The organism is Mesorhizobium sp. M0621, assembly GCF_040320745.1.
In the GTDB taxonomy this organism is placed as follows: domain Bacteria; phylum Pseudomonadota; class Alphaproteobacteria; order Rhizobiales; family Rhizobiaceae; genus Mesorhizobium.
Genome location: NZ_JAMYQF010000037.1, coordinates 1 through 57671 on the forward strand (window position 1 = coordinate 1; position 57671 = coordinate 57671).

Annotated in this window: 49 protein-coding genes and 1 pseudogene (1 of these 50 running past the window's edge); 23 read left to right on the forward strand and 27 right to left on the reverse strand. The window is 60.3% G+C overall.

Annotation, left to right across the window (positions count from 1 at the left end; translation table 11 throughout):
* A partial coding sequence (gene mobQ, locus NKI38_RS22540; RefSeq protein WP_352660838.1) for a MobQ family relaxase occupies positions 1-1232 on the reverse strand: 1232 nt, incomplete at its 3' end.
* Between the two features lie 172 nt (positions 1233-1404).
* Here mobQ and NKI38_RS22545 point away from each other — a divergent pair.
* The 3 genes from NKI38_RS22545 (at position 1405) to NKI38_RS22555 (ending at position 2894) form a co-directional block, all read left to right on the forward strand.
* On the forward strand, positions 1405-1731 hold the full coding sequence (locus NKI38_RS22545; protein WP_352660840.1) for a conjugal transfer protein TraD: 327 nt from the start codon (positions 1405-1407) through the stop codon (positions 1729-1731).
* Between the two features lies 1 nt (position 1732).
* Positions 1733-1981, forward strand: coding sequence for a conjugal transfer protein TraD (locus NKI38_RS22550; RefSeq protein ID WP_352660842.1), 249 nt, complete (start codon positions 1733-1735; stop codon positions 1979-1981).
* Between the two features lie 382 nt (positions 1982-2363).
* On the forward strand, positions 2364-2894 hold the full coding sequence (locus NKI38_RS22555) for a Ros/MucR family transcriptional regulator (RefSeq protein WP_352660845.1): 531 nt from the start codon (positions 2364-2366) through the stop codon (positions 2892-2894).
* A gap of 88 nt (positions 2895-2982) precedes the next feature.
* Here NKI38_RS22555 and NKI38_RS22560 read toward each other — a convergent pair whose 3' ends face one another.
* Positions 2983-3294: a DUF736 domain-containing protein gene (locus NKI38_RS22560; RefSeq protein WP_027043682.1), complete on the reverse strand. Its 312-nt coding sequence runs from the start codon at positions 3292-3294 to the stop codon at positions 2983-2985.
* Between the two features lie 1023 nt (positions 3295-4317).
* On the opposite strand from NKI38_RS22560, the gene NKI38_RS22565 reads away from it, so the two are divergent.
* Positions 4318-9855: a trifunctional serine/threonine-protein kinase/ATP-binding protein/sensor histidine kinase gene (locus NKI38_RS22565; RefSeq protein ID WP_352660849.1), complete on the forward strand. Its 5538-nt coding sequence runs from the start codon at positions 4318-4320 to the stop codon at positions 9853-9855.
* Here the strand turns inward: NKI38_RS22565 and NKI38_RS22570 are convergent.
* From NKI38_RS22570 to NKI38_RS22605, 8 genes are all read right to left on the reverse strand, one after another.
* The gene (locus NKI38_RS22570) at positions 9824-10198 is read right to left on the reverse strand and encodes a response regulator transcription factor (protein ID WP_027043684.1); all 375 of its coding nucleotides are present in this window, start codon (positions 10196-10198) and stop codon (positions 9824-9826) included. The genes NKI38_RS22565 and NKI38_RS22570 overlap by 32 nt on opposite strands.
* A 14-nt stretch (positions 10199-10212) precedes the next feature.
* Entirely contained in the window at positions 10213-10749 is a 537-nt protein-coding gene (locus tag NKI38_RS33545) for a response regulator transcription factor (RefSeq protein WP_502899354.1), read from the reverse strand.
* A gap of 116 nt (positions 10750-10865) precedes the next feature.
* Positions 10866-11504: a response regulator transcription factor gene (locus NKI38_RS22585; RefSeq protein ID WP_352660852.1), complete on the reverse strand. Its 639-nt coding sequence runs from the start codon at positions 11502-11504 to the stop codon at positions 10866-10868.
* A gap of 242 nt (positions 11505-11746) precedes the next feature.
* Complete coding sequence (locus NKI38_RS33550; protein ID WP_502899355.1) at positions 11747-12307, reverse strand: hypothetical protein; 561 nt, start codon at positions 12305-12307, stop codon at positions 11747-11749.
* Between the two features lie 49 nt (positions 12308-12356).
* A complete protein-coding gene (locus NKI38_RS22590; protein WP_352660855.1) occupies positions 12357-12527 on the reverse strand; it encodes a hypothetical protein in 171 nt (56 codons plus the stop codon).
* 171 nt (positions 12528-12698) lie between these two features.
* Positions 12699-14255, reverse strand: coding sequence for a DHA2 family efflux MFS transporter permease subunit (locus NKI38_RS22595; protein ID WP_352660858.1), 1557 nt, complete (start codon positions 14253-14255; stop codon positions 12699-12701).
* The gene (locus NKI38_RS22600; protein ID WP_352660861.1) at positions 14252-14776 is read right to left on the reverse strand and encodes an isoprenylcysteine carboxyl methyltransferase family protein; all 525 of its coding nucleotides are present in this window, start codon (positions 14774-14776) and stop codon (positions 14252-14254) included. The genes NKI38_RS22595 and NKI38_RS22600 overlap by 4 nt, the downstream gene beginning before the upstream one ends.
* Positions 14773-15960, reverse strand: a complete 1188-nt coding sequence (locus NKI38_RS22605; protein WP_352660864.1) for a type III polyketide synthase — start codon at positions 15958-15960, stop codon at positions 14773-14775. The genes NKI38_RS22600 and NKI38_RS22605 overlap by 4 nt, the downstream gene beginning before the upstream one ends.
* A gap of 335 nt (positions 15961-16295) precedes the next feature.
* Between NKI38_RS22605 and NKI38_RS22610 the strand changes: the two genes are divergently transcribed.
* Positions 16296-17081, forward strand: coding sequence for an alpha/beta fold hydrolase (locus NKI38_RS22610; RefSeq protein ID WP_352660867.1), 786 nt, complete (start codon positions 16296-16298; stop codon positions 17079-17081).
* Between the two features lie 128 nt (positions 17082-17209).
* Positions 17210-18076 (forward strand): MBL fold metallo-hydrolase, encoded by an 867-nt coding sequence (locus tag NKI38_RS22615; protein ID WP_352660870.1) that lies wholly within the window; start codon positions 17210-17212, stop codon positions 18074-18076.
* Between the two features lie 185 nt (positions 18077-18261).
* Here the strand turns inward: NKI38_RS22615 and NKI38_RS22620 are convergent, their stop codons facing one another.
* Positions 18262-18612 (reverse strand): DUF1330 domain-containing protein, encoded by a 351-nt coding sequence (locus NKI38_RS22620; protein ID WP_027043691.1) that lies wholly within the window; start codon positions 18610-18612, stop codon positions 18262-18264.
* Between the two features lie 265 nt (positions 18613-18877).
* Here NKI38_RS22620 and NKI38_RS22625 point away from each other — a divergent pair, with 265 nt between their 5' ends.
* Positions 18878-19132 (forward strand): hypothetical protein, encoded by a 255-nt coding sequence (locus tag NKI38_RS22625; RefSeq protein ID WP_352660873.1) that lies wholly within the window; start codon positions 18878-18880, stop codon positions 19130-19132.
* 194 nt (positions 19133-19326) lie between these two features.
* On the opposite strand, the gene NKI38_RS22630 is transcribed toward NKI38_RS22625, so the two are convergent.
* Together NKI38_RS22630 and NKI38_RS22635 are read right to left on the reverse strand one after the other, a co-directional pair.
* Positions 19327-19722 (reverse strand): hypothetical protein, encoded by a 396-nt coding sequence (locus NKI38_RS22630; protein ID WP_352660876.1) that lies wholly within the window; start codon positions 19720-19722, stop codon positions 19327-19329.
* A 209-nt stretch (positions 19723-19931) separates the two neighbouring features.
* Positions 19932-20123, reverse strand: coding sequence for a hypothetical protein (locus NKI38_RS22635; protein WP_352660879.1), 192 nt, complete (start codon positions 20121-20123; stop codon positions 19932-19934).
* Between the two features lie 289 nt (positions 20124-20412).
* Between NKI38_RS22635 and NKI38_RS22640 the strand changes: the two genes are divergently transcribed.
* From NKI38_RS22640 to NKI38_RS22655, 4 genes and pseudogenes are all read left to right on the forward strand, one after another.
* Positions 20413-20685 (forward strand): hypothetical protein, encoded by a 273-nt coding sequence (locus NKI38_RS22640; protein WP_352660882.1) that lies wholly within the window; start codon positions 20413-20415, stop codon positions 20683-20685.
* A 303-nt stretch (positions 20686-20988) separates the two neighbouring features.
* A pseudogene (locus NKI38_RS22645) lies at positions 20989-21406 on the forward strand (malonate decarboxylase subunit alpha).
* A 509-nt stretch (positions 21407-21915) separates the two neighbouring features.
* Positions 21916-22758 (forward strand): formate/nitrite transporter family protein, encoded by an 843-nt coding sequence (locus NKI38_RS22650; protein WP_352660884.1) that lies wholly within the window; start codon positions 21916-21918, stop codon positions 22756-22758.
* Between the two features lie 217 nt (positions 22759-22975).
* A complete protein-coding gene (locus tag NKI38_RS22655; protein WP_352660887.1) occupies positions 22976-23650 on the forward strand; it encodes a sigma-70 family RNA polymerase sigma factor in 675 nt (224 codons plus the stop codon).
* Positions 23651-23843: 193 nt separating this feature from the next.
* Here NKI38_RS22655 and NKI38_RS22660 read toward each other — a convergent pair whose 3' ends face one another.
* Together NKI38_RS22660 and NKI38_RS22665 are read right to left on the reverse strand one after the other, a co-directional pair.
* Positions 23844-24503: a response regulator transcription factor gene (locus NKI38_RS22660; protein ID WP_352660889.1), complete on the reverse strand. Its 660-nt coding sequence runs from the start codon at positions 24501-24503 to the stop codon at positions 23844-23846.
* A gap of 289 nt (positions 24504-24792) precedes the next feature.
* A complete protein-coding gene (locus NKI38_RS22665; protein ID WP_352660892.1) occupies positions 24793-24930 on the reverse strand; it encodes a hypothetical protein in 138 nt (45 codons plus the stop codon).
* A 187-nt stretch (positions 24931-25117) separates the two neighbouring features.
* Here NKI38_RS22665 and NKI38_RS22670 point away from each other — a divergent pair, with 187 nt between their 5' ends.
* The 6 genes from NKI38_RS22670 to NKI38_RS22695 all read left to right on the forward strand — a co-directional run bounded on the left by NKI38_RS22670 (position 25118) and on the right by NKI38_RS22695 (position 35627).
* Positions 25118-26089 (forward strand): helix-turn-helix transcriptional regulator, encoded by a 972-nt coding sequence (locus NKI38_RS22670; RefSeq protein ID WP_352660983.1) that lies wholly within the window; start codon positions 25118-25120, stop codon positions 26087-26089.
* 97 nt (positions 26090-26186) lie between these two features.
* On the forward strand, positions 26187-28475 hold the full coding sequence (locus NKI38_RS22675; RefSeq protein ID WP_352660895.1) for an FdhF/YdeP family oxidoreductase: 2289 nt from the start codon (positions 26187-26189) through the stop codon (positions 28473-28475).
* A 1125-nt stretch (positions 28476-29600) separates the two neighbouring features.
* Complete coding sequence (locus tag NKI38_RS22680) at positions 29601-30329, forward strand: alpha/beta fold hydrolase (protein WP_051643508.1); 729 nt, start codon at positions 29601-29603, stop codon at positions 30327-30329.
* A gap of 370 nt (positions 30330-30699) precedes the next feature.
* On the forward strand, positions 30700-33873 hold the full coding sequence (locus tag NKI38_RS22685; protein ID WP_352660898.1) for an efflux RND transporter permease subunit: 3174 nt from the start codon (positions 30700-30702) through the stop codon (positions 33871-33873).
* On the forward strand, positions 33870-35120 hold the full coding sequence (locus NKI38_RS22690; protein ID WP_352660901.1) for an efflux RND transporter periplasmic adaptor subunit: 1251 nt from the start codon (positions 33870-33872) through the stop codon (positions 35118-35120). The genes NKI38_RS22685 and NKI38_RS22690 overlap by 4 nt, the downstream gene beginning before the upstream one ends.
* Positions 35121-35390: 270 nt before the next feature.
* A complete protein-coding gene (locus NKI38_RS22695) occupies positions 35391-35627 on the forward strand; it encodes a hypothetical protein (RefSeq protein WP_352660903.1) in 237 nt (78 codons plus the stop codon).
* A gap of 164 nt (positions 35628-35791) precedes the next feature.
* Here NKI38_RS22695 and NKI38_RS22700 read toward each other — a convergent pair whose 3' ends face one another.
* Together NKI38_RS22700 and NKI38_RS22705 are read right to left on the reverse strand one after the other, a co-directional pair.
* A complete protein-coding gene (locus NKI38_RS22700) occupies positions 35792-36481 on the reverse strand; it encodes a sensor histidine kinase (protein ID WP_352660905.1) in 690 nt (229 codons plus the stop codon).
* Positions 36482-36526: 45 nt separating this feature from the next.
* A complete protein-coding gene (locus tag NKI38_RS22705) occupies positions 36527-37057 on the reverse strand; it encodes a response regulator transcription factor (protein ID WP_352660908.1) in 531 nt (176 codons plus the stop codon).
* A gap of 279 nt (positions 37058-37336) precedes the next feature.
* Between NKI38_RS22705 and NKI38_RS22710 the strand changes: the two genes are divergently transcribed.
* Together NKI38_RS22710 and NKI38_RS22715 are read left to right on the forward strand one after the other, a co-directional pair.
* Complete coding sequence (locus tag NKI38_RS22710; protein WP_352660910.1) at positions 37337-37975, forward strand: hypothetical protein; 639 nt, start codon at positions 37337-37339, stop codon at positions 37973-37975.
* 267 nt (positions 37976-38242) lie between these two features.
* Entirely contained in the window at positions 38243-39769 is a 1527-nt protein-coding gene (locus NKI38_RS22715; RefSeq protein ID WP_352660913.1) for a Do family serine endopeptidase, read from the forward strand.
* Between the two features lie 250 nt (positions 39770-40019).
* On the opposite strand, the gene NKI38_RS22720 is transcribed toward NKI38_RS22715, so the two are convergent.
* From NKI38_RS22720 to NKI38_RS22740, 5 genes are all read right to left on the reverse strand, one after another.
* On the reverse strand, positions 40020-41078 hold the full coding sequence (locus NKI38_RS22720) for a helix-turn-helix transcriptional regulator (RefSeq protein ID WP_352660916.1): 1059 nt from the start codon (positions 41076-41078) through the stop codon (positions 40020-40022).
* A gap of 1252 nt (positions 41079-42330) precedes the next feature.
* Positions 42331-43239 (reverse strand): hypothetical protein, encoded by a 909-nt coding sequence (locus NKI38_RS22725; RefSeq protein WP_352660919.1) that lies wholly within the window; start codon positions 43237-43239, stop codon positions 42331-42333.
* Positions 43240-43265: 26 nt separating this feature from the next.
* A complete protein-coding gene (locus NKI38_RS22730; RefSeq protein ID WP_352660921.1) occupies positions 43266-43862 on the reverse strand; it encodes a hypothetical protein in 597 nt (198 codons plus the stop codon).
* A 739-nt stretch (positions 43863-44601) separates the two neighbouring features.
* On the reverse strand, positions 44602-47784 hold the full coding sequence (locus NKI38_RS22735) for an efflux RND transporter permease subunit (RefSeq protein WP_352660924.1): 3183 nt from the start codon (positions 47782-47784) through the stop codon (positions 44602-44604).
* Entirely contained in the window at positions 47781-48953 is a 1173-nt protein-coding gene (locus NKI38_RS22740) for an efflux RND transporter periplasmic adaptor subunit (RefSeq protein WP_352660927.1), read from the reverse strand. Before NKI38_RS22740 ends, NKI38_RS22735 begins: the two co-directional genes overlap by 4 nt.
* Before the next feature lie 219 nt (positions 48954-49172).
* Here NKI38_RS22740 and NKI38_RS22745 point away from each other — a divergent pair, with 219 nt between their 5' ends.
* The 4 genes from NKI38_RS22745 to NKI38_RS22760 all read left to right on the forward strand — a co-directional run bounded on the left by NKI38_RS22745 (position 49173) and on the right by NKI38_RS22760 (position 54584).
* Positions 49173-49700: a hypothetical protein gene (locus NKI38_RS22745; RefSeq protein WP_352660930.1), complete on the forward strand. Its 528-nt coding sequence runs from the start codon at positions 49173-49175 to the stop codon at positions 49698-49700.
* A 506-nt stretch (positions 49701-50206) separates the two neighbouring features.
* Entirely contained in the window at positions 50207-51454 is a 1248-nt protein-coding gene (locus NKI38_RS22750; protein ID WP_352660932.1) for an HlyD family secretion protein, read from the forward strand.
* On the forward strand, positions 51451-53037 hold the full coding sequence (locus NKI38_RS22755) for a DHA2 family efflux MFS transporter permease subunit (RefSeq protein WP_352660934.1): 1587 nt from the start codon (positions 51451-51453) through the stop codon (positions 53035-53037). Before NKI38_RS22750 ends, NKI38_RS22755 begins: the two co-directional genes overlap by 4 nt.
* A gap of 41 nt (positions 53038-53078) precedes the next feature.
* Entirely contained in the window at positions 53079-54584 is a 1506-nt protein-coding gene (locus NKI38_RS22760; protein WP_352660936.1) for an efflux transporter outer membrane subunit, read from the forward strand.
* Here NKI38_RS22760 and NKI38_RS22765 read toward each other — a convergent pair.
* From NKI38_RS22765 to NKI38_RS22785, 5 genes are all read right to left on the reverse strand, one after another.
* Entirely contained in the window at positions 54551-55006 is a 456-nt protein-coding gene (locus NKI38_RS22765; RefSeq protein WP_352660938.1) for a hypothetical protein, read from the reverse strand. The genes NKI38_RS22760 and NKI38_RS22765 overlap by 34 nt on opposite strands.
* A 238-nt stretch (positions 55007-55244) precedes the next feature.
* Entirely contained in the window at positions 55245-55658 is a 414-nt protein-coding gene (locus NKI38_RS22770; RefSeq protein WP_352660941.1) for a hypothetical protein, read from the reverse strand.
* A 252-nt stretch (positions 55659-55910) separates the two neighbouring features.
* Positions 55911-56861, reverse strand: a complete 951-nt coding sequence (gene rpoH / locus NKI38_RS22775; protein ID WP_352660944.1) for an RNA polymerase sigma factor RpoH — start codon at positions 56859-56861, stop codon at positions 55911-55913.
* Positions 56862-56998: 137 nt separating this feature from the next.
* Positions 56999-57373: a response regulator transcription factor gene (locus NKI38_RS22780; protein WP_352660947.1), complete on the reverse strand. Its 375-nt coding sequence runs from the start codon at positions 57371-57373 to the stop codon at positions 56999-57001.
* A gap of 116 nt (positions 57374-57489) precedes the next feature.
* Positions 57490-57671 carry the 3' end of a response regulator transcription factor gene (locus NKI38_RS22785; RefSeq protein ID WP_502899357.1) on the reverse strand. The gene runs 490 nt beyond the window's last position, so the window shows 182 of its 672 coding nt (coding positions 491-672); its start codon lies off the right edge, out of view; its stop codon occupies positions 57490-57492.

The window sequence follows — 57671 nt, forward strand, 5'->3', positions numbered from 1 at the left end:
AGATTCTCGGCGGCAATGCCGGAGAGTGCGACGCCTCGAACCTCGTAGCCCGCCGCTGCCCAGGCCTGGCGCGCGACACCCAGCATGGCGCTCTTTCCCGTCCCGGCAAAGCCGACAACGACACCAAGACCGCGACCACCGGTGATATGCGCCAGTGCATCGCTTTGCTCAACCGAAAGGACAAGCCCGCGTTGCGCAGCCCCCGCCAGCGCTGCCTCACGATGTGCGTTGCTCACCGCGTGTCGATCGTCCAGATCGATATGCTCCGCAGCGTGATGCAGGCGCTGTTCGGTCTCGATCATCTGCCGGGTGGTGAAACGGTCTTCGCCGCGTCCGTCCTTGCCGAGTTCGACCAGATCGGGTCCGTTGCTGATGGACGCCACCACCTGGTTGAACTGCTCCATCCCATCGCTGTGCCGATGCGAGAACTTCGCGATGTCTTTTCGGGTGAATGTCGATTGCTGATGGGTGATGGCATCGAGCGCCACGGATGGGTCGGCAATGATGCGCGCGCCATTGTTGCGCGCGATCTCGCGATGCAGTTCGGCGCGATCTGCTTCGCTGTCGCCAGCAGCAAGGCCACTGCCCTCGATGCGCTGGGCTGGCGCACCAATCTGCGTCTGCGGCTCCAGCGCAATGCCCTGCGCTTCCAGACTGCGATGATCGATGCGGGCATCGATGTCGAGTTCGGCCAGGCGTTCATTGGCCAGCTCCGCCCATCGCTCGCGCCAGCGCTCGACCAGCTGGGTAGCATTCCAGTCTCGAACCTTCGCGCCAAAGCCGTTCTCGTCCACGGACCGCATGGTGAGCATGACATGGGCATGCGGCTTGGGACTGCCATCCTCTGCCCTGTCCCAATGCACATTGAGATCGGCGACCATGCCCTTGATGACAAACTCGGCCTGGACGAAGTCGCGCGCCAGTTCGATGCCTTGCGGCTGGTTGAGCTCGCGCGGCAAGGCAAACTCGACCTCGCGGGCAAGCTGCGCATCCTTGCGCACCTCGAACGCCTCGACGTCGTTCCACAGCCGTTCGCGGTCACTCCAGGCCTCCGGCGCATCCTCCGGCAACATCACCTCGGAATGAACGACACCGCGCTTGGCGGAGAAATCATGCGTGCGTTCGATCCGCTCGTCGCGCAGCCGCGAAGCCGAGCGGTAGGCGGCTGACGCCACAGCGCTTGAGCCTGCCTTGCGGCCAATGACCTTGACGTGAAGATGATAGATCGCCATCGCGACAGGATCATTTGCACGTCAAAGCGCACGTCGGCACGACGTATAAGCGCGCCCTCCCTCGAAAAAATCTCGGGATGGACCAGCCCGTCCCGGGCTGTCTCGGCAAGCCTGAAGCCTTCCGGCAAGCTCTCGCCTATCATCGCCACATCGACGACCGATGGAGACAGCCATGCGCAAACCACGAGACTTCGACGCCGAACTGAAGGCGCTGGAAGACAAGGCGCGGGAGCTCAAAACGCGAAAGGTGCAGCAGCTTGGCGAGCTGGTGATCGCCACCGGCGCCGATCAACTCAGCACCGACGAACTGGCCGGCGCACTGGTCGCAATAACTGAGACGAAAGAGACCTCAAAGCGTGAGGCATGGGCCAAGCGTGGAGTGATGTTTTTCGAGAACAGGTCCCGGCGAGCTGCTCCGGCATCTCAGCGCAACCTACGCGGCGCTTCGGCGCAACCGGGCGGCCCACAATCGCCGGCAAGCGGCACAGGCTCGCAATGACATGCGCACGTGGCAGGTCGAGCGACGCCAGCGCACCCGACATCTGATCGAACTCGGCGGCCTCGTCGTCAAGGCAGGCATCGTTGAGCTGACCAATGACGACCGCGCAATCATATATGGCGCGCTGCTCTGGATCGCCGCCAAACTGCAGAGCGATGAAGGCGAGCATGCGCGCGACCTGTGGAATGCGAAAGGGAAGCTGGCGTTTGCATCGGAATGGCATGAAGACAAAGGGGGCAAGCGAACATAGCGGTGGTCAGCGAGCGGCGGACGATCCAGGCCGCCCATTAAGTCACACTCGGCCAACAACCACTTCAGTCTGAATGGGTATTATACACGGTCGAGCGGAGCTGATGGGATGTGATCGCCACTATTGCTGCAGTTGGCAGCTTTGCGAGCCGGCGGCCCTGCTCTGCACAGGCGGCAATGGCGGGGAAGCGAGGGGAAGTTCCTCGCTTCCCAACGGATCGAAAAGGGTATCCACAGTCGATCAGAATGATCAAAGCGAAGCTTACTCTTATAATGTTGCGCAAAAGACGTGGATTTTACAACGAGATGTACTATTTGCCTCGTTTGCGGGACGGGGGAATCAAACGTCGCTCAATTCGTCCGATACAATTAGAGGAAATTATATGACCACTGCTCTCGAACAAGACGGTCAACTGGATACCGTGTCGATAGCGGCCGACATCGTCGCCGCCTATGTGTCGAACAATCCACTGCCGGTCGGCGAGTTGCCGAAGTTGATCGGCGATATTCATGCTGCTTTGAGAGGCATCGGCACGCCGGCGGTAGAACCCGTGGTCAAGCAGGAACCGGCAGTATCGATCAGGAAGTCGGTGACGCCGGACTTCATCATCTGTCTGGAAGACGGAAAAAAATTCAAATCGCTCAAGCGGCATCTTCAGCAGTTTAATCTGACCCCCGACGAATATCGGCAGAAATGGAACCTGCCCTCCGACTATCCGATGGTGGCGCCGAATTACGCGGCCACCCGTTCGGCCCTGGCGAAATCAATAGGGCTCGGGCGCAAGGCGGCTCCGCCCATTCCTGCCGCTGCGGAAAAGCCAAAACGGGCTGCTCGTGCGGCAGCAGCGACGACGACTGCGGCAGCCATCAAGTCGCCGCTGAAGAAGACGCGCAAGGCACCAGCAAAAGCCTAGAGCTCTGCACCTGGCGGACGTGCCGGGCTGTGTAGGATCTGAACGTGGCAAAGCCCCGCTTTGCGGCGGGGCTTCTTGTTAAGTCGGATCACTCTGCGGTGCGGCGGGACCAGATGAGCGAGAAGTCGCCCTCGGTGTCGGTCTCGACCAGGCTCGCATAGATCGGAGCGGGGAAGCTGGGATCATCGAGCTTGACGGAGTGGTAGTCGCGTCCCTCGCGCGAGGTCTTCTTCCATGCCGCCCCGAACTCGGTGGCGCCAGCGAAGATGCGGAAGTCGGGACCCTTTTCATTGTCGCCGTCGGCCGGAGATAACGTTACCGTCTTGACGTTGAGGTTGAGGGTCTTGACCGAGCCGGAGAAGCCGTTCGCGGTGCGGGAGAAAGTGCCGATCGTAGCCATTGTGGTGGTTCCTTCTGTTTTTCTCGGGCCGCGCCCATCGCGGCCTCGATGGTGGTCGTGAGACCGGAGACGATCGGTCCGCACCCCTGAAGGGGCTGAAACGAAGTGAAAGACGGCGACGCGAGGCTTTCTTGGATCGCGAGGAATGGACGCGCAGCGGACAGGGGAAGGAAACGCAGCGACGTCGTTGCGGGAAGACGATCGAGACTGAGCGCAGCGAAGGCGATCTTCGGTCAGACCCAATCCCTTCGAGGACGCCGTGGGCGTGGCTTGGCGCAAACGGAAGGGAACGCCACGAGGCTACGATGGATCACGGCCAAGTATCGGCCGCGCAGTGACGCTACTCCGTACTGTCAAAGAACTGGCCTCAAACACCGGGAGAGTGTGGTCCCTCCTCCATCGAGTCAAAAAGGCGACAGCCCGACCTCCCTTCATATTTGGGCCAAATCGCCATCGAGTAGCGGACCGCTCCGAAGACGATCGACTGACCGCTAAATGCAGCGACTTCCAAGCCGCCAACCGTGACGATTTCGCATCTCAAGTTTACGGGATGTGCGCCCGGTTGAGAGCGAACGCGTTGACACTGAATCACACCTGTGCTTCGCCGTTGCCTCCCGAACTTGCTGCTGGATATCGACCATCTCCGTGTGCGTGGCCGACAGATCGATCGCGACCCCATCCTTTGCCGTGCTGACATAACGCGAGATGTTCAGGTTGAAGACGTTTACCTCAATCTCGTCCATACTCACGCGCCTAGCATACTGCTCGATGCCCTCTTCTGGGCGCTGTTTCCCGTTAACAAAACGACCATACCAAAGTATGGTGAGCTGCACCCCCCGTAGAATTGCTGCGGGCGTCGAAGTGTCTACTGTCGGCTGTACAATAGCGCTCGGCGTGTGGCGGATTCGGTCGGAGGGGGACTCGGGCCGCAGAGGCCTGAGACTGTCGGGCGATGGGCCCGTTTGCCACGGCGGAGGGATCCGATGACCGGGCGTGCGAAAAAAACGCGCAGAGAGAAAGAATATGACCCAGTCGTTTCGGATCGTCGGCGAGGAACACGTTCGATTTGTGTGTGGGGACGTCGAAGTCGCCCGCCACTGCGATGCGACGGGCACAGCTTCAGTGCTGATCGTCTCAGCTGCCGCCGAACGTATGGCTTCTGCCCTCTCCCGGCACTTCGCCCACGAATTTGCCTTGCGCGACGAGCTTGACCCCGCCTGGGCCGTGCGGCCGCTCGCGCTCGATCACGCCCACGGATCGACCGCGCTGGTGCTCGAAGACCTCGGCGGCGACTTCCTCGCCCGCTTGATCGACGGCCCGATGGAGACGGGGCGCTTTCTGACGCTCGCGGTCGGGGCGGCGCGGGCGCTCGGCGGAGTCCACCATCACGGGCTGATCCACAAGGACGTGAAGCCAGCGAAGATCGTCGTCACCGCGGAGGGAGAGGTCCGCCTCACCGGATTCGGGATCGCCTCGCGGCTCGGTCGCGAGCGGCAGGCGCCGTCGCCGCCCGAGACCATCGACGGCACGCTCGCCTACATGGCGCCAGAGCAGACCGGCCGGATGAACCGGTCGATCGACACGCGCAGCGACCTTTATTCGCTCGGGGTCACATTCTACCAGATGGTCACCGGTGAACTGCCCTTCGTGGCGCCGGACCCCATGGAGCTGGTGCACTGCCACATCGCGCGACGGCCTGTGGTGCCGCACATGCGGGTGGCGACCATTCCGTCGATGGTCTCGGCCATCATCACCAAGCTCCTCGCCAAGACGCCGGAGGACCGCTACCAGACGGCCCTCGGGCTCGAGCGCGATCTCCTGCGGTGCCTCGCGGACTGGACCGCTACGGGCCGCGTCAAGTCATTCTCGCTCGGTGTGCACGATATCCCCAACAGGCTGTTGATCCCGGAGAAGCTCTACGGCCGCGAACGGGAGAGCGAGGTCGTCATCTCCTCATTCGAGCGCGTCGTCCGCACCGGGCATCCCGTGCTGTTGCTGGTCGCGGGCTACTCCGGCACGGGCAAGTCAGCCGTCGTGCACGAACTGCACAAGGCGCTAGTGCCGCCACGGGCGTTCTTCTCGTCCGGCAAGTTCGACCAGAACCAGCGCGATAGTCCCTACGGCACGCTGGTGCAGGCATTTCGGCAACTGGTCCGCCCGCTGCTTGGCAAGAGCGACGAGGAGCTGGCGTGTTGGCGCCAGGCCTTTCTCGATGTGCTCGGCCCGAACGGCCGGCTGATGACAGACCTGATCCCGGAGCTAAAGCTCATCATCGGCGAGCAGCCGCAGGCACCCGAGCTTTCGCTTCAGCAGGCACAGGCGCGATTCCAGCTTGTCTTTCAGCGGTTCATCGGCGTCTTCGCGCAGCCGGAGCACCCCCTGGCGCTGTTCCTCGACGATCTCCAGTGGCTCGACATGGAAACGCTTGATCTCATCGAGGATATCCTCACAAGATCGCAGCTGAAGCATCTCCTGTTGATCGGCGCGTATCGCGACAACGAAGTCTCGGCCAGCCATCCGCTGATGCAGAAGCTGGCGGCGATCAAGGCGGGGGGCGGGAGAGTGACCGAGCTCGCGCTGGCCCCGCTCGGCCGGCCGCAGCTCACGGAGATGATCTCCGACACGCTGCATAGCCCGCAGCACGACTGCGCGCCGCTCGCCGAACTCGTCCATGAGAAGACCGACGGCAATCCGTTCTTCGTGATCCAATTCCTCTCGATGCTTGCCGAGAACAGCTTGTTAGCGTTCGATCACGAGCGGTCGCGCTGGGTGTGGGACGTCACGCGGATCAAGGCGCAGGGCTACACCGAGAATATCGTCGATCTGATGGTCGAGAAGCTCGGCCGGCTGCCGAAGGACACCCAAGCTGCGTTGCAGGAGCTGTCGTGCATCGGCAACGGTGCTGATATGGCGACGCTGTCGCTGCTGCTCGGCGCCGATGCGGAGCGGATCGACGCGATCCTCTGGCCGGCCCGGCGTCTCGATCTGATCCAGCGCACAGCGACCGGCTATCGCTTTACGCACGACCGGGTGCAGGAGGCGGCCTATCTCCTCCTCCCAGAAGCCGAGCGCGCAGCGGCGCATCTTCGGATCGGCCGGCTTATGGCGGGCGCCGCCCCCGTCGAGGGGCGCGAAGAGGCGATCTTCGACATCGTCAACCAGCTCAATCGTGGTGCGGGGCTGATCACCGCCGACGCCGAGCGCCAGCGCGTCGTCGAGCTGAACCTCGTCGCCGGGAAACGTACCACGGCAGCGGCGGCCTATGCCTCGGCGCACGCCTATTTCGAGACCGGCGTTGGCCTGCTGACCGTGGACGATTGGACAGTCCGACCGGATCTAGCCTTCGAGCTCACGCTTCATCTCGCCGAATGCGAGTTCGTAACGGGCAACCCATCGCTCGCCGAGGAGCGGCTGGTGGCCCTCCTTCCGCGGGCCACCGGCCTCTCCGATCTCGCGGCGCTGACGCGCCTGCGCGGCGAGATCTTCGTCACTTTGAACCAGCAGAGCGCGGCGGTGGAGGTCGCGCTCGACTATCTGAGGCACGTCGGGATCGACTGGTCGGCGCATCCGACGAAAGCAGAAGTCGAGACGGAATACCGGAGGCTGCGCGATGCGCTCGGCGACCGGCCGATCGATTCCTTGCGCCACCTGCCACCGATGACGGATCCGGTCGCCCGGCCGACGATGGAGGTCCTTCTACAGATGGCGTCGCCGTCGGTCCCGACGGACGCCAACCTCCTTTGTCTGGTCGCGTGCCGGATGGCCAATCTCACCCTCGAATACGGCAGGAGCGACATCTCGGCGGCAGCCTATGTCTGGTCCGGCATGGTCCTCGGGCCTTATCTCGGCGACTACAAGGCCGGCTTCGAGGTCGCGAGCCTGGGGCTCGACCTCGTCGAGCGGAGCGGGCTGGCGCGGTTCCGCGGGCGGGCCAACATGCTGTTCGGCGCGCACGTCAGCCCTTGGACGCGGCCGATGCGCGATGGCCGCGTGCTCTTGCGGCGTGCCTTCGAGCAGGCCAACGATGTCGGCGACGTCATCTTCGCCGGGTTCAGCTGCGCCAACCTGCTGTCCAACCTCTTGGCGTCTGGACACGACCTCGAAGCCGCTCAGCGGGAGGCGGAGGACGGCCTGCGGTTCGCACGGGACCACCAGTTCAGCTACGTCGTCGACCTGATGACGCCGCAACTCCAGCTGATCCGCGCGCTGCGCGGGGCGCTGCCGGCGCTCGGCCGTTTCGAGGCGGACGTTTTCAGCGAGGACGCGTTCGAGCGTCGGACGCGATCGCTGCCCATCGCGAACTGCTGGTACTGGATCCGTAAGCTGCAGCTCGGCGTCTTTGCGCGGGAGCATGCGTCGGCGATCGAGGGCGCGGCGAAGGCTGAGCCGCTTCTCTGGACGTCGGCGTCCTCGCTCGAGATCGTAGAATATCACTTCTATGCGGCGCTCGCGCGGGCCGGACTTTGCGACGACGCCGGGCAGGAGGACCGCGCCGTCCACGTGGCGGCGGTCGCCTCCCATCACGGGCGGCTCCTCGAGTGGTCCGATCATGAGCGCGCGAACTTCGAAGACCGCGCCACGCTGGTCGGCGCCGAGATCGCCCGGATCGAGGGCCGGGTCGTCGATGCGATGCGCCTCTATGACCGCGCGATCGACCTCGCCCAGAGCCACGGGATCGTCCATCACCAAGCGCTCGCGAACGAGCTGGCCGCGCGGTTCTACGCGAGCCAAGGGTTTGAGACCATCGCCCGAACCTATCTGCGCGAAGCGCTGCAGCACTATGGTCGCTGGGGAGCCGCCGGCAAGGTTCGCCAGCTCGAGACGACTGCGCCTTATAGCCATGGCGACGGCGACCCCGCCGAACGTCCGACGAGCACGGGGGCGTCTTCGGTCGAAAGCCTGGACCTTGCCACCGTCATCAGGGTGTCTCAGGCCGTCGCAGGCGAAACGGACCTCGACCGACTCATCGACACGTTGATGCGAACCGCGATGGAGCACGCCGGCGGCGAAAAGGCGGTGCTCCTCCTGGTTGACGGGCCAGAGCATCGGGTCGAGGCCCAAGCCTCGGTCGACGCGGACGGGGTGATCGCACGCTCGCGCGACAAGACGGATCTCGTGGTCCCGTTGCCGGATTCAATCCTGCGCTACGTGGCGCGCGTACGCGAAAGCGTGATCCTCGACGATGCGTCGAAGCCCAACACGTTCTCGAACGACATCTATCTCGCCGAGGGCAGCGTGCGCTCGCTTCTGTGCCTGCCTCTCGTCAACCAAAATCGGCTGATTGGCCTCCTTTATCTCGAGAACAACCTCGCTCCGCGGGTGTTCACCAGCAGGAAGGTGGCCGTGCTCAAGCTCCTGTCGGTGCAGGCGGCGATATCGCTCGAGAACGCCCGCCTCTATCGCGACATCGAGGAGCGAGAGTCGAAGATCCGCCGCCTAGTGGAATCCGACATTATCGGCATTCTGATATGGGACCTCGATGGACGCCTGATCGAGGCCAACGATGCGTTCTTGACTATGCTGCAATATACCCGTGAGGACCTGCGCACAGGCTTGCGCTGGTTCGACATGACGCCGCCTGAATGGCAAGAGGAACACATTCGGGTCGAGGCGGAGGAATTGAGGACTACGGGCGCGATGCGGGCGCGGGAGAAGGAATTTTTCCGAAAGGACGGCAGTCGCGTGCCCGTCCTGATCGGCGCCGCGGCTTTCGAGACGCAGCCCGACCAAGGGGTCGCCTACATCCTCGACCTGACGGATCTGAAGCGGGCCGAGGCCGAGGCGCGCGAGAACGAGCGGCGCTATCAGGAGGCGCAGATGGAGCTGGTCCACGCCAACCGCGCCTCCACTCTCGGCCAGCTCGCCGCCTCGATCGCGCACGAGGTCAACCAGCCGATCGCCGCGATCGTCACCAACGCACAGGTTTCGCTCCGCGAGATCCGGGGGGGCGCGCCGGATCTCGCGGAGGTCACGAGAGTGTTCGATAAGATCGTCAAGGACGGCCTCCGTGCCGGCGCAGTCGTCGGCCGCATTCGCAACCTCATCCGCAAGTCTCCACCGATCGAGGACGCCCTGCAGATCAACGCCCCTGTGCGGGAGGTGATCGAGCTGACGCGCGACGAGCTGAACAGGCATTCGATCACGGTCGTGACCCGCTTTGCCGAGGACCTGCCCAACGTCATCGGCGACCGCGTGCAGATCCAGCAGGTTATGCTCAACCTCATCATCAACGCCGTGGAGGCGATGAGCAGCGACGACGCGACCTCACGCGAGCTCCTGGTGAGCACGGGACTGACCGCGGCAAGCGATGTGCAAGTGACCGTCGCAGACACCGGCCCGGGCCTCGCGCCGGACATCGACGGCAGAGAGTTCGACGCCTTCGCCACGACGAAGGCCGCCGGCCTCGGCATGGGGCTGTCGATCTGCCGGTCGATCATCGAGGCGCACGGCGGGCGGATCTCGGCCAGTTGCAACATGCCGCGCGGTGCGGTGTTCGTGTTCACGCTGCCCGCCGTGAGCGACGCAGAGCTCAGGGAGGCGTCGCCAGCGCCTGCTCGATAAACCCGGTTAACACCTCCGCGTCGAACGGTTTGCTGATGAAGCAAACGGCGCCGGCGGCCATCGCCCGTGCTCGCACCTTGTCCTCCGGATAGGCGGTCATGAAGATGATCGGGATCCGGTACCCCTTCTCGATGAGGTGGGCCTGCAGGTCGAGGCCGCTCATGCCGGCCATCCTGACGTCGGAGATCAGGCAGCGCGTGTCGTCGACGGCGGCCGAGCACAGATAGTCCTCGCCCGAGGCGAAGCTCTCGACCGGATAGCCCGCCTGACGCAGCAGCTTGCTGGTCGCGCTGCGGACGGAGTCGTCGTCGTCGACGATCGATATGAGACCCTGATGAAGCACGTCGTGGACCTAGTTTATCGCATCGCCATACGCACGATCCGCGTCTTTAGGCGGAACTGCACGGCAAGTGCTGCATTCGCAGCGTGTCTTCGCGGATCAGATCCAGGCTGTCGACCATTCGCACGAGCTCGGCAAGGGAGTGCGCGCTCATCTTCCGCATCGCCTGCCCCCGGTGCATCTTGATCGTCGCCGCAGCGATCCCAAGCTCCCACGATCTGCTTGTTCATCAAGCTGTCGGTGGCAAGGAGCATGACCTCGCGCTCCCGACCGGTCAACGACTGGAAGCGGCTGCGTCGCGCCTTGAGCCCGCTCGCCTCGGCATGGGAGGCGCGGCTGCGCTCGATAACCGCCGCGACTGCGTCGATAAGGTCTTGATCCCGGAACGGTTTGGTCAGGAAGTCCAACGCGCCGCCCTTCATTGCCCGCACGGACATCGGGACGTCGCCATGGCCGGTCATGAATACGATCGGGACCTCGACCCCCAGCCGGTTGAACTCGTTCTGCAGGTCGGGGCCACTGCGGCGGATACTTTTGAGCTGAGCAAACGCCATGCCAACCTTGCTTGAATAGGAATCGGCGGCAGCTCGCCCTCTGAGGGGCCACGGCGAACAGGCATTCTGCCAATTTGGCTCTGGCCGATCGCGAATGGAATCATACATTGGTGTGGTCATTCTCCGGCTTTCATGCGTCCGAGCGCTTGTGCCATGATGACCAGTTCGGCGAGCGTTCTCGCGCCCATCTTCCGCATTACATTACCGCGATGGATCTTCACGGTGATTTCGCTCAGGCCCAGCTTGCCGGCGACCTGCTTGTTCATGAGCCCGGCGGTCACCATCGCCATGACCTCACGCTCGCGGTTGCTGACCCTTCCATAGTTCTCGTCGAGCGCTGATACCGAACTCAGCGCAGCACGTCGTTTCCGGTCGTGCTCGATGGCAATGTTCACCGCGTCGAGCATGTCCTGGTCTCGGAAGGGCTTGGTCAGGAAGTCGACCGCTCCCGCCTTCATCGCCTGTACGGTCATGGGGATGTCGCCATGGCCGGTCATGAATACGACGGGCATCTCGATCCCCGCACTGCTCAACTCGCCCTGGATATCGAGACCGCTAAGTCCCGGCAAACGAACGTCGAGGAGGAGGCAGCTGGGGACATCCGGCAATTTCGCCTTGAGCAGTTCGGCGGCCGATCCGAACACCATTGCGCTCAGACCCACCGAACGGAACAGGCGGATCAGCGCTTCGCGAAGCGACTCGTCGTCTTCGACGACGACAACGAACGCTTCTTCGGAGGGATCGTGCGCCCGCATCAGACGCCATACCGTATGAAGCTGGAAACCGGTCTGTTCATGCCCAAAGTTCCCCAACAAGATCGTCCGTTCGCAATACCGTGATCGGCCGCGATGAACGCCGGTATTATCCTAACACGAACAGTCCGGCGGGCGCCGGCTAGAGAGTGCATAATACCCTACGCCTCTCAGGCCGTTATGGGCTTGTGGTATCACTAAACTTCTTTAGTAGTTCGGGAATTAAAAGTGCGGGGATAGCTGACTTATGAAGTATCCCTGTATCTCCGTGCATCCGTGTTCACGTAGAAAATCCAGGTCGTCTTTAGTCTCGACGCCCTCTGCCTCTGTCGTCGTGGCGCTGCCATGTAGAACCTGGCCCATAGTGCCTCGTTCGATTCAGAAGAAAACAATGCACCATCAAAGAACGGGATCAAACACCTAGGCACCAGCCCAGGATCAATCTGCCCCGGCGTGCGCGCTGCCGGTTCAGTCGTTGCGGGTAAAGTCTCAGAAAGCGGATCACCATGCAATCCGGTCCCGGCACAATCCGGTCGCCACATCGGTTGCTGGAAAAGCTCTGGGAGGCGCTTAAACCGATCCCCAAGCGCGCCCAGCCAGCTCACGGTCTGATTTCCGGTTGGTTTCACAGTAACGGTCGCGGTCATACCGGAGACCAAGAGAATGCCGTTGGTCACTTCGTCAATGGCTACACGGATCGGAACGCGTTGTGCAAGCTGGACCCACGTGCACACCGGGTTGAAATTCGACACGCCTTTGCGCGTAATGGTAGTAGCTTGGCCTATGATAGGCTCGCCGTAGCTCATCAGCTTCGCAGAAAACCACCGATCGTGTTGGGGAAACCGCCGGCGCCATTCACGCTGCGACAAGAGCTGCAGTGAATACAAACTGCTTGCCGAGCAGATTGATGCCTACACCGAAGCTGGCTGACTGCCGGCGGGCGAGAAAGACCAGGAAATTCAACTTCGCCACGGCTGCTGCGTCCAGCGCAGCGGTCCACGTCTTCGTGGAGGGGATCATCCGCATTGTTCATCCTGCGCCCCTATGCGGAACACTTCTTCCGCCGCGACGAAGTTCAGGCGGGTTCAAGTTTCAGCCTGCAACACCGGCGAACAACTGGGCTCCGTGCCCCAATGGGATCCACGACCTGGAAACGGACTCGAACTCGGCGGTCAGCACAATGCCAATCGTTTCTTGTTACGCCGTCGCTGCCTGAGGTTGTGTCGGCCGCCGTGTCGCCGGCACAAGTAAGGCAAGGGTAAACGCTAAGATCATGGCACAAGCCAGCATGGCCCACGCCTCGTCAATGGCTTGGGTGAGCGCCGCCTTTTGGATAAGTGGCTGCACGATGGCTTCGACGGCGGGGGCGACATGCTTTGAAACGGGGCCAGTCACGAATCCGGGTGGCAGACCGATGAGCGTCGCAATCTTGCTGTCGCCTGCCAGGAGATCCTCGCCAAGGTTTTTCGCAATCGTTGGAGATCGTCCCCAAATGACCGTGTCGATCAACGCCAGGCCGATGGCCCCGCCAAGATTGCGCATGAGATTGAATAAGGCGCTGGCGTCAGGGAGATTTTCTGGTGAAATGTCGCCAAGCGCCAGCCGGGTAGGAGGCAACAGGCATAGCATGATGGCGGATCCACGGATGACCTGTGGCCAAAACATGCCATCGAAGTCTGTCCCGGTTGTAGAGAAAGCACTCATCGCCAGGCCCGAGCCGAAAACCGCGAACCCAAGCATGGATAGAACTTTCGCGGAGGTGCGCGGCTCTAACCAGACGGCGACAGGCGATGTCGCCATTTGCGTGATGCCAGTGACGAGCATGATGAGCCCGATGGTCAGCGAGCCGTGATCGCGTACGAAAGACAGAAAGACCGGCATCAGATAGACCGAGCCGTATAGTCCCATGCCAAAAATGAAGCTCAGTGCGCAGCCGAGGGAAAAGCTCCGGTCGCGGAAGAGGTGCAGGTTCAGGACTGGCGATCGCTGTCTTAGCACGCGGGCTCCCAGGGTAACGCCTGCTCCTAGACTGAGGACCAGCAGGAGCGGGGTAGGTCCTTGGAGCCAGCCGAGGGTTGGCGCCTCCTTCAGCCCGATCTCCAAGGAGGCCAGGCAGGTTGCCATAAGAGCCAGACCCACGACATCCAGAGTGCGTAGCAGCGATCGGTCTAAGTTTTTTTTCGCCAGCATCGTCACGCCCAACGCACAGGCGATGATGCCGGGAGTCACATTGACCAGAAACAGCCAATGCCAAGAGGCCGTCTCTGTAATCCAACCGCCAGCTACCGGGCCGACGCTCGGCGCGAGGACCGCCAGCATTCCAGCGATCATTGTCGCAATCCCCTGGAGATGTATGGGGAACAGCAGGAAAACGGCGGAGAATACGAGCGGGATAAGCATTCCGCCGGAAAAGCCTTGCAATATCCGCCAGGCGATCAGGGTCTCGAATCCATGGCTTGCCGCACAGCCGATCGAGGCAACTGTAAAGACACCGACGCCCGCCGAAAACAGGATGCGCACCCCCAAGGCGCGTGTCAGAAATCCGGTCAGCGGGATCGCTATCACCTCGCTGATTAGATAGGCGGTCTGCACCCAACTCATCCGATCGTCGCCGATGCCAAGAGCAGAGCGGATTGCTGGCAGCGCAGTCGCGACAATCTGCACGTCCAGCACGGCCATGAACATGCCGAGGCACATCGCAGCAAAGCCGACCCATGTTGCGAATTGGACTCGGACCGGTTCGTTGGCGGTCATAATGCGCGACCGACTGGCCTCGGACGCGGACACGCAATGCCAAGAGCAATGTTCTCAGCCGGGATGCGCACAAACAGGATAGCCGCATCCAAAGCGGAAAATATCAGGGCATACCAGCCTAGATGGAAAGCCATCGGCAGCAGTGCAATCTCTGCGACGACCACCAAATAGTTGGGATGCGAAATCACCGCGTACGGTCCGCGCGCAACCAGAGGCGAGTTCGGTAATATGATGATACGTGTCGTCCAGCGTCGTCCCAACGTCGCCAGGATCCAAATCCGAATGGGTTGGACGGCGAGATAGGCGAGCAGGAACCCCACGTCGACGGAACGGCCCGGCGCCAGCCACCACAATCCCCCGAGCCAACTTGCGTGAAGTATAACCAGGAACGGGTAATGAGCGGGCGCCGCTTCCCACGCGCCTTTGTCGAGAAGCCTCTTTGTGTTGTGATGGGACAGGATCAGCTCTCCAAGCCGTTGGAGAGTTACCAATACAAGGACCAGAACCGCTTCCATCGTCATGTCGCCCGCACGAGAGACACACATGATGCGCTGAAGCCCGGTCCCATGGCCAAAAGAGCGGTCCGCTTCGGCAGTCCCTCGGCAACTGCCCTCGCCAGAACAAACAGGACGGTTGGTGCCGACATGTTTCCGAAGTCGCTTAGCACCGTTCTCTCGTGATCAAGCGATCCTTGGTTTAGTTCCAGCGAGCGCTCAATTGCAGTTACCACCTTCGCCCCTCCGGGATGGCAGATGAAGCGTCCGATGTCAGCCGTGCCGAGCCCTATGCGCGCCAAGACACCTTCTACCGCTGGGCCCAAGTTGGTCGCTGCGAAAGCTGGCAGGTCCGTTGCAAGCAGGACGCCAAATCCCACGGGATCCATGTTCCATCCCATGATGCCGAGAGTATCCGGCCAGAGATGTTCGCCTGCGCCGTCGATCATTGCGATGCCTGCCTGACCAGAGCGCAGGACACACGCTGCGGCGCCGTCACCGAAGAGCGCCGTGGAAATCAGGTTGGTCTTGTCAAGAAGGTCCGAACGAAAGGCCAGCGAGCACAGCTCGAGAGACACCATGAGGACTGTCGACCCGGGCCGAGCCGCAGCCATGCGCGAAGCAATGGCCAGGCCGCTCACGCCGCCGGCACAACCAAGGCCGAATACCGGAACGCGTTCGATATCGGGCCGGAATCCCATCTGTCGGTGCACGACCGCGTCCAGGCTCGGTGTCGCAATCCCCGTGGAAGAAATGAAGACAATGATATCCACGTCATTTGCCACGCATCCTGCAGCGTCGAGCGCCTTGTTTGCAGCCTCGACGAACAAACGGCCACCTTCCTCCACGTATACAGCAGTGCGCTCAGGCCAACCCCGCGGTTCGAGATACCAGGCAATTGGGCGCGCGACGTGCCGCTTACGTATGCCAGTGTTAGCGAAGACGCTCGCCATACTCGGTGAGCGCTCGAAAAGATCCGTGAAAAGGAGTTGCGCCATCGCGGCTGCTTCCTCCTGCCCGACCACATACGGTGGAAGCGCCGTGGCCAACGAAAGCAGGCCGACGAGGTGGCTTGCGCCGGAGGCGCCAGCCGAAATATCAACGTCGTGCTGCAAGGGTACGGTGAAGTCAATCCTGTTAAGCATGGCACCATAACGACCCCAGTCGCCAACTGCAGCGCTGAACGTCGCCCTCAATTCGGGTTTGATCACTCAAGCGAAGCCCGGGCATATCTTCGTTATTCTCAATAGATATCTGCGGGCCTTCATAGAAGAGCAATAAATAACCAAATTAGAATATAAATTATACGCTATACCTTGGTTTTAATTTCCAGACAATTGCACAACTAATATATACCTTTGTATGGATTGCCCTCGCGAGCATCTGAGAATTACAGTAACGGCATATCTGCGCCAGCGCTTTGCCTAGCGCGTTGAAGCTGTTTCTGCAGTTGCTGGAAGTCCCACCCGGAGCGCAGCTGCACATAGCCACGTACGACCGATTGGCGATTTCCCACATGTAACTTTCTCCATCAAGGACGAACATCATGCTCAAAACGATCAAGATCCTGGCACTCGCAGCAGCTGTCGGCCTTTCGGGCGCGGGAGCTGCGCAGAGCGCCGACGAACCGATGCCCACGATCGCCCTGGTACACGGTGCCTTCGCAGGATCGTCGAGTTGGAACGGGGTCATCGAAGAGTTGGAAAAGGATCGTTTCCACGTCATAGCGGTCGCCAATCCGCTGCGTGGAGTGGCTAGCGACGGAGCCGCTGTGTCAGCCGTGGTCAAGTCCTTGAAGGGCCCCGTGATCCTGGTCGGTCACTCATATGGCGGTGCAGTGATCACCGAGGCTGCGAACGGCAACGCGAATGTGAAGGCTCTAGTCTATGTGTCGGCATTCGCCCCCGAAACGGGCGAGACGAGTCTCGGCCTGACGGAGAAGTTTCCGGGTAGTACACTTGGCGACACGCTCGCGCCGCCGGTGGCACTGAGCAATGGGGTGACCGATCTCTACATTGAGCAGTCCAAATTCCCTCAGCAATTTGCGGCCGACGTACCGACGGAGCAGGCACGGTTGATGGCTGTGACCCAGCGGCCGGTGGCGCAGGCAGCTCTGACCGAGCCCTCGGGTGTGGCTGCCTGGAAGGCAGTGCCCTCATACTGGATCTACGGCACGGCTGACCGGAACATCCCGCCGGCCGCGATGGAGTTCATGGCCGATCGGGCCAAGTCGCGGGCCACGGTGGCCATTGACGGCGCTTCCCATGTCGTCATGGTGTCCCATCCAAAACAGGTGGCTTCACTGATCAGGGTTGCGGCCAGCGCAAAATAGCCGCTGGCCGATGGCGGGGAGCGAGCCGGGCGTCACGTCGGCCGGAGCTGCCCCAACGCCCATTCCGCATCAGTCGAGCGCGGGCGGTTCTAGGACATACGGTAAAGTTATGAATAAGGATAATGACTATGACATCGAGCACACCTCACCTCAGCGGCCTCCAATGGGATGTGCTGACCGTCACGCGGCCGGGGCTTACCCGGGATCTGCCGCCGGGCAAGGAGAACCTGGCGTGGGTGGCAAACTCCTCGACGCTGATCCACGGCACGCGCGACGCGGTCCTGGTGGATACGTTCCTGACAGTAGAGCAGTCACGCACGCTGGTGGACTGGGTTGCTGTCAGCGGCAAGAAGCTCATCACCATCTATGTGACGCATGGTCACGGGGACCACTTTTTCGGCTTGGCGGCATTGCTGGGACACTTCCCGGAAGCACGCGCCGTCGCCGCGCCAGAGGTGGTTGGGGCCATGCGCAGCCAGTTGACCGAGGCGTGGCAGAAAGACTTCTGGCGCCGCCTCTTCCCCAACCAAATTCCGGAGCATCTGCGCGTCGCCGATCCGCTTGAGAGCGGCACGATAGACTTGGAGGGCCACGAGCTGGATGTTGTTGACACCGGCCGCACGGACACCGCCCATTCCACCGTCCTGCATGTGCCGTCTTTGGGCCTGATCGTCGGCGGCGATGTGGTCTACAACGGCATCCACCCGTATCTCGGCGAGACCAATACCGAAAGCAGGCTCGAATGGATTGCAACGCTGGACAGACTGGCTGCCCTGAAGCCGAAGGCGGTGATCGCCGGCCACAAGGTGCCGGCGAACAGGGACGACCCAGGCATCGTTGGCGAAACGCAACAATATCTGCGCGATTTCAACCGCCTCGACGCAATCACGTCCAACGCTCGAGAACTCTATGACGCGATGCTGGCGCTATATCCGGGTCACGCAAATCCCGGTTCGCTGTGGGGCGGTGCAAACAGGGCCAAGCAGCGCAGCTAGGGATAGACGGGCGACGCCACTTTCCGCGGGCATTGACTCGCCGGGGCTTTCAGCGTTCCAGAGTTTCCCAATCGCGTGCGCCCCGCACGAGCGAACATCAGAGTTAACGTCGATAACGCGCACGCGCCTGGAAACTCTGTATGGCGCCAGCACGTCGCTCGGGCTGACGAGACAAAGCAAACGTTTCAGGCTTTTTTGAGTGCCCGACGGATGTCCTTGGCAAATTCCTTGATCGTGAAGCCCTCGGGCAGCGAGTCGATCAGGACGAGGTCGGAGATGGCGCTGCGGACACGCAAAGGTGCGATCGCCTGATATGCGGCTGAATTGTACCAGGCGCTCGCAGTATCCCGGCTTGGGAACTCCATCAGCACGACCGAGCCCGGCCAGGCTCCCTCAAGCACGTCGACTGAGCCCTGCGCCAGCCACTTACCGCCATAGGGTGCAACGGTAGCCTCAACCTGCTCGAGATAGGACAGACCTTCATCATTGGGTACATCGCCAGGGATTCGCAGGTGGTTGATTAGATAGGTCGACATGGAAAATCCTCAATGAAACGTATGGTGTCGCGGCGACGAAGAAGAGGAGGGCGTGCGACATTGCCCTCGCACCGCTTCCAAATCACTCCGGACTGATAGTTGGCCCGTCGTTTGGAAATTTCGCGAGCACCGTCGGATCTATGTTCAGGTGCTGCCAAACCAGTTCCGGGGGCGTATCGGTGAGCCAGTCGGATAGTCAAACCTCCTCGTATTCTGGTACCTGCCCGGACGCCGTTCGGTGCCCCGATGTCCTGGATGCATGTCCTTGGCCGCGCTCTACATAGCCGATATCGTCGGGTTTGAAGTCGGCCGTTTTCGCGCGAAGCGGCATAAAACATCGTCACGCGGCTTTGCCCATCCATCCAATATTGCCATTCGTCGGCGTTCTGTGCACGGTCAGGTATTGACCGACACAAGAAATGCCGATGCCTGGGCGCCGCGATACTCGCCAAAGCAAAGCAAGAGGTCTTTTGAGAACGCCGCAGCGATTTCAATATTGCCCGATGCAACTCGCCCATAGGCGGACAGAAAATAACCGACCGATCCGTGCCGACGCGAAAGATAGCGATCTTTCTGGGAAGATAACCGATGCGGAGGGCCGCAGGTTTGTCAGCCTGGGTACACAAGGCACGATGCACCTGTCTCCTTCGACCTGGCGGAGTAAGACAAGTGATCCATCTGTGCTGCTCTGAGCAGGCGGATACGAGGACGGCCTTACGAACAATAGTGCAAACGTCCATCGCTACCGACATAGGCGCCCGTATAGGGATCGTAGTTGGAATGCATGCGCGCGCAGTAAGAATTGTAGTAATCGTAGCCGGAATCGTCGTCATCGTCGTAAGATGGATAGTATGGGTAGGGACGGTACCGGCCGCCGTGATAAAAATAGGGGTGGGAGTAGCCACCAAAGTGATCTCCGTAGGACATGTCGGATCCGCCAAGTCCTCCGCCGTGCATTCCGTACGGCATTCCGCCAAAATGGCCGCTGCCAAAGCCGCCCTCCCCCCCGCCATGGCCGCCGCCATGCGCGGCAAGACCCGCGGTTGCCGAGCTGGTCACGACCGCCGCGCCCAAAAGAATAGTTGCTAACATTGCTCCTGCCGGTTTCATGTTATTCTCCTGTCGAACGAAAGCCAGGGTGTGTCCGGGCAGAAAAGTTTACCTCTGATCCACGTTAAACGAAACTATACTGGGGTTTGCATTAGATTATATCTAATGCGCTCAGATAATTGACCATTGTGTGCAAACAGGTCGATCCGGCGCCCGCGTCAGAGAGGCACCAGCATTGAATCAATCCGAGAGCAGCTTTGGAAGCACGCTCAAGAGCACGCAGAGTTGGCGCCAAAGAGCATGAAGCGGCTGGCGGCGCATTGGGTGAAGCCGGGGTTGATCGGCCTGTGAAGCACCTGCGTGGCACGGAAGATCCGCGCCATGCCTTTCTGCGGGAATTCCGTGAGGAAGGCTGAAGAGACTCTTTGAACGCCATTGCCCACTATGACATTGATAAGCATTTATCATCGCCGGCTATGGGACGTCGCGATTTTCTCTCGCCTGCGGCCGAGCGCACGACGTCCAGATCATGGTCGGCCCTCTGACATAACCCGGCCCATCCAAAGTGCCGTTCGTCGCCCTCCATTGCTGCGACCGCATTCGTCATGGCACGGTCAGTCATCAACAGTCTTTCAGACAAAAGCCTAGCGGTTAGAGAAAATACACAAGTCAGGTCAGGGGGTTATTATTCTACGCGCCAACGCAGTTTGTCGCTGGTACCACCATTGAACCAGGGAAGGACTATACCCCATGAACATCAAAGCTATCTGCCTCGGTGCAGCAATTGCGTTTTCGCCGTCCGGCGGCATTGCACTTGCCGGCACGCTGGGTGAGCCGGACACTATGAAGCCGTTCTTTACGGATGCCAGCATGAAAACCATGAAGCCGCTGAAGGAATTCAAAGACGTATTCATGGCTATGCCTGCCGAAAAGCAACAAGCGATGAAGAACGAATGCGCAGACATGGTGCAGCCATACACCGCCTTCTGCGCGAATGTGAATACTCTCGGGGGCCATAACTAAGGCCCGGTCAGTCACGCTCAACCCCGGCCGCCGTGGCGTGGAAGACCAAGCCGAGTTGAGACATGGTCGCCAGCAACGACTAGATCATCAATCCCGACATCGAGCGCTTCCACCATGTGAGCGCCACGGCCCCCTACATCGCCGTGCCGGGTGTCAACCACTCGGTCTACGAAGCTCATCCCGCGCAGGTTGGCGCCCTCATCGAAGAGGCCGCCCACACGATCGGCGAGGGAACGAATTGGAACTCGCAAGCCGTCGTGCGCGAAGGCGCGGCGGCTTCCTTCCAGCGCACGAGGTTCGTCCGTGAATGCCAGACGAGCGGCCTATCGAAACAAGCTTGGGAACGGACCGACAATCGCGCGAGCAACGCCTGGCCGCCGCCACCCGCTACGCCAGGGGCAGTCTGGTCTCCCACCAGGCGAGGCGAAGCTGCTGAGGCCGTGGTCCGTTCCGGCGACCGGGTGTGCCTTCGAACGCGATAACCAGAACCAGGCCAATTTTCTCGCCGCCCGGTTCGCCGAGGTCGATTCCGCGCTGGTGAAGAACCTGCACATCGTGCGGCCGTGCATGGTCCTGGCCGAGCACCTCGACCTGTCAGGCCGGCAAGATCGAGCTCTGTGCGGATCATACCTGTCTCGAGCTGTTCTCGCGCTGCTTCATCAATCTGACGCATGTCGCGCTCACCGTGGCACCCTGTGCGGATCGCGAGGGCAATCTCTAGATTGGTCCAACGCCGAGGATCCGCCTGTCGTTATCGAGGCGACCGCGGTCAGCAAGGGATCCTCATTGCGCAGCAACGAGTTGGTCGACAAGATGCCACGCATCGACGTGCCGGGCGACCGGTCGATTTCGTCGTGGCGGCACGTCGAACTTCTATGTCGAGCCGCTGTTAATGCGCGACGCGGCGCAGATCACCGAGATGCAAGATCCTCACCGCCATGCTCGCGCGTCGATCGCCTTCGACCTCGTGGCGCGCCGCGCAGCGCCCATGGACTCGACGTCGCCATCGTCAACGGTCCGCTGCACGTCCTCGTCGGTGAGTGCGCGGCGGTTTCCGGACCGGCACCCGACCTGACCACGGCCGACAAGGTATACCAAGGAATGTCTGGACCTAAATCAAGCGCCTAATCCGGTTGCCCTGCGTAGGATATCGCCGCGAAATGCCGACGGCTATTCCAGTCCTGGTTAGCGGCGCACAGGAGACGTGCCTGACCCGAAAGGACGGCGATCATGAATGACAGCCTCTCACCGCTCGAAATCGCGCGGGCAATGGTGGATTTTGGCGCCGCCAAAGCCGCTCACGGCGTTCCCGATCTTTTGATCCGCGGCATGCTTTCCGGCGCGCTCCTCGCCTTCGCGACGAGCCTGGCCCTGCAGGGTGCGCTTCAAACAGATGTCGCGCTTGTCGGCGCTCTCATTTTCCCGGTGGGATTTGCCATCATCGTCATCCTCGGCCTCGAGCTCCTGACCGGGAATTTCGGACTGGTACCACTGGCCGTGCTGGCTCGCCGCACGACGGTCGGCCGAATGTTGGCCAACTGGTTCTGGGTTTTTGTCGGCAACATGCTCGGCTCCCTCGCCTTTGCCGGGCTGCTCTATGTCGTCCTGACCGATGTCGGCAATGTCGGGGCGGGTGCGCTCGGAGATCATCTGCGCGCGCTCGCCGAAGCGAAGACGATCGCCTATGAGCCGTATGGATATGATGGACTGGTGACCGGTTTCGTCAAGGCCATGCTCTGCAACTGGATGGTGTGCCTCGGCGTCGTCATGGGAACGAGTTCAACGTCCGTCGTCGGCAGGATCGTCGGATGCTGGCTGCCAATATTCGCTTTCTTCGCGCTCGGTTTCGAGCACTGCGTCGTCAACATGTTCGTTATTCCCATGGGGATGATGCTCGGGGCCAAGATCAGCTTCGCAGACTGGTGGTACTGGAACCAGATACCCGTGACCCTGGGCAACATTGCTGGCGGATTCCTGTTCACGGGGCTTCCTCTTTATTGGACCTATCTAAGGGGCGGTGCGGAAGGCATGCCTGCCCCCGCGGCGAGGATGTCATTTGGCCCAGCCGAGTGATCGGCCTGGCACTCTCGCGAACACCTCCTTCTTAAACATCGATCCGCCCACATTGCATCGCGAAAGAATGTAGTCGTTTCGAAAAGAAGCCCTCTGTCGGGTCCGCCATGGTAGCGCCGACGGCGCCCCAGCCGATAGCATCCATTGGACGCAGCAAAAGTCAGGAGAGGCAGCCGCACATGCATCGGAGACCAGACGTGCAGTCTCGAACTAGCGGATGGTTGTGGCTGTCTGGTTCGTGTCCGACCGGGTTCAGTCCGGATGGCGAGTTGCAATCGCCGCCATTGCGCACCGCCTGAAGACCATGAACATGACCCAACTCGAACTTCCGCCCAGTACTTCGCGGCAGCCGCGTTTTCGCAGGGCAAGCGTTGCGGAGGCCGAAATCGCCGACGAACGCAGGCGAGCGATCGTTGAGGAGATTCCACGGCTGCGCGGCTATGCGCGCGCGCTGATGCGGGACCGCGATGCCGCCGATGACCTTGTGCAGGACAGCCTCGAACGGGCGCTGTCGAGGATGGCGAATTGGACGGTAGGCGATACGCCACGCAGTTGGCTGCTCACGATCATGCACAATCTGTTCATCGACCAATTGCGGCGCGCCAAACGCCACGCCCAGGCGGTGACCACGATCTCAAAAACGATAGATGCGATCGCTATGTCGCCAGAGGCCGAGAGGCTGGTGTCGGTGGATGTATTCTCCGCGCTTCAGCAGATCAACCCCGAACGGCGCGCAGCACTCGTGCTTGTCGCTGTTGAGGGCCTCTCTTACGACGATGCCAGCAAGGCGCTGGGCATTCCAGCGGGCACGCTGGCGTCGCGGATCGTCAGAGGCAGAGAGGAGTTGCGATCGATCCTCGAAGGTGTTGCGCAGCCGCGACGACCAGGGTGAGCGAAGACTGAACGGCGCCGTTTTCATCACAAGCCCAAGGCACACCTTCCATGCCGGCGCGGCGTCACGGGTTGATTATCCGGCGAACGCCGGAGCGCAGTGTGTGGTCGGGTCGCGGCAACAGCATCGAGAACATCTGGAGGGGGCGGGATCGGAAGACTTTCGTCCATACTGAATGACGACTTTGACATCTCTAGCGGTTTACGCTTCGAACGCCCAACCGTTCTGCAATCCGTACCAGGTCGGGCAAGGTTCGAACCGCCATCTTGCGCATGAGATGTCCGCGATGAATCTTGACCGTAATTTCGCTGAGGCCCATCTCACCCGCGATCTGCTTGTTCATCAAACCCTTGGTCACGAAGAACATGACCTCCTTTTCGCGAGAAGTCAGTGTTTTGTAGAGGGCTGATAGCGTTGCCGCTTCCTGGTCGGTTTCCCACCTTATACGGTCGTTCTCGAGTGCGCTGAAGACCGCATCAAGCATGTCCTGTTCCCGGAACGGCTTGGTCAGAAAGTCGATTGCCCCGGCTTTCATCGCGCGCACCGACATCGGGACGTCGCCGTGTCCCGTCATGAAGACAATCGGCATTTGAATGTTCGACTTTGCAAGATGAGCCTGGAAATCGAGTCCGCTTACACCGGGCAACCGGATATCGAGCACGAGGCAGCTTGGCGTTGCCGGCAGTTTGCCCTGTAGGAATTGGCTGGCGGAGGCGAACAGCTCGACATGCAGCCCCACAGATCTGAACAGGCCGCTCAGGGCATCCCGCACAGCGTCATCATCATCGATGACATAGACGGTCGACGCAAAAGCGGTCGACGCGGATGGGCCTGGATTGGAACCTGCTGTCACGATAGCAATACGCCTCTCACGATTCCCGCTGCGGAATGGCACAGCGCCATCTTAGCATATTAATTTGGCAACGAGACCCGCCAGGGCAAGACGTAGGCGATCCTCGAAACCCACCTGGAATTCAACTGCACAGGTTGGCGGTAATCTTCCCGGAACGAACGCAAGTGCCGATTCGGAACGTGAGCGACTTTGCCCAGGAGCATGGAGATGGCAGCGCTTGAATAACCACGAAGAGGTCATTCCAGCTTGTTTTCGCATTAGCAGTTCATCGCGTCGGCTATGCACCTGATCATGGCGCGGCGTCAAAAGGCTTGCAGAAGAAGCCTGCCGCCGCCAAGCGGCCTGCCTGGATCGCCAGAGCGCCGAAGGCGCCGCCGCCAATAGTTGATACCTTCGTATGCGCCGCATAGCTGATGATATGATCCATTCAGACTGCCATTTAATGGAGCAGTTTTCCCACCCGTGTACCTTGGCCCCACAAGCAGAGGAAAACTCTGAAGGCAGAGGAGCTTGGTTCAATGCAGTTCGACTCATCGTCAGAACCCGAACATGACGATCGGCGGCCGGGAGAGGATCGGCCCATCCTCCCGCGACGCAAAGGCATAGCGCGAGTGATGCAAGCCGACGGTCAGCGCCGAACGCCCGACTTCGGCTCATCATTGTTCGATCCATCCGCCGCAAGGCGCGATGCCTATCCGATGGTGCGAGATTCCGGGATGATTTCGATCCCCCTCACTCATATGAATGTCGTTCTCTCGGTGTCCACCGCAGCTATGCAGCGACCGCTTCGCGGTGGTCTGATGATGCATGCAAATGCCGCGGCAGACCCTGGTCCCGCGGCGGTGCCCAGAGGGGCCTTGGCGCAATGCGCCGAAGCAGACCGAAGCGCGATTGACGGGCTGAGTATCTTGGACACGCCCCGGGATATCGGCCTTGCCGAACTGGTCCCGCAACGGCATACCTCTGATCCGGTCGTCGAGCGTCTTTCCCGAGCGCTCGAGGCGGCCGAAGGCAGTCATGATGGATTTGGCGACCTCTATGCCGACGCAGTCCGCCTTGCTATCGTAACCCGCTTGCTCACGCTGGGTTCGGATCCAGAGCCAGATCCGAGGGCACGCGCTACGGCGGCCCTGCCGAGATGGCGGTGGAAGCGGGTCGTCGAATACGTCGATTCACATCTCGATGAGAAGATTGCGCTCGCCGATATGGCAGCAGTGGCGGGGCTCAGCCGAATGTATTTCGCCGCACAGTTCCGGGCGGCCACCGGCATTCGCCCGCATGAATTCCTACTGCGGCGACGGATTGACCGCGCCAAGCAGATGCTCAGCCAGACCGAGATGACCCTGGTCGATGTGGCGCTGAGCGTGGGCTTTCAGAACCAAGCCCATTTCACCACGGTCTTCGGACGTTCCGTTGGCGAGACACCCTATCGCTGGCGTTGCGGCAACCGCACGGATGTAGCAGATCGCCCCTGCGACAGCGATCCCGCCGTTGGGGGCTACCGGCCTCGTGGGTCGGATACGCGGCCCATTAAGCTGACCCCTACGGAAGAGTTGCCGCTCCGCAGCGCTGCCGGCGCAACCTAGGCGATATCGCTGGCAGCCCCCTGCGATGGAATGATGTTGCTTGGTGGAATTCTCCTTGCCAGGAAGGATTCTTCAGCTCTCCGTAAAGGTATCTCCGATGGCCAATGATATCCGTCCTTACAATGCCCCGGCCGGCGGATGGGGAGCGCTCAGGGCGCTGGGCGAACACCTTGTCGAGCAAGGGATTCCGATCAAGGGGGCAGCCACTCTGGGGCGCATGAACCAGCCGGAGGGATTTGACTGCCCCGGCTGCGCCTGGCCCGACCCCAAGCACACCTCATCCTTCGAGTTTTGCGAGAACGGGGGCAAGGCGGTTGCCTGGGAAGCCACGGCGAAACGCTGCACGCCGGAGTTTTTCGCTGCCCATACCGTTGCCGAGCTTTCAAGCTGGAGCGATTTCGATCTCGAGATGGTTGGGCGATTGACCCATCCGATGGCCTACGACGCCGCATCCGACCACTACCTGCCGGTCGATTGGAACCAAGCCTTTGCAACCGTTGCCCGCCACCTCAACGGATTGGCGGATCCAAACATGGCCGAATTCTACACATCCGGCCGCACCTCGAACGAGGCAGCTTTCCTCTACCAGCTCTTCGTGCGCGAGTTCGGCACCAACAATTTCCCTGATTGCTCGAACATGTGCCACGAGGCTACCAGCGTCGGCCTGCCGCACTCGCTCGGTGTTGGCAAGGGTACCTGCCTGCTTTCCGATTTCGATAAGACGGACTGCATCTTCATCTTCGGACAGAATCCAGGCACAAACAGTCCTCGCATGATGACGAGCCTGCGCAATGCCTCACGGCGGGGCGCAACCATCATGTCTTTCAATCCGTTCCGCGAGCGCGCTCTGGAGCGATTCCAGTCGCCCCAGAGCCCGATCGAAATGGCAACGCTTACGTCGACGCCGATCAGCGCCAAGCTTTATCAGGTGCGTGTCGGCGGCGACGTCGCGGTCGTGAAGGGACTCATGAAAATTCTCATGGAGGCAGACGATGCGGCGTGCGCAGACGAACTGCCGGCTGTCCTCGACTGGGACTTCATCAAGGGCCATACGACGGGTATCGAAGCTCTCGCCGCCGACCTGCGGGCAACGCAGTGGGAAGACATAGTGTCTCAGTCAGGACTCACTCGCGACGACATCGTATACGCCGCTCGCGCCTATATGCAGGCCGAACGAGCGATCATTGTGTATGGCATGGGTATCACGCAGCACCGGCGGGGCGCTCAAAGCGTGCAACAGCTGGCGAATCTCGCGTTGCTGCGCGGTCATATCGGACGTGAAGGCGCCGGACTTTGCCCCGTGCGCGGTCACTCCAACGTCCAGGGCGATCGCACGGTAGGCATCACCGAAACGCCGACAAAGGAATTTCTCGATCGGCTTGAGCGCCGCTTCGGCTTCAAGCCGCCGTCCCAGCACGGCCACAACGTCGTGACCGCGCTGGAGGCCATGAAAGACGGCAAGGTGAAAGTGTTCTTCGCCATGGGCGGCAACTTCGTGTCCGCCATCCCCGACTGGGAGGTGACGCGCGCTGCCTGGTGCAGGCTCGACCTGACGGTCCAAGTGTCGACCAAGCTCAATCGCAGCCATCTCTTACACGGGCGCGACGCGCTGATCCTGCCTTGCCTTGGGCGCACCGAAATCGACGTCCAGGCCACACGGCCGCAGTCGATCACGGTCGAGGATTCGATGTCGATGGTTCACGCGTCGGCCGGCCGCAATGTTCCGGCCTCAGAGCACCTGAGGAGCGAACCTGCAATCGTCGCGGGCATTGCGCGAGCAACAATGGGTGCACGTTCAGTCGTCGACTGGGAAAGCTTTACCGCCGACTACGACCTTATCCGCGACGCGATCGAAGACGTGTTCCCGATCTTCCAGGGCTACAATGCTCGCATTCGCATACCCGGCGGCTTCCATCTGACGTCAAATGCGCGTGAACGCATCTGGGCGACAGCTTCCGGCAAGGCAAATTTCCTTGTCTTCGACGGCCTCGGCGAGGATCCGCCCCTGGACAGCCTCGACGTACTATGGCTGACGACGGTGCGGAGTCATGACCAGTACAACACCACGATATATTCGATGTCCGACCGATATCGCGGTGTCTTCGGTCAGCGCGACGTGATCTTCCTCAATGAACAGGAGATAGAAAGGCGTGGCTTCCAGGCCGACGACCGCGTCGACTTGATCACTGTGTCCACCGACGGCGTTGAACGCCGCCTGTCCAATTTTCGGATCGTCCCCTATTCGTTCCCGAATGGCAGCTGTGCTGCCTACTATCCCGAGGCAAATCCTCTCGTGCCGCTCTATTCGCACGATCCGATGAGCTTCACGCCCTCTTACAAGGCAATTCCGATCCGCATTTCACGCTCGCGTGCCGAGGCGGGTTGATCATAGATGCGAACTCGCGCGCCTTCGGTTCTCCTCTCACGATGAACGTATTCCCTGCCGCTTCGAGATCGCGGGCATCTCTTGGGCGAACGTTCCTACACAAAAGCGAATGGGCCGAGTGGCAATAATTTTCGAGGTGTTGATCGTTCACTGACGTCTGCGAGATTTGCTTCGAGAGGAAACTGGAGTGGCGAAAATGAGTTCCTTGGACCAATACCGATCTGCCTCCAGGAGGCTCCGCAGCGGCGATCTTGGAGCCGCGTCGCGCTGGGTCGCAGCCAAGTGGCTGGATGGGTTCGGCCGCGGCAGCGATGACGCCAGCGGCAATGTCGAGCTGTCGCAGTTTGGGGTTTTGGAACCCTATATTGCCGAAGCAGTCGTGCTGGAGCGGGGAGTCGACTTCGTATTTGCGAAATGGGGCGCGGCGCTAGGCGCGCTTTGTGGTGGGGACCGTAGTCGTCACAGGCTGTCCACGCTCCCTCAGCCCAGCCGTGGGCAGCTCCGCCGCCTGTGTGTACGGGCGGCGGCGGAGCAGTTGCCGCAAGCGCGACACGCGACCTGGGCACTCGATGGGCGGGTTTGGGAGTGTGCCATGCTAGCGCTGCCAACGGCCGGCGACGAGCTTTCCGCTACGCGACTTCTCGTCGCCCTTTTCTTTGCCCCTCATCCGATGTTTGCCGCCGCACCTCTTCCGCGCGGCGAAGCGTTGCATTGGAGGCGAAGCTCCCACGCACGCCGCGCACGCACCATTCTGCCGAACTCCTGAGGCGCCCGTCCGCTCCTCCCGCGGGCGCCCGAACTGGCGGTGGGTCGCATCAGCGATCCACCGCCCTTTTGGTGTTTCGGTCGCCACGGACGGCTGGCGCGCCCATCACGTTCGCACCGGACCTGTCCGTGCGCGGCGACAAAGGCAAGGGCGTTTCTGAAAGACGCCGAACCGCGAAATCGAGATTGTCGCAACGAGCTGCCTCCGCAAACGCCTCGGCAACGCAGCTGACCGCAGGATTTGCTACGGCATCGCCGGCCCTCATCTCGGTCATCGGCGCGTTCGACTGTTTGCGAAAAGGAAGGAAGAAACCCGTGCGCGAAATCATCAATGCCATCGCGATTGCCATCACTCTCGGCCTGTCGGGAGTAGCCGCGGCAGACGCTGCCGAAAATCCCAAGCCCGTTCATATCATGGCGCGCAACGTCGTGCTCGTGCACGGAGCGTGGGCGGACGGATCGAGCTGGGCCGAGGTGATCCCGCTCCTTCAGGCAGCCGGCCTGAGCGTCACCGCAGTGCAGAATCCACTGACGTCGCTGGCGGACTCGGTCGCGGAGACGCGCCGGGCGCTGGCGCTGCAGGATGGACCAACCGTGCTGGTAGCGCATTCCTGGGGCGGCACCGTCATCAGCGAAGCGGGGGCTGATCCTAAGGTCACATCGCTGGTCTATGTGGCTGCGCGAGCACCGGATGCGGGTGAGGATTTCGTCGCTCTCTCCGCAAAATTTCCCGCAGGACCCGTCCGGGCCGGCATCCAGGTGAATGATGGTTTCTCCAAATTGTCCGAAGATTCATTCCTGAAATACTTCGCGAACGGCGTCGCGCCCAGGCAAGCGAAGATCTTGTATGCTGTTCAAGAACCCACCGCGGCGACTATCTTCGGCGGACGAACCAGCGAAGCCGCATGGCATTCCAAGCCATCGTTCTATGCGGTGTCGAAGCAGGACAAGACGATCAACCCTGACCTCGAACGGTTTCTCGCCAAACGCATGCACGCGACAACGGTGGAGATCGATGCGGGTCATCTGTCGCTGGTTTCCCATCCCAAGGAGGTCGCCGACCTCATTCTGGCTGCGGCAGGCCGATGACATCAGATTTAAAACAGCCCCGGCGATGCGTGCGGGCGGGCCTGGCGGCCTGGGCGGACCGTCCCCGCGACCCGTCCGCTGCGCGCTCGCTCCAACATGTGGGCAGGATTGGTCTCGCTCGCTACACTGATGTGCCCAAACCAATTCGTCCCCGGCAAAGCTGAGATGACTGACCAGTCGCGCCCGCCATGGGGGAGGATTGCGCTCGGCCATGAGGCTGGCGACGTCACAGGGCAACGCTCGGCGCCGGACATTCAAAGCAATGGGCGCAAAGTCATTTTGGAGGCACACACCAAAATCCGGCAATACGGCGACGTTCATCGCTCGAGCCGTTGCGATTAACGTCGCCAGGAAGGTCGTCGGCTGAGACATGGGCATCGTTCGGTTCGCGCTTCGATTTCCGCACACGTTCTATGTGCTGGCTGCCTTGATTCTCTTTCTCGGCGCCGTCGCGAGTCGCGAGATGCGGTTGGACGTCTTTCCGGAAATCAACATTCCGGTGGTGACTGTAATCTGGAGCTATGGCGGCCTCAGCACGCCAGAGATGGAACAGCGCGTCACCACCTACAGCCAGTACGCGATCAGCTCCAACGTCAATGGCATCAAGAACATCGAGGCGCAGACCCTAGGGGGACTGTCGGTTCAGAAGATCTATTTTCAGCAGGATGTGAATCTCGATCTCGCGATCGCGCAGATCGTTTCGGCGACAAACGCCATTCGCGCCCTCCTGCCACCGGGAATCCAAGCACCGCTCGTGGTACAGTTCAACGCCTCCAGCGTGCCGGTCCTTCAGATCAGCCTGAGCTCCGACACCCTCAACGAACAGCAGCTCTACGACTACGGCATCTATCGGATCCGTCAGCAACTGGCCCCGATCCCGGGTGTCACGCTGCCAACACCCGCGGGCGGAAAATATCGCCAGATCATGGTCGACCTCGACCCGTCGAAGCTCCTGGCCAAGGGCCTGACGCCGCTCGACGTCGTCAGCGCGGTCAACGCCCAGAACCTGACCTTGCCGTCGGGCACCGCCAAGATCGGCAACACGCAGTATGTCGTGCGCACCAACGCCACGCCGGCAACCATCGACGAGCTCAACAACATTCCGGTCAAGGTCGTGAATGGCGCCACGGTCTTCGTCAAGGATGTCGGCCAAGTCCATGACGGATGGCTCGTTCAGCAGAACATCGTTCGCGAGAACGGCCGGCATTCGGTTCTGCTCAGTATCATCAAGAACGGCAATGCCTCGACGCTGGAGGTGGTCGACGCCGTTCGGGATGCCTTGAAGACGGCGCGTGCCGCGGCGCCTCCCGGCATGGAAATCAGAGAGCTCTTCGACCAGTCGGTGTTCGTCAAGCGATCGATCGCCGGCGTGCTGCGGGAGGGCGTGATCGCGGCCGCGCTCACCGCCCTGATGATCCTGCTGTTTCTCGGATCGTGGCGATCGACGCTGGTCGTCCTGATCTCGATCCCGCTTGCGATCCTGTCGTCGGTCGTGGCTCTGTATTTCCTGGGCGAAACGCTCAATACGATGACGCTGGGGGGCCTGGCGCTGGCGATTGGCATCCTCGTTGACGATTCGACGGTGACGCTCGAGAACACCCATCGGCTGCTCACCGAGGAAGGACAGATGCTGCCGCAGGCGACGCTGCACGGAGCCGCCGGCATCGCCGTGCCGACCCTGGTGTCGACGCTGGCCATAAGCTGCGTGTTCACATCGGTGGTCTTTCTGGAAGGTCCGGCAAAATATCTGTTCACACCGCTCGGTCTTGCCGTCGTGTTCGCGATGCTCGCATCCTATGGACTTTCGAGGACGCTCACTCCAATCACCATCGGGTTGCTGCTCAAAAAAGAGCGCCACAGCGCCTCCACGGGCTGGTTCGGTAGGTTTCACGCCAGGTTCGAACTTGGTTTCGAGGCCATGCGCCTGCACTATGCCGAGTTGCTGGCCGTACTCCTCAGGCGCCGGTTCATCGTTCCCGTCATTGCAGTCCTGGTGCTCGCGTTGGGCACTGTGCTGTTGACGCTCGTCGGTCGCGATTTCTTTCCCGCGATCGACGGCGGCCAGATCCAACTCCATGTGCGGGCCCCCGCGGGAACCCGGATCGAGGAGACGGAGAAGATCTTCCAGGCTGTCGAGGACAAGATCCGCGAGATCGTTCCCGATCGCGACCTCCAGCTTGTCGTCGACAATATCGGCCTGCCGGCGCGTGCCTACAATTTGGCGTTCACCGATGGATCGACCATCGGCGTGAATGACGGCGTGATCCTGGTCGCATTGAAAGACGGCCACGCGCCGACTGCCAACTATGTGCGCAAGTTGCGCGCGGCGCTGCCCAGCGCCTTTCCAGACGTTCTGTTCTACTTCCAGTCGGCCGACATCGTCACGCAGATCCTCAATTTCGGGCTGCCGGCGCAGATCGATGTTCGTACGGTCGGCTATGACCGCGCTACCAACCTGCGGATCGCGATGGAACTGCGGCGCCGCATCGCAGCCATTCCCGGTGTAGTCGACGCACACCTACAGCAGGAAGTCGACGCGCCGGCGTTCTATGCCGATATCGATCGCACGCGTGCGGCGCAACTCGGCCTCAATGCCAGCACGATCGCCAACAACATCAATGTGAGCCTGAGTTCCTCCGAGCAGGTGTCGCCGAACTTCTGGACCGACCCGACCACGGGCATCCCCTACTATCTCGCCGTCCAGACGCCGGAAAACAAGATCGCGTCACTGAACGATCTCGGCAACACGCCTGTTTCCTCGACCATCAACACCGCCGGTGCACAGGTTCCCGGGCAGCTCAGCAACGTCGCTACATTCAAGCGCGACAGTCTCCCGACCAACGCCAACCAGGCGAACGTTCAGCCGGTCTACGAAGTCTATGCAAGCGTCCAGGGCCGTGATCTGGGAAGTGTCTCCAGCCAGATCAGCGCGGTCGTTGCCGACCTGCAGAAGCAGCTTTCGCCTGGAAACAACATCCAGGTCATAGGCCAGATCCAGAGCATGAACGATGCCTTCTGGGACCTCGGCGTCGGCATCCTGTTCGCCGCCGTGTTCGTCTACTTGCTGATGGTCGTGAACTATCAGAACTTCGGCGACCCCTTCGTCGTTATCCTTGCCTTGCCGGCGACCTTGTGCGGCATCGTGACGATTCTGTTCATCACGGGCACGACGCTCAACGTGCCTTCGCTGATGGGGGCGATCATGGCGGTCGGGGTCGCTTCGGCCAATTCCATCCTGCTCGTGACCTTCGCCCGGGACCAGCAGTTGGCGGGCAAGTCCGCGTTCAACGCGGCGATCGAAGCCGGTCATACCCGGATCAGGCCCGTGCTCATGACCGCGGCCGCGATGATCGTCGGCATGGTCCCCATGGCGATCGGCGGAGCGGGCGAAGAGCAGAATGCCGCGCTGGCGCGCGCGGTCATCGGGGGGCTTTTGTTTGCAACGCCCACGACGCTCCTCGTCGTGCCGTACCTGTTCACGATGCTGCGCAGCGGACGGGACGGCAAGACGGCTCACGGCGTCTTCGACGAGGAAATCGCATGAAGCCGAGGGACCATCTGGATCAGCCCGACGATACGGTGATGGATCGCGCAACGGAGCGGCCGCCGCGCCGAGGCGGAGGCTGGCTGCTTGCATTGGGCGCATTGACCCTGCTGGCGACGGGACTGGCCTATGGCGTCCAGGGATACTATTCGCGCAACCGCGAACTCGCGGCGGCCGCCGAACAGGCGCGTGACTTCATCCCGCAGGTGCGTGTTGCGGCGGTAAGGCCGAGCGACGACATCGTGCAAGTCAGTCTGCCCGCCACCACAACCGCCTACGACGTCGCCGACATCTTCGCACGAGCCAGCGGCTATATCGAGACGCGTGAGGTCGATATCGGAGACAAGGTCAAGAAGGGACAGTTGCTGGCCAAGATTGCCGTGCCGGAACTCGATGACCAGATTTTGCAAGCCCAGGCAACCTTGGGACAGCTCAAGGCGGCGTTGCAACAGGCACAAGCCAATCTCGATCTCGCAAAGGTGACGTGGCAAAGGGACAAACCCCTGGTGGACCAGGGCTGGATCACCAAGCAGCAGGGTACGATCGACGTCCAAAGCCAAAAGGCACAGGAGGCGGCTGTCGGCGTTGCTGAGGCCAATGTGAGTGCGCAGCAGGACCAGCTGCGCGTGCTCGATCAGCAACAGGCCTACCAGCAGGTCGTCGCCCCGTTCGACGGCGTCATCACTCAACGCAACGTCGATATCGGCAGCCTGGTGCAGGCCGACACGACCAACAGCACTTTCCTGTTCGCCATCATGCAGGGAGATGTGATCCGTGCCCAGGTCTACGTCCCCCAGGATCAGGCCTTTGGACTGACCCCAGGGGTCAAGGCTGTGCTCCAGGTCCCCGAAGTCCCCGACCGAACCTTCCCGGGCACGGTGACGCGGATTGCCGATGCGCTGGCGCCGGGCACGCGGACCTTGCTGACCGAAATCGACATTTCTAACCCTGACGGTGTCCTCACGCCCGGCACCTATTGCACGGTCGAACTCCAGATCCCGCGCAAGACGCCCAGCTTCTCCGTGTCAGCAGATGCGATCATCTTCAACGCCGATGGGTTGCAGGTTGCCGTGGTCGAGGACGGCATTGCGCATATTCGAAAGATATCGGTGGCGCGCGATCTCGGAACGGAGGTCGAGGTCCGTGACGGCGTCAAGCAGGGTGACCTGGTGATCCTGAATCCGCCGGTCGAACTTGCCGAGGGCAGCAAGGTGCAGATCAGTCCTGCAGCCGGCGGAACACCCTAGTTCCGTTCAACCTGATTCAATTTCAAGGGCGCTCAGCATGAAAATCGAGGCCTTGGCGTCATACACAGGCCGAATACCAGCACTATACTACATTATACATGCATGATACCTTGATATACTACGTATTACGTCCGATCGTTGCTAAATAGTTGATGCAGGCCGAGAACAGCAGAGGCGAGCCGAATATCGTAACCCGAAGGTTCCCGAGTGCCTGTAGGCGGAATGCGGTTGACAAATAGCCGCCTTCCTCAACGAAAAGGAGAGTTAATCATGCGTCCTATCCATCTGAAGGCGGCGCTTGCCGCGATTATCGTCGCAGTCCCACTCACAGGGGCCTTTGCCGCCTCGTCGCACGGCGGCCACGACGGCGATCACGGCCGTAATGGTGAGCATGGCAGCAGCGAATACGGCGACTTTTCGCAGAATGGATGGTTTGACGGCATCAACTCGTTCAAGGCCCACCCGACTGCGGGCAGGAACTTCCTCCAGCAGTTCATGGGCGAATGAGAAGGCCCCACCGTCCCGCCGCAGCCCCGCCGTCTCTCAGGAATGGCGGGGCTGCAGCATGAAGTCTACGGCGTGCGAAGGCGCAGAGACCAACCGCCTGCGGGCAAGCCTGGCTACCTGGGGTATTTCTCGGGCATGTCGCCTTCTCATGCCGCCGAACGAAATCATGAACATGCAGCGCCGCCAACAAATTTTTCGACTTGCCGGTTCATTCGTATCGTCTGCCGGCATCGACTTGGCGCAACTGTTTTTGACCCAACCGTGCTAGGGACGACGAACCGGAAAATGCTGCCGTGCGGAAGATTGGGGGTGGCCCACAGCCGGCCGCCGTGGGTCGTGATGATAGAGCGGCATATCCATAGTCCCAAACCCATGCCCTCGCATTTCGTCGTGAACAGGGGATCGAAGATACGCTCGGCAAGCGCCGGATCGAGCCCAATCCCCGTGTCCTCGACCGCAACCTGCACATCGCCATTTTTGTCAAGCCGGGTGCTGATCCGCAATCTTCTCTGTCGATCCTGCACCGGGCTCATCGCCTCGATGCCGTTCGCGATCAGGTTAGCAACCACCCGTTCCAATTGACCGTGATTGCCTCTGATCGGTTCCAGGTTCTCAGCAAGTTCGACCTCGACCGCGATTTGGTGAAGGCGCAGATCGAGACTGACGAGACTGAGCAGGTTCTTGATCAAGTCGTTGATGTAGACCTTAGTCGCCATGGGCGGGGTTTTCCGGACGAGATCGCGAACACCTCTGACCACATCGGCGGCGCGCAGGGTATTGCCGATGATCCGTTCGATCGCCTGTGTCGCCTCATCGAGATCCACTGGATAAAGGAAGCATGTCCGAGTCTCCATTCTTGCTTGGTACAGAATTCGTATCCCGATCGGCGGGTTGGACTACTACTTAGGTCCATCCAAAATAGCCGTGAGACTGGTTATGGGAGCAGGCGCAGAGCGCATCAGTTCGGCCATCCTGACCAGGTCTGCCAAGGATTGCGCGCCCATCCTTCTCATGACTTGAGCACGATAAATCTTAACCGTGGATTCCACCATGCCAATCCTTCCGGCAACCTGCTTGTTCATCAATCCTGCCGTCACCAGATCCATGACCTCGCGTTCGCGCTCGCTTAGCGTCTGAAATCGGGTGAATGTCTCGATCGCTTGTCGACTGCGATCGAGGCGCATGCCATCCAGCTCGATGGCTCTTGTGACGGCATCTAGCATTTGCTGTTCGCTAAACGGCTTCGTCAGAAATTCGACTGCACCTGCCTTCATGGCGCTCACCGCCATCGGAACGTCGGCGTGGCCAGTCATGAATATGAGTGGAATACGGACGCCGGCCGCGACAAGGCGGGCCTGAAAGTCGAGACCGCTGATGTGCGGCATACGAATATCCAGCACGAAGCAGCTCGCAAGGTTCGGCAATTCCATGTCGAACACCTCGTGTCAGAGACGAAAATGCCTTGCTTTGCAAACCGACCGATTCCAACAAATCGACCCGCCCTTCGCGCATTCGTCGTCGACGACGAAGACGAACGCATTTTGGGTGGTCCGACCACAGATGGGGGCAACAACCGACCGCGGCGGCCGCAGCTGCGGCCGTTCATATTTTCGGATCACCAGAATGGACCGCACCAGGTGACGCTAAGTACGTGGATTCCCAGCGCACCGCACGAACTGACCTCGGTCTGCCGATACGACAGACCCCGATTGGACACGCAGCATCCACCGATGGGTACACTCTGCGATCGCAACGGGAATAACCGCAAGAACGCGCCAGCAGCCGCAAAGCAGACAAAGCCGGCCCACAAACCAGCCGGTAGGCTGCTGTCGAACATGATGGAAGGCGGCCCAATTGAAACGGGCCGAAAGTGGCAAGCAGATGTCGAGCAGATAAACGTCGTTCCCGTTGGCCTGGGGGATAGAGCGCTGGCGGCCGCGAACCTGCAGAGACGATCACGCTGTGACGGTCTACGACGGACGGCTTCCAAACTCGAAGCCACCGATTTTCCGCGGCAGCGGCTGCGCCGAAATATGACGAGGAGACTACAAATGGACTGCAATCGAGCACTGTTGCAGATTTCATCCATTGGCGCCGGCGTTTTCCTGTCGATCTGCGTCGCCGGTTCCGTAGCGACCGCCGCAGCCAATGACCAGGACACTCTGGCCACCGTCGTTGCCGACCAAGTGCGAAGCCAAGGCTTCCCTTGCAAAAATCCGAGTTCTGCGGATCGCATTGAGGCCGAGTCCGTCCCAAATCAGACCGCCTATCTGCTCAAGTGCGAGGGAACCACCTACCGGGTTCTCTTGATTCCAGATCAGGCAGCAGAAGTGGCCAGGGTTGACTGAAGCCGTAATGCAGGTTCCAGCGAGGAGACACTTTCAAAATCGAAATGGCCAATCTTTCTCGAAAAAAACTGCGTTATCCCGCAAGTGACCGCCAGTCTTGCAAACAAAAACACAACCCAGAAGCAACCAGTATCAGCCTACGTAAATCGGCGCGATCGGAAGTTCATCCGCGAGGCTTGCACATCCGACCGGCCACACGCCGGATAGACGGTTCCCAGGAGGAACACGCCACGGCGCCAAGACCAAAGCCTCGCTCGGATCACGATCATGTCAATTTTAAACATCCTGCGCAGGCACGGCGCGGTGCTGCTCTGCTCCGCCGTCTTGGTAGCGCCGCTCGCCACTGGGGTCGCTCCAAATTCGAGTTTGGCCGATACACAAGCGGGCTCGTCCTCGGTCGCCTCCGCGATAGGCACTTCGGCTACCTCCTATGCTGCGATCGTGGCGGCCGACAAGCCGGCGGTGGTGACGATCACGTCGATCATGAAAACTTCATTGGCGCCCGATGACCAAACTCAGCGCTCAGACAGCGGGCTGTCTTCCGATGAGCGGTTGCCGGATTTCTTCGGCAATCGAGGAATCCCGATGCCTAAGGTACCCCCGCAAGAAGCGACGCAACTGGCGGAGGCGCTTGGTTCCGGCTTCATTATCAGCTCAGACGGCACCATCGTCACCAACAACCATGTCGTCGACGGGGCTTTGGATATCATGGTGACGCTTGACAATGGAACCGAGCTGCCGGCGGCCCTTGTCGGCCACGACGCAAAGTCGGACCTTGCGGTCCTGAAGGTAAAGGCTGGGAAGCCCCTCCCAACTGTTGGCTGGGGTAATTCCGACGGACTCAGGGCAGGCGATCCAATTCTGGCGATTGGCAATCCGTTCGGCATCGGAACCACAGTCACTGCGGGGATCGTTTCCGCTCGCGGGCGCGACCTCAACAGCGGTCCCTACGATGATTTCCTCCAGATCGACGCGCCGATCAACCACGGCAATTCAGGTGGGCCTCTTGTCAACACCAGCGGGGCTGTCGTGGGTATCAACACCGCGATCTACTCGCCCAATGGCGGCAGCGTCGGCGTCGGATTTGCGATCCCTTCCAATGAGGCAAAAAAGATAGTCGCCAAGCTTGTAAAGAACGGTTCGATTGAACATGGGCAGCTCGGCATCGAGATGCAGGCGGTTACAATGGACCTCGCCAACGCCCTCGGTCTGCCGACGCCTGAAGGTGCTTTGGTCGCTTATGTCGGCGATGGATCGCCCGCCGCTCATTCGGGCATCGAGACCGGCGACGTCATCACCGAATTTGCTGGTCAAACCATCAAGGAGCCCAAGACCTTGTCTCGAGCCGTGGCAGATCTCTTGCCGGGGAAAAAGGAGACGATGTCCATTTGGCGCAATGGGAAGACAGTCGCGTTGTCGGTGGTCGTCGGCGGCAGTGACGACAGCGTCAAACAGGTGGCCGTGGTCAATTCCTCCCATCCGTTGCATTCCAATTTTCCAACACTCGGCCTGGCGCTTGGTGACCTCGATCAAGCCGTCCGGCAGGCCCTGGACGTGCCTTCGCAGGTGCGCGGCGCCGTGGTTGAGGGTGTCGACCAGGACCAGCCGGCAGCCACCTCAGGCATTGAATTGGGCGACATCATCGTCTCGGTCAATCGCGTGCCGGTACAGACTGCCGAGGAGACGAGCCAGGCCATCAGCGCCGCGACAAAATCCAGCAAGAAGGCGGTTCTGCTGCTGGTCAAGCGGGGTGAACAGCAGATCTTCGTCGTCGTGCCATATGGCAATGGCTGACATAATGCGGATGCCAAAGCCCGTAACGGGATCTCGGATCGCCGACCTGGCGCTCCCTTGGCGATAGCAACGAAGCGGAAAAGCGGAATGGGAGCGCGGTAACCGCGCCCGCCATTGCGCCAGAACCAGATCTCCGGTCAAGGACATGGCAGGTGAGAGCCAGCACAAGGTCTCGATCGAAGACCGCTGGCTTCATAGCAGACGAGTTTGACGAGCCGCGGAATTCGCAGCCAGATCGGCCGTCCAGGGTCTATCCGAAGCTCCGCCGATAGGCACTCGGCGTCAGGCCGGTCGCCTTGCGAAAAGCGGCCGTGAATGAACTGGTTTCGCTGTATCCGACAGTCAATCCGATGCCCGTCACCGAATGAGCGCGCGTCGCAAGGAGACCTTTGGCATGCTCGATTCGACGGCTGGTAAGATACCGGTGCGGAGGCACCCCAAAAGACAGCTTGAAGGCGCGGCAAAAATAAAATGGGCTCAACCTGGCAAGCTGCGCGAGAGTGGCGAGCAGTACCGGTTCGCCCAAATGCGCTTCGATGTGCGCCGTGACTATGCGCTGCTGCCAAGCTGCAAGCCCACCTCGAAGCTGAGGTTCGGCTGTTGGCGTCCCCGCGTGGAAACGGATCAGCTCATGAGCTAGGACGATGCCCAGTGCTTCCAGATAGGACCGATTCTCTAGGGCCGGACTTTCGAGCGATCTCATCAGTTTGAGGGCCGTGCCCAAAAGCGTTGCGTCCTCAAAGAAAAGCTTGGCCGCGAACGCCACATCTGTCGTGCCGGCGTTGAACGGAACGTGCAGCTTGGCAGGATCAAGATAGACAAACATGAGACGCGAAAACGTCCGCGGCGCATGCCATTCAAGATATTCGCAACCGGCGGGCACCAAAGTAAGCCGGCGGCCAAAATCCCGCAGTTTCGATCGAGGCAAACCTTCGACGAAGGTGTCACCGTCTCGCCGCGTACCCTGCTCGTAGACCACCAGCAAGTGTATGGGCGCGCGAAACCGGAATTCGAATTTGTCATGGCCGGCGGCTTGGACCACCTCGGCAACGATCCCATCCGAAATCGCCGTGCGACTACTCACTGCTTCGGCTGAAGATATCTCGACACGGTGGTCGGCTCCATCGGCGCTCCGGGGCCGGAGCTGCGCGTGCGTCACGGAGTTGGCACGTTGTGCCTTTTCGCGTTTGAACGGAACACGCCAATCCGCCGACAGCAATGGTCCCATTTGCTCTGGCCTCGGAACATTGGCCGCGAAGGCAGAAATCGCGAGTGTATCGATGTCGCTGCGGGCAGGATTCATCAACATGGCTTGGCGCACATCCTTCGGGTTATGCCATCTGATGTCAGTCTAAGGCGCTGGCGATGATTTATCCCATCCTACATCCGTCGGCCGTAATAGAGTATTGGTTTGGAATACTCATACCTTGGTTTGTGATTGGACGTCGCAATTGAAGGTAATTGTGTTTGTGGCGCGCGAACCAGTTGGCCGGTTCTTCAATCGCGGCCGATCCCAGAAGATTGGTCGATTGGCCCTGCTGGACGTCCCGTCTGGATGATCTTGAACAAGGGGTCCCTGTATGGCCTGGACTTTCGACGTTTCGCGCGAAATCCGCAAGCTGGATGCAAAGCCGGCAAGAACGACGAAGCACCTGTGGCAAAAAGCACTAGATTGTGGGTCGGCGCTGCGATCGACGGTTTGATCACATTTCCATCCACCCATCGTGGCAGCGCTCCAACTCGTGCCAGATTGATCCTGCGGGCCTCCCTCCCTCGCTCGCTGATTGATTGTGACGGCGCTCTTCCCCCCGGGAGCGTCTCTCACCGCTCGAGTCTTGGGCCGATGACATGCTGTCATCGGCCCATTTTTCCTCCTGTCTCCCGAGCAGAACCGGTTCACGGTCGATCACCGAAGCGTTTCCGGCGTCGGCACCTTCAGCGATGCGACTTGCTTGCGGCGCGATATGTCGCGCGATTTCGGAGACAAGTATCCGACGTCGCCACGGGCGCTCGACCGCCTCATAGCGACGTCCTCGACGGGAAGGAATGGACTGCGATACGGGCTTCTTGGCCGATCTGGTTGTCGGTTCTTGGACGGGCCTCGGCAACGATGAGTGGTTGCTGTTCGTTTTTCGTTCGACATGATTGAACTTCACCTGCGTGTGTCCCGGAGGCGAACTTGCTGCGGCGGCCCAAGCGGTCGACAGGAGGACTGCCGGGAATACAGCCGCGATTGGAAAAGAGCTCATGTGTTTCACCTGTTGTTCTGTTGCGCAGCCGGCGAAACTCGAATTGGCGACAGAAATGTCGCTCATGCCGGCGACATTTACATAGGCTTGGAAACACGTCTCGCGGCAGTATACGAAACCCATCTAACTAGCTGTAATTATTTATCTCCATAACCTTGGAGTATAATTCGCCCAGCAGGGAGTGATGCGGAGCATAAGGCTAGGGCGCCCCTCCTCGTCGGCTCTCATAGATTGATCCGAAGCTCTCGCATGGCGGCCTGGCCTCCGACCGCTGAGGATCCTGGTCATGTTCATACACAACGCGGCGCGCGATCAGTCGAAGATCGGCTTTCCGATCGCGTTCGAAAAGATGTTGCCGAGATAGAAGTGGAGCTGTGCACGCACGCCGATGTCGCGGCCCGAGCTCTCATTGATCGGAATGATCGCCTCCACCCCGAGTTGGGCGTACTCGCCCACCCAGATGACGCCAGGATTGATCGTGCCCGTGGTCTCTCCGGTCGACGGCCCGTTCAGGGGCGTCTGCATCGCAAGTTCCACCAGCGGCACCAGACCCTCGGCGAAGCGATGAGCATTCCCCTTGCCTGCGGAATGAGAATTGGTGAGCAGGCTGTATTCCAGGGCAAAGCCCCATTGCAGGATGTCTGGGTTGTCTACCGAGGTGGTACCTACCACGGTGGTGGATTCAGTTGGCAGTGCGACTCCGAGGGTCGCGGTGACATTGACCGGTTGCAGCCACGCCATAGAATCCGACAGATCGCCGAAGCCCTTGCCCACGTAAACGGTCGGCGTCAGCACGGAGAACGACTTGGCACCGATGTCGGACGATCCGGTGCCGCCCAGCGCCAGCGTGCCGCCTGCCGAGAGCACGAACTCATGCTCTGCACTGGAATAGAGTTCGTACTGTGTGTCGAGCACCAGATTGTCGAAGCCCGCCCGTGTGCTCCCCTCGTGATCGATCATGCGGTAGTTCGCGGTGAACGAGACCGACCAATCCGGGGTGATGAGCTTGCTGTAGGAGAAGGGAAAATCGACCTCGTGCGAGGCGGTGTCAGGCAACTGCGTTAATTGGGGAAAATTGACGAAATCGGCCGGAGTGGGAACGACGGTCGCCAGAGTCGAGGGAAAGAAGCGGTCCCCAACGTAGGACGCAGACGCTTCCGAACTTGCAACGAGAGATAACAAGAAGCTGGGCACAGTCAAGTGCCAGACCCGATTAGCCATCCCACTCTCCTACACCCATTAGGCGCTCACAATCGAAGGCGACGGTGTTCAGGATTCGGCCTCGATCGCTCGAAGCGCCCGATGCCGAGCGCTTCGTCGTCCGTGGGTTTCGCCTGCATCCACTGGCTGCAGGAATTGAGGACGATCATCCCCTTGGCACCCTTCACGCATCGGGCCGTCCGCCAGGGGCGCCGATGAGACAGAGGCGGTTCAGTCTGGGCATCGCCTTTCTCTACAAACCAAAGCAAGGCAATCAACGCATCCGAATAGATAGCGAGGCAAATCAAAAGCGATTCGGCACCGGCGTCCGTGGTCCAGCCCGCGAGCACGGCAAAAAGACAGGGCGGTGCCATCATGGCGAAGAGTTCGAACCAGCGCGACTTACCGAGATGCTCGCGCGAAGACAACGCGTCGATGGTCGGCGTGTCGAGCGGGCCTGTGCCGGCAGGAACCGCGGAGCTAGGGGCCGAACGATGCCGACCGCAACCCAGGGACAAGAAGCACCCGAGCCCCACAGCGCCCATTGCGATGCCCTGCTCCGTGAGGGCCAGGCCGGTCGCCCGCAGCACGCCCCGACCTCCGGCAGAGGACTTGTAGGACCGCATCGACTTCCTGGGCGCCATGCGTTGAACTCCTCGTGGATCGAGCGTCGAGTGTTGCGCTCAAGCAAAGACATATCTTTCGCAAACGCCGCCTGGTTCGTGTTTCGCCCGTTGACTTCTTCAATTGGCTTCAAGCAAAGCCGACGTGTAACGCTGATTTCGCGGCCCTGACAGTGCTTGCGGTTCATGCAAATACCGTCAGCCGATACCTGATCGACATGCCATCATGAGTAACCGTTCACCAATTAGCTCGCTCATCTATACCAATGGATAATTCAATCCGATGGCAAAACCTAGGCATGCTTCCCAGAGAAGAAAAGGAGGAACAAATGAAATGTCTAAGCTGCGGGTGTGAGGTGAAATTACCTCACCAGTACTATTTTTGCTCTCTGGACTGTTTCGTTGAGACAACCCTCAACACCGAATGGAGAATGTTGGGCGATGGACTTCCGCCTACTGGTTTTCCTGCTGGTGGCCAGCCCCGCACTGGCTCAGGACCACACTTCTCCCGCCCCGCCTGGCCCGCCCGAGGGCAACTAAGGCCAGGGCCACGAGAAGTGGCACATCTACAGGGGGATGCATAACACACCGGGTGGCTTATGCTGCAACGGCGGCGACCGTCGGCCAACGGTCGCTAAGTTCGAGGGGAAAGAGGTGGGCAAACTCGAGCGTGGACGCTGATAGAGGCCCAAACGGTACCCGAACACGGCCCTACTCATAGAACGAAACAGCTCACATTTGCGCGGCTGCGAACACCCGTCTACTGCTTCATACCCCCTGACAACGGGGCCTGAGCCTCCTGCCTAGCCGGCCGGGTGCGTGGTTCCGAGAAGAGTTCGCCTTGCTCGGGTTCCGCAGGCAGTGTGCTTGCGCCTCGCAAGCCGCCCACGAATCTACCGAGTCGCTCAAGATACAGGTAAACCACCGGCGTCGTGTAGAGCGTGAGAATTTGCGACAGCACCAAGCCACCCACGATCGTGTAGCCGAGCGGCTGGCGGATTTCCGATCCGGCGCCGGTGCCCAGCATCAACGGCACGCCGCCCAGCATCGCCGCCATGGTGGTCATCAGGATCGGCCTGAAACGTATGGTGCAGGCCCGGTAGATCGACTCCTGTGGACTGAGACCTTCGTTCCTCTCGACCTGGAGCGCAAAGTCGACAAGCATGATGCCGTTCTTTTTGACGATGCCGATCAGCAGGATAACGCCGATCAGCGCTATCACGCTGAAGTCCATATGGACCGCCATCAGCAACAACAAGGCGCCGATAGCGGCTGAAGGCAGCGTCGACAGAATGGTAATCGGATGGATCAGGCTCTCGTAGAGCACTCCGAGGATGATGTAGATAACTATCAGCGACACTCCGATCAGGATTGGTGTACCTGATAACGCCGACTGAAAGGCTTGCGCATTGCCCTGGAGGCTGGTTGCAAGCGAAGCAGGCTTTCCGGCATCGCGTTCGAACTGCTGGATAGCGGCGACCGCATTTCCAAGCGCCGCCCGGGGTTTTAGATTGAAGGAGATCGTGACCGCCGGAAACATGCCCTGATGATTGATCACGATCGGCGCGGCCTTCGTCACGCTGGTCACCAGCGCGCTTAACGGCACCTGCTGCCCTGTCGAAGAATTCAGATAAATATCCTTGAGCGCTTCGGGGCCGTACTGGAATTCCGGGCTGACCTCGAGAACGACGTGATACTGGTTAAGTTGCGTGAACATTGTGGAGACGATGCGCTGGCCGAAGGCATCGTCGAGCGTGTTGTCGATCGTCGATGGAAGGATACCGAAACTCGACGCGACTTCGCGATTGACGGTCACGTCGAGCAGTGGTCCGGCATTCTCCTGATCGGTGGCCACGTCAACGATTCCTGGTATTCCTCTAAGCTTGTCGAGGAAGATCGGCGCCCAATGGTTGAGCTCGTTGGAATCGGCATCGGCCAGAGTATATTGATACTGCGTCTTCGAAACCCGACCGCCGACAGTGATGTCCTGCGCCGCTTGCATGTACAGCGCTATGCCTTGTGTCCTGGCGAGTTGGGATGACAGCCGGCTGATCACCTGATCGGCGCTGACGTCACGCTGGTTGTTGGGCTTCAAGGCAATGTACATCGTCCCTCGATTGAGTGTGCTCCCGCCAGTTGCTCCTATCGAGGCTCCGACCGAAGCTACCGCCGGATCCTTTAGCACAACGTCGGTTATCGCCTGCTGGCGCTCGGCCATAGCCGGGAACGAGATATCCTGATCGGCCTCTGTGACGCCGATAATCAGGCCGGTGTCTTGTTGCGGGAAAAAGCCCTTCGGGATGACAACGTAGAGATAGCCGGTGACGGCAATCGTTCCGAGCATGACGAGCAGCGTAATGAAAGTGTGCCGCAGGACGATCTTTAGGCCCCGGCTATACAATCCAAGCAGCGCGTCGAACCCGCTTTCGCAAATATTGTAGAGCCGCCCGTGCCTGACGTTGGCCTCATTCTTGAGCAGACGCGCACACATCATTGGCGTCAGCGTGAGCGAGATCACCAGCGACAGGATCAGTGAGACGCTCACCGTCACGGCGAATTCCTGGAAGAGTTCGCCGACATAGCCTCCCATCAGAAATAGTGGAATGAATACGGCGATGAGCGACAGCGTAATCGAAATGATGGTGAAGCCGATCTCGCTCGAGCCCTTCAGCGCAGCCTCCATGGGGGTAAGGCCTTCTTCGACGTGGCGGACGATGTTCTCGATCACGACGACTGCATCGTCGACGACGAAGCCGACCGCAATCGACAAGGCCATGAGCGACAGATTGTCGAGGCTGTAACCAAGCGCATAAAGCACGGCAAAGGTGCCGACGAGCGAAAGGGGTACGGTTACTGCGGGAATGAATGTGGCCCAGAAATTGCGCAGGAACAGGAATATCACCATCACCACCAGAGCGACGGTCAGCATCAACGTGAACTGAACGTCTGCGACCGAGGCACGGATGGTTTGTGTGCGGTCCGAAACGACCGATACCTTGATGCCGGGCGGGATCGAGGCTTGCAACTGGGGCAACAAAGCCTGAATGCGGCCAACCGTCTCGATCACATTGGCACCGGGCAGGCGCCGGATGGCCAGCAAGATAGCGGGCTTCTTGTCGAACCAGGCGGCTACAAAGTGGTTCTCCGGCCCGTCGATCGCGATGCCGATGTCGCGGATGCGGACAGGCGAGCCATTGCGATAGGCGACGATAATATCATTGTAGGGGTCAGACTTGAGCAGCTGGTCGTTGGTGTTGAGCGTGAAGGTTTGACGCGGGCTATTGAGCGTGCCCTTCGCAATATCAACATTGGCCTCGCCAAGCACGTTGCGAACATCTTCAAGGCCAATGCCGCGGGCCGCGGCGGCTTGCGGATTGATCTGCACACGGATCGCCGGCTTCTGCTGGCCGCCAATGCCGACAAGACCGACGCCGGAGATTTGCGAGATCTTCGGCAGCAGGATGTTTTCCGCATAGGCATCAACCGTCGTTAGCGGCAGGGTATCGGATGTCAGTGCGAGCACTAGGATCGGCGTATCCGCCGGATTAACCTTACGGATGGTCGGCGGATAAGGGATGCCCAGCGGCAGATCGGGGCTGGCGGCATTGATCGCCGACAGCACGTCAACCGCTGCACTGTCGACGCTCCGGCTGAGGTCGAACTGAACGGAGAGCTGTGTGCTGCCGAGCGCGCTGGTCGAAGTCAGCTGGGTCACGCCGGGGAGCTGGCTTATCTGTTGCTCAAGCGGGGTGGCTACCGACGACGCCATGGTTTCGGGATCGGCGCCGGGCAACTGCGCTGATACCTGAATCGTAGGAAAGTTGACGTTTGGCAGGGATGCGACCGGCAGAAGCTGATAAGTAGCGAGCCCACACAGCAGCAGACCCACCATCAGCAGGCCTGTCGCGATTGGCCGATGAATGAAAGGGGCCGAGATGTTCACGGGATCGCTTGCTGCACTGCGCTTTGCAGGGCGGCCTCATCAGCGGCTTTGCCCTGCAGTACTTGGACGGGGGTGCCCTGCGCGAGCCTGTACTGTCCGTCGACCACGACAGTTTCGTTCGCCTTGAGGCCCGAATCGATGAGAGCTTGTCCCCCCGTCAGCTGTGCAACAGTGACAGGCCGCATCTGCGCGGTTCCATCAGGTGCGATCACGTAAACATAGGAGCCGTTCGGACCTTGCTGCACTGCCGACCCGGCGATCGTCAGCCCCCCATTGCGGGTATCAACAAGCAAACGCGCATTCACGAGCGCACCCGGCCAGAGCTGCTTCCCAGCGTTCGGAAACGTGGCCCGGAGGCGGATCGTACCTGTCGTCTGGACGATCTGGTTGTCGACAAGCAGGAGTTTGCCTTCGTCGAGCTTGGTCTTGTCGTCCTGGCTGTACGCAAAGACCGTAAGCGGCCCCTTGGCCATCTGCTGCTGGATCTGAGGGAGGGTTTCCTCGGGCAGCGTAAAGATCAACGAGATCGGTTGGATCTGCGCAACGTCGACCAGACCAAAAGTATCGGTCGGATGAATGATGTTGCCTTCGTCGATCTGCCGGATACCCGTTACACCGTCGATCGGCGAGGTCAGACGGGTGTAGCTCAGATTGATCTGAGCGGCCTGTAACAGAGCCTCGTCTGCCTTGATTGTCGCCTGGAGCTGGATGACCTGAGCCTTCTGCGTGGCCACCAGCTGGGAAGTGGCAAAGCCTTTCGCCAGCAGTGGCGTGTAGCGGTCCAGATTTGCCTGCGCGTTGACGAGTTGCGCCTGGTCGCGATCGCCGGTCGCGGTAATCTGATCGATTTGTGCCTGATAGGGATCTGGGTCGATCTGCGCCAGCAGATCGCCCTTTTTCACTGTCTGACCTTGCGTGAATGCGATCTTCGTAATCGGTCCTGCAATCAGGCTGTGCACCACCACGTTGTTGTAGGCGATCACCGTTCCCACTCCACGCAGGTAGATCGGCACGTCGTGACTGGCCACTTTTCCGGCAACGACCGGAACCGCCGGCGCAGGAACAGAGGCCGCCGCAGGTTCGGAAGGATCGTAGACATGCTTGGCTGCGAACCCAACGCCGCCGATCAAGATCAGCAGCGCGGCAACAATGACGGGTCGCTTGCGCATCGAGGGCTCCTACAAAGACGGGATCGCTTTCGTCAGCAGCCGGACGCCGACAGCGTGTTTGTGCCTGTCACACCCGTGCTGCCGCAGGTCGGAACCGTAACCAGTGGACTTGTCACCGGATCGGCTAAATCGGGCGTTGGAATGCTAATTATCGGGCTCACTCCCAAATTGCTGAGTTCCGAAGACCCCAGCGGAATCCCAGCCGGGGTCCCAAGACTCGTGGACGATGTCCCGGACGATGTGCCAGTGGTGGTGGACAGTATCGATGTGGTGCCGGACGACGACGCGCTCGACGCCGTCGTGCTGCAGGTGCCCAATACTGTTGAAAGCATCGGGCTCACAGACGTCCCGCTCATGGTCGTGGTTCCGTCAACGCCTCCGCCATCGAAAGTGGAGAGGGCGGAGGGCGTTCCGGCAACTTCGGAAGGTGACGCCAGAACACCAGGCGCCAGGACATTGGTACACCCGGAATTGCTCGTGCCTATGGAGCCAGATGTCGTTGGCGAGCCAGCCGTGGTCAAGCCACCTGGATCGAGTTCGACCGCGCCCAGGGGAATACCAACCGGATTGAGGGGCGAACCATCGCCAGAGAGGGGCGAGGTCATTCCTGTTGGCGGCGTGATCGTGCTGACTTGCGCGAGGCTCGGCCCGCTGAGCAAGAGAGCGATCGCAATGGCGATCGGCAAGATTGGCATGGCAACATCATTGTCGTTTCGCATTGGAACTGCCGTCGCTTCGCGTGTCTAGGTGAGGCATGCGTAAAAGAACGGCGTTGGGCCGTTGCAGCGCATTTCGCCCGGTCAGATCGGAAATGATGGCAGATGGAAGGGGAGCGCTCTTCCGTAAAGGCGGCCGGATTTCTCTATTTGCACGCCGATCCCGAGCGTTTGACGGCTCCTCGTCTCGCCTACAAACCAATGTATGAGCCACTCAGACTTCTACCTCATTCTCGCATACCTTTGCGGGATGGATCGCATGGTCGCTGGCAATTTAATGTGGGCAGAAGGCGAGACAGCCAATTGCCCCAAGAACGTGTTGATCGTCAGCTGCGGCGAAACGAACTCATGACCGCAGGGGCCAGCATGGCAACCTGGCTTGCGCCGAGGTGTTTGAGCGGTCCTGCAAACGGATAGGGGTCGCTACAGACGAAATCGACGACTTCAGGAAACGTCTCAGATCAGTTCGCATGAGAGAGGCGCCCGATGTCCCAGACCGCCAGGATCAGGTTACTCCGCCAAGCCAGTGGCGGGTCCATGATGCCGCCGGCGAGCGCCCCTATCGGTGAGACATTTGTGATCGCGCGCGTTCCGAACTCCACTATCCCCATAACCGCCGATAGCCGCCCTGATCAAGGCGATCATGGTCAACAAGCTCCTGGAGGCCCGCTGCCCGCGGACGAGCAGCACGAGGCGACCGTCGCAGCCGAGCATGTGCTCGGACCAGGCGGTTCAGATACCGGACACCGAAACCGTCGGCCAGCCGTCTTCATCATCGGTTTCATTGTCCTGGCTGCTCTTGTCCTCGCCGGGTCCTATTACTGGTACGCGAACCGCAACTTGGTGAGCACGGATGATGCCTATGTCGATGGGCGGGTTGTCACCATCGCACCGCAGGTTTCGGGCCTCGTCGTATCGCTGGACGTGACGGACAACCAATTTGTACACATGGGTGATCCGCTGATCCATATCGATCCGCGCTCCTACAGGAGCGAGCGGAACCGGGTGCAGGGGACCCTGGATAGCGCCCAAGCGCAAGCTGCGGGGGAACGGCTGGCGACCGAGATCGCTCGCAAGAATTTCCCCGCCCTGTTCCAACAGGCCCAGGCTCAATTGCTGACTGCAAAGGCCAATTTGACAAAGGCCCAGGCCGACTATGACCGGCAGAGCACTCTGCCGAAGGCCGCGACAACGCAGCAGGAGGTCGATGCCGCGTTGGCGGCGCTGCGCCAAAGCAAAGCGCAAGTCACGCAAGCCGAAGCCCAGGTTCAGCTGAGTTCACCGGTCGAGCAGCACATCGGCCAGAGCGATGCGCAGGTCGGACAGCTGAACGGTAAGGTCGAGCAGGCTCAAGCGCAGCTCGATCAAGCCGAACTCAACCTCTCCTGGACGGTCGTGACGGCGCCGCAGGATGGCTGGATAACCCGGCGCAACGTGGAAATGGGCAACTACGTCACGCCTGGCCAGCAGATTTTCTCGATCGTTCCGCCGGACATGTGGATCACGGCCAACTTCAAGGAAAACCAGCTTGATGGTCTGCGGCCCGGTCAGAGCGTAAAGATCGACGTGGATGCCTATCCTCGGCTTGACCTGCATGGCCATATCGACAGTGTCCAGATGGGGTCCGGCTCGAAATTCACCGCCTTCCCACCCGAAAACGCCACCGGCAATTTCGTAAAGATAGTCCAACGCGTACCAGTTAAGATCGTCATCGACAGCGGGCTCGATCCTAAGCGTCCGCTGCCGCTCGGGATCTCGGTGGTTCCGACGGTTTCGGTTCGATGAGCAGCGCTCCAGCCGAAGCCAGCGCGACCTGGAAGCCGCACTACAACCCCTGGCTCATCGCGGTTTCGGTGACCCTTGCCGCCTTCATGGAAGTCCTCGACACGACGATTGTCAATGTTGCCTTGCCGCACATCGCCGGCAGTCTATCGGCGAGCAGCGACGAGGCGACCTGGGCGCTCACCTCTTACCTGGTGGCAAATGGGATCGTGCTGACCATTTCTGGCTGGCTGAGCGATCTCTTCGGGCGCAAACGCTATTTCCTGATCTGCATCACCATGTTCACGGTCTTTTCGTTCTTGTGCGGGACGGCGACCAGTCTGGGCGAACTGATCGTCTTCCGGTTGCTGCAGGGCTTTTTTGGCGGCGGCCTGCAACCGAACCAGCAGTCGATCATCCTGGACACGTTCCCACCGGCCAGGCTCGCGGCCGCATTCGGCGTGACGGCGATCGCAACCGTCGTCGCCCCCGTCCTCGGCCCGACTCTAGGCGGCATTATCACCGATCAGTCGACGTGGCGCTGGATTTTCTTCATCAACATACCCGTGGGCATCCTCGCGGTTTTCTTGAATGCGATCCTCGTCGAAGATCCACCTTGGGTGAAGGACAGGAAGAGCCGGGGGCTCGACTACATTGGCCTGTCGCTCATCACGGTTGGTCTCGGATGCCTGCAGATCATGATGGATCGCGGCACGGACGACGATTGGTTCGGTTCGCCCTTCATCGTATTGATGGCGCTGCTCGCTTTCCTGGGAATCGTGGGGGCGATCGGCTGGCTGCTAATTGCCAAGAAACCGATCGTCAATCTCGACGTGTTCAAGGATAGGAATTTCACCGCCGGCTGCGCAATGATCGCGGCGATGGGCAGTATCCTCTACGCGAGCGCCGTCGTCATCCCACAGCTCGCACAACAGGTTCTTGGCTATACCGCAACCTGGGCGGGGCTCATTCTTTCTCCAGGCGGCATCATTGTCATCGTCCTCATTCCATTGGTTGGACGCCTCATGACAATCGTCCAGACGCGGTTCGTCGTGGCTGCGGGTTTTTTGGTGATGGGAGGCGCGCTGTTGTTCTCGAGTCATCTGGCACCGAATATCGATTTCCCGACACTCGTGCTGATGCGCAGCTTGCAGGCGGCCGCACTGGCGTTTTTGTTCGTGCCCATCAGTACGACCACTTACCTCAGCTTGCCACGCGAACTGAGCGGCGACGGGGCTGCCCTCTTTTCGATGGTTCGCAACGTGTCCGGTTCGATAGGAATTTCCGTCGCAACCTCGCTCGTCACCGAGCGGAGCCAGATCCGGCAGTCCTACCTTTCGGAATGGGCCTCGCCCTTTCATCAACCCTACAACGCGTTGGTTGATCAATATGAACGTGCATTGACGGCAACGGGGCATGCCGCGGGATCAGTCCATGGAATGGCGGTTGGAAAGGTCTACCAAGCCTTCCAGACGCAAGTTGCCGTCCTCGCCTATTCGGACGTCTTTCTATTCTTTTCCTTTGTCGCCTTCCTCGCCGTTCCATTTTGCCTCCTGCTTTCCGGCAAGAAGGCTGCCGACGGCGAGAGCGCCAGCGACACAGGTTGATCATGGGCAAACATTTGCGCGCTGTTGTGGCGGTTCCAGTGATGTTCGCGCTGGCGGGTTGCACTGTCGGACCGGATTTCGTTCGGCCTGATCCGGGCTTGCCGAAACGCTGGTTTACGAACGGCGCGGCAGCTGCGCTGGATAACTCCCGGGGATCCAGCGCGACGGTTCTCGAGCCTGTCGACCCCGCCTGGTGGCAGGCCTTTCAAGACCCGGCCCTTACCTCGCTCATGCAGCGCGTCGCCGACGCCAACCTCGATGTGAAGACCGCGACCATCCGGCTCGCAGAAAGCCGTTTTCAGCGCGCGGCCGTGGCCTCCGCTCAACTGCCTGGCCTGAATGGCAGCGCCAGATACCAACATCAAAGCCTTGACGATGTGAGTGCCAAAGGCAGCCTGATCGGCGGTCTGCTTGGTTCACCGGGCAGCACCATTTCTTCCGCAAAGCCGGCCGACCTGTTTGCCAGCGGCTTCGACGCATCCTGGGAACTCGATCTTTGGGGGCATGTCCGCCGCCAGGTCGAAGCTGCGGATGCGCAGGTTCAGTCTTCCGAGGAACGGCGGCGTGACACGCTCGTCTCGAGCCTCGCTGAAACCGCACGCGACTACATCCAGTTGCGCGGCACGCAGATCCTGATCAGGATCGCCAACGACAATCTGAAGATCCGGCGAGACATTTTGCAGCTGACGCAAACGCGCCAACTGAAAGGTTTGTCAACCAGTCTGGACGTCGAGAACGCCGCCGCGCAGGTCGAGGCCATCCGTGCCGAACTGCCCGGCCTGCAACAACAAGAAGCGCAGCAGATCAACGCCGTGAGCTTCCTGCTCGACTTGCCGCCCGATGCGCTGCGCGGCGAACTCGCCACCGGGAAACAGGTGGTGCCGATGCCTGCCCGGGTTCCGGCCTGCATTCCTTCCGATCTCGCGCGGCGGCGCCCGGACATTCGCGCCGCGGAAGCGCAGCTTCACGCGGCCACCGCAGACATCGGAGTGGCAGTGGCCGAATTCTATCCCTCCATCCAGCTGAACGGATCGGTGGGCTTCGACGCCCTCAAGGTCGGGAACTTGTTGACGGCCAGGGCCATCACAACCAATCTCGGCCCGAGCATTTCGATACCGATTTTCCAGGGTGGCCGGCTGAAGGCGACACTGGAGCTTCGCAAGGCCCAGCAGGTCGAGGCGGCGATCGCCTACCACAGGACGGTGCTGCGAGCCTGGCACGAAGTTGTCGATGCCCTCATCGCCTACCGCACCGAACGGCAGCGGCGCTCCCGACTGGCCAGGCAAGTCGAGCATCTGCGTCAGGCCTTGTCGCTGGCCCGTGACCGCTACAATGACGGAGTCACCGAGTTCGACACGGTGCTCGACACTGCACGCACACTGCTGCAAGCCGAACAGGATCACGCACAGAGCACGACCAACATCTCGATCGACCTCGTCCAATTGTACAAAGCGCTCGGTGGCGGGTGGGAATTGACGTATCCGAACGCACCGCCCAAACCGCCGATCAATGCTCAACGAACTTTGAAAGCAGGAAAGCCGGCATGACCTCGACAGCGAGAAGGGCTCAACGTCGACCTTTGGGCAAGCTGGCTTGGAAATCGGTCAACTTGCCAATTGGCGCGGAAACAGGACCGCTTCAATCCAAACCACTCCACTTGGCGAGATTGGGTCACAGGCAAGAGTGCCAGATTCCATTGGATCCGGTAACTCGGATCCACGGCATCAAACGAGCAGTAAGCCGTGTCGGTGTCGTCGTTCAACCAGGGCTGGTTGTCATCTTGCAGATCGCCAAGTTCCCGATCGCGAAAAAAGACCTTGTGGTGCTGGCGGTTGCCAATGGCACCGCTGCCAGAGTGTACGGCGTGACCGTCACTGCCGCCGCTGCGCGCCATGGAAACCGTCGCCGTGCCGGTCGCCAGCATCACGCCCAACGCGATCTTCGCCAATGTTGTTGCTGATTTTCCCACAATACGCTCCTTCAGATTGAGGACTCCAAGACTGTTTGAACAATACTTGTATTAGTCCTGTATTTACCTCTCGGAATAGAACCTAGGATTGATGGATATATATAGCGATCGATGGTGATATCGGCTGTGAAACGAGATTCAGCCGGGCCGCAGTTCGGTTGACGTGCGAGCCAAATCTTTCGCCGTTCGAATCCGGTCCCCACTCAAGCTGTGGAGTCCGGATTCGAAGAGGGGTGGATCACGGACAATATGGGTACTCGAGATAACCGTAGTATGGATACGGGTAACCACAGTAGCCGTCGTCATAGAAGTCACTGCCGAAACCGCGACCCCTTCTGAACCTATGACCTTCGCCGGCATGGACTCCGCGGACATGGGCGCCATCACCCATGCTTGCAGTACGACCGTCGCTGCCAGGGTTCATGCCGTGACCACCGCCAAAGCCTTCGCCGCGGCCGCCGCTAAAGCCTCCGGCATGGCCGCCACCGCCCATGCTCATGCCATGACCACCGCCGCCGCCAAAGCCGCCGCCACCACCAAAGCCGCCGCCGTGCCCGCCGCCACCGCCGTGCGCCATCGAGACCGTCGCTGAGCCAGCCGCCAGCATTGCGCCCAAGGCGATCGTCGCCAAGACTGTTGTTGCTCTTTTCATAATACGCTCCTGTAGTTGAGGCTTTCTTAGTCGTTGAAAGCCATACTGATATAGATACAGGAGGCGACCTTCGGCATAATACGATTGTTTGACTCATATATATCTTTTAACTACGTATACTACTGGTGATTTCATGCGGTGCCGGCGAATGTGCCCTACACAGGCACGCAGCGCGCCTTCCGGGCCTTGGCTGGGAAGGTATCCCGGTCTGACCAGAGCGGGACCGGTCGTCGCGTCGGATGCGCTGGTAACCTATGGGCTGCCCCAAGACGCGCCGGGATCAGGATGTGCAATGGACGCAACTCCAAGGCTCATGCGTTCGCCGACGGGCATGGCGTCCCGTTTCGCATAGACAACCTTCACTGCATTTTGCAATTTTTCGAAGGCGCGCATCTCAATTTGACGCACACGCTCGCGCGAAACGCCAAATTCGCTGGAGAGATCCGCCAAGCTCCTCGGGTTATCCGCAAGCCGACGCGCCTCAAGGACGCGCTGTTCGCGTTCGTTGAGCACGCCAAGCGAGTCGACCAGCGCTCTATGCCGGTTGGAGGCTTCCTCGATCTGAACGAGCTTGTGCTCCTGGTTGTCCTCGCCTTCGACCAGCAGATCCTGCCATTCGCCTTCGGCTCGACCTCGCAGGGGCGCGTTGAGCGACGTATCTCCGCTCACGCGGCTGTTCATGTAGACAACTTCCTGTTCCGTCACCCCAAGTTTATTTGCGATGAATTCCACCTGATCCGCATGCAGATCATGATCTTCGAGCGCTGAGAGGCGAGCCTTGAGTCGCCGCAAATTGAAGAACAGCTTTCTTTGATTGGGCGTCGTGCCCATCTTCACCAGCGACCAAGAGCGCAGAACATATTCCTGAATGGCCGCCCTTATCCACCAGACAGCATAAGTCGCCAACCGAAGGCCGCGCTCTGGTTCGAAGCGATTGACTGCCTTGACCAGACCGATGCTGCCTTCCGAGATTACCTCCGACATCGGCAGTCCGTAGCCGCGGTAACGCATGGCAACCGCGGCAACCAGGCGAAGATGCGACGTCACCAGTTGGTGAGCGGCCTCCAGATCGTTGCGCTCACGCCAGCGGCTCGCCAGCGTTTGTTCCTGCCCTTGCGTCAGCATGGGGAGATATTTGATCGCGTCGAGATAACGACGAAGCCCGCTTTCGCTCGAAAAATTAGTTGGTGCTGCGCGTGACATGAAGCTCTCCTTACCTACGTCGCGGGGATTCGTTGTTTCTCGACGCCCATAGACTTTCGATGTTGGGTGCTTCAGTTCGACGCTTCCGCTGCTGGCCGCCCTCTTCGGTTACAGGGCGAAGGTGCACCCGGGTGCCGTTAGCGCCTGCCATGAAGTACAGAATCGATACAGCTGATCATGACTTGGCTATCCAAGGGCTTGCGGAAGAAGCCGATGGCGCCCGTTTCCCAAGCGCGTTTGCGGACGCGTTCCTCGGGAAAGGCGGTGATCAAGATGGTTGGTATGTGATAGCCATGTTCGATCAAATGATCCTGCAGCTCTATCCCTGTCATTCCCGGCATCTGGATATCGCAGATCAAGCACGACGTATCTTCCAGATTGGATGACCTCAGGAAGTCCTCGGCCGATTCGAATGCAGATGCGATGAAGCCCAACGATCTAACGAGGCTTGCGGTCGCAAGTCGAACGGACTCATCGTCGTCGATGATCGAGATCATCGCATTACGGGTCAATTCACAATTCCTCCGTGCTTGCCCATGGCCCAGGCATTGCTGTTTCCACGACTGTTTCTCAGCGGAGGTTGCGCCTGCGATCGTGAAAGCGAAAGTTATACAGAGGTGTAACAAATTTACTTCCCGGGAGCGTCTATCCCCAGGGCGCCGGCCATCTTCACCAGGTCGGCTAGAGTTCTGGCACCCATTTTCTTCATCAGGCGACCGCGGTGGATTTTCACCGTAATTTCACTGAGTTGCATCTCGCCAGCGATTTGCTTGTTCATCAATCCAGTCGCGACAAAGGCCATTACCTCAC

Bases quoted from the DNA above. Each gene is read 5' to 3' on its own strand.
- NKI38_RS22545 (WP_352660840.1), top strand. From the start codon at position 1,405: ATGCGCAAACCACGAGACTTCGACGCCGAACTGAAGGCGCTGGAAGAC.
- NKI38_RS22550 (WP_352660842.1), top strand. From the start codon at position 1,733: ATGCGCACGTGGCAGGTCGAGCGACGCCAGCGCACCCGACATCTGATC.
- NKI38_RS22555 (WP_352660845.1), top strand. From the start codon at position 2,364: ATGACCACTGCTCTCGAACAAGACGGTCAACTGGATACCGTGTCGATA.
- NKI38_RS22560 (WP_027043682.1), bottom strand. From the start codon at position 3,294: ATGGCTACGATCGGCACTTTCTCCCGCACCGCGAACGGCTTCTCCGGC.
- NKI38_RS22565 (WP_352660849.1), top strand. From the start codon at position 4,318: ATGACCCAGTCGTTTCGGATCGTCGGCGAGGAACACGTTCGATTTGTG.
- NKI38_RS33545 (WP_502899354.1), bottom strand. From the start codon at position 10,749: ATGGCGTTTGCTCAGCTCAAAAGTATCCGCCGCAGTGGCCCCGACCTG.
- NKI38_RS22585 (WP_352660852.1), bottom strand. From the start codon at position 11,504: ATGCGGGCGCACGATCCCTCCGAAGAAGCGTTCGTTGTCGTCGTCGAA.
- NKI38_RS33550 (WP_502899355.1), bottom strand. From the start codon at position 12,307: ATGAGCTACGGCGAGCCTATCATAGGCCAAGCTACTACCATTACGCGC.
- NKI38_RS22590 (WP_352660855.1), bottom strand. From the start codon at position 12,527: ATGCGGATGATCCCCTCCACGAAGACGTGGACCGCTGCGCTGGACGCA.
- NKI38_RS22595 (WP_352660858.1), bottom strand. From the start codon at position 14,255: ATGACCGCCAACGAACCGGTCCGAGTCCAATTCGCAACATGGGTCGGC.
- NKI38_RS22600 (WP_352660861.1), bottom strand. From the start codon at position 14,776: ATGACGATGGAAGCGGTTCTGGTCCTTGTATTGGTAACTCTCCAACGG.
- NKI38_RS22610 (WP_352660867.1), top strand. From the start codon at position 16,296: ATGCTCAAAACGATCAAGATCCTGGCACTCGCAGCAGCTGTCGGCCTT.
- NKI38_RS22615 (WP_352660870.1), top strand. From the start codon at position 17,210: ATGACATCGAGCACACCTCACCTCAGCGGCCTCCAATGGGATGTGCTG.
- NKI38_RS22620 (WP_027043691.1), bottom strand. From the start codon at position 18,612: ATGTCGACCTATCTAATCAACCACCTGCGAATCCCTGGCGATGTACCC.
- NKI38_RS22630 (WP_352660876.1), bottom strand. From the start codon at position 19,722: ATGAAACCGGCAGGAGCAATGTTAGCAACTATTCTTTTGGGCGCGGCG.
- NKI38_RS22635 (WP_352660879.1), bottom strand. From the start codon at position 20,123: ATGCTTATCAATGTCATAGTGGGCAATGGCGTTCAAAGAGTCTCTTCA.
- NKI38_RS22640 (WP_352660882.1), top strand. From the start codon at position 20,413: ATGAACATCAAAGCTATCTGCCTCGGTGCAGCAATTGCGTTTTCGCCG.
- NKI38_RS22650 (WP_352660884.1), top strand. From the start codon at position 21,916: ATGAATGACAGCCTCTCACCGCTCGAAATCGCGCGGGCAATGGTGGAT.
- NKI38_RS22655 (WP_352660887.1), top strand. From the start codon at position 22,976: ATGGTTGTGGCTGTCTGGTTCGTGTCCGACCGGGTTCAGTCCGGATGG.
- NKI38_RS22665 (WP_352660892.1), bottom strand. From the start codon at position 24,930: ATGGATCATATCATCAGCTATGCGGCGCATACGAAGGTATCAACTATT.
- NKI38_RS22670 (WP_352660983.1), top strand. From the start codon at position 25,118: ATGCAAGCCGACGGTCAGCGCCGAACGCCCGACTTCGGCTCATCATTG.
- NKI38_RS22675 (WP_352660895.1), top strand. From the start codon at position 26,187: ATGGCCAATGATATCCGTCCTTACAATGCCCCGGCCGGCGGATGGGGA.
- NKI38_RS22685 (WP_352660898.1), top strand. From the start codon at position 30,700: ATGGGCATCGTTCGGTTCGCGCTTCGATTTCCGCACACGTTCTATGTG.
- NKI38_RS22690 (WP_352660901.1), top strand. From the start codon at position 33,870: ATGAAGCCGAGGGACCATCTGGATCAGCCCGACGATACGGTGATGGAT.
- NKI38_RS22695 (WP_352660903.1), top strand. From the start codon at position 35,391: ATGCGTCCTATCCATCTGAAGGCGGCGCTTGCCGCGATTATCGTCGCA.
- NKI38_RS22700 (WP_352660905.1), bottom strand. From the start codon at position 36,481: ATGGAGACTCGGACATGCTTCCTTTATCCAGTGGATCTCGATGAGGCG.
- NKI38_RS22705 (WP_352660908.1), bottom strand. From the start codon at position 37,057: ATGGAATTGCCGAACCTTGCGAGCTGCTTCGTGCTGGATATTCGTATG.
- NKI38_RS22715 (WP_352660913.1), top strand. From the start codon at position 38,243: ATGTCAATTTTAAACATCCTGCGCAGGCACGGCGCGGTGCTGCTCTGC.
- NKI38_RS22720 (WP_352660916.1), bottom strand. From the start codon at position 41,078: ATGTTGATGAATCCTGCCCGCAGCGACATCGATACACTCGCGATTTCT.
- NKI38_RS22725 (WP_352660919.1), bottom strand. From the start codon at position 43,239: ATGGCTAATCGGGTCTGGCACTTGACTGTGCCCAGCTTCTTGTTATCT.
- NKI38_RS22730 (WP_352660921.1), bottom strand. From the start codon at position 43,862: ATGGCGCCCAGGAAGTCGATGCGGTCCTACAAGTCCTCTGCCGGAGGT.
- NKI38_RS22740 (WP_352660927.1), bottom strand. From the start codon at position 48,953: ATGCGCAAGCGACCCGTCATTGTTGCCGCGCTGCTGATCTTGATCGGC.
- NKI38_RS22750 (WP_352660932.1), top strand. From the start codon at position 50,207: ATGATGCCGCCGGCGAGCGCCCCTATCGGTGAGACATTTGTGATCGCG.
- NKI38_RS22755 (WP_352660934.1), top strand. From the start codon at position 51,451: ATGAGCAGCGCTCCAGCCGAAGCCAGCGCGACCTGGAAGCCGCACTAC.
- NKI38_RS22760 (WP_352660936.1), top strand. From the start codon at position 53,079: ATGTTCGCGCTGGCGGGTTGCACTGTCGGACCGGATTTCGTTCGGCCT.
- NKI38_RS22770 (WP_352660941.1), bottom strand. From the start codon at position 55,658: ATGAAAAGAGCAACAACAGTCTTGGCGACGATCGCCTTGGGCGCAATG.
- rpoH (WP_352660944.1), bottom strand. From the start codon at position 56,861: ATGTCACGCGCAGCACCAACTAATTTTTCGAGCGAAAGCGGGCTTCGT.